We start from the raw sequence: 56,387 nt of genomic DNA on the forward strand, positions 1-56,387 counted from the left end.
GTTTACTGGGGGGGTAGTGAGGGTGACGAAGGTGAAGTGTGGTTGTTGACCCGATAAAAAAACCCCTCCGGCCGCCGAGGGCCGTTTTGGTTGTGGCTCGAACGATATGGCACCGGGTAAGCGGAGGAGACCCCGTGAGCGCTACCGGAAACCCAAGAATCCCCGGTCGGCCAAGGAAACGCGTACCTCTTTAGACCTCACGCTCGCTCAGCACCTCAATCAGCAGGGTGGCTTGAGTGACGTGGTCGACGATATCTGGGGGGAGCAGGCCGTCCCGGAGCTCAAAGAGATCTTCGCGTAGTAATTTCGCAAGAAATTCGATCGGGTGATCGGGTGGCGAGACGATCTTCTCGTCGCGCGGTTCAATGTTCATCGAGTTGCCTTCTTTCGGTAGGTGCTATACCCAGTATAGTGACAAAACCTCGGTTGGTATAGTGAAACTTGTGGCCGAAACTTTGGACGAGCTCGAGGAGGCCGTAGCGTCGTTGCGTGTCGTAACCGAGGAGCGCGAAAGGCTGATCCGCCGTCGCGATGAGCTGATTCGCGCAGCTTTGAAAGGCGGCGCGACCTGGGTTCAGATTCAAGGCGTAACGGGGCTTAGCCCACGCGGCCTGTCGCTAGCAATCAAGAGGCTGCCAGAAGAATAAAACTGACGCTGAAGCTTGGTTTGTGCCGGCGGGGGATCTCGGGGCGACCGTTGTCGGGCATCCCGTGCAGGATGCTGAGACAGCAGCAGGGTCGGCTCGCCCCCCTCTCGTTCCAGCTACCGGTTCGGGCCGGGTGGTGGGGTCAGCGCGCGAAGAGCTCGAGCGCGACGGGATCCGGCACAACGGCCTGGCCCGTCAGGCGCTCAATCTCGGCCTCGTCAGCGAACCACTGGTGCGCTTCACGAAAGACGTCGTGCGCGCGCTGCCCGATCCAGTCGGTCGCCAGGAGCTCGTGCGGCAGGTCGGGATTGCGGAACGGGAAGTGGCGGTACTCGTCCGTCAGCCGCACCCGGGCCTCGAGGGCGGCGCTTCCCGCGAGGTCGAGGCTGGCCGCGAACCGTTCGAGGAAGCTCGCATAGTCCTGTTGTAGGTCGTCGAGGTTCCAGCAGCGGGAGGCGATGCTGCGGTCTTCGTCGGCGCCGAGGCTCGAGTAGTGCAGCAGGCCCAGGCTCAGCACGGGCCGGTCGCCCAGGGGCCTGAGGGCCGCTTCGAGCCGGTCGTGCGGGCTTATTTAGGTGGAGGGGGTGAGTTGACCGTAGCCAAGCCAGGCGAGATCTTTGCGGGCTTCCTCCCGGTCCGCCCGGCGGGCCTCGGGAAGCTTCACCGGCACCATCGACCACTTCCATTCCACTCGGTGTTCGAGTGGCTATGAGCATTTGCACATTCATAAGGGTCGGAACGAAATCGACCTCCCAATGGAATGTGTCGATTACGGATGGAACCCTATTGTTCCTCTCGTACTCAGGGTGCGCGGATAATCGGTGCAGCATCCGGAGTCGGTTCGAAGCATCGCGCATGGCCCACTGACGCGTAGTCGCCTCATCAGCTCATCGAGCTCGTGCCAGCCCCACGGCATTTATGAGATAGGAACTTCTGAGAGCAAGCGCGTACCTCTTTTCGATAGGTACCGATGCGGGATCGTGCAGAACGCTTTCCAGATCCTTGATTTCGAGTCCTGTCAGTCTCGCGATATTCGGTACCGTGAGGCCGCACTCGAGAGTGAGTGACTCGAGGATCGCAGTGAGACGTTCGTCGTCGTCGATTTGGAAACCCTCGGTCAGCTGCGCAACCAGGATGGACAGCCTCATGCTCTCGTCATTTGAGAGCACCTCCATCTTCTCCGGATCAGCGACCACCATCCCCGATTGTGTTTGGTTGAGGAACGACCTCAGCTTTTCGGTGGTAATGCCCGTGATGCTCTGCACCGCGTCTTCTGTGATGCCGCCATCACCGATGAGAATTCTTAGCTCGTCTGCGGGATTCATGCTGGGTCTCCGATGTCTGAAGTTGCGATCCGGATTTCTCAGAAGTCGTTGTAGGTGAACACCGTGTTGTTCGGTGCGGTGTGCGCAACGGAAACGCCTGCAAAAAACGCCTCTCCCGCGATCGTGCCGGAATACGTATGGTTGCGCAGCCTACTTGTCGGGACATCTCCCGAGAAGATCAGTTCGGTGACCGAGCCACTACTCAACCCGCTGATGAGATCCATGATGCTGAAGGCACCAATGAAGTCGGTGACAGGAACGGACATCGCGATGTCGTAGTGGTAGACCCCACCCGCAGCCGTGACTGTGATCGTGCCGTAGTCACCCGGATAGACGACGCCGGCATCTGGATTGGTGGGCACCATTGGGTAGACGACAGACTGACCTTCAGCCAGCGTGGTGCTTTCTCCGCCTACGCTCAGTTCGTAAGAGGCGGCACTTTCGGATGTCGGCGCTGATGCCACGTTCGCCGAAGCCGGCGCCATTCCGATCGTGAGCATCGTTCCTGTCGCGAGGGCGACGGCCATCGTTCGGATCCCGAATTTTTTGGTACTGCCGTTGAGGACGGGCTTCAGGCGAGTTGCTGGGATTTCTCTGTACGCGCCGCCCAGGGGCACCGCTGCTCGCGCCGAGCACGCGAAACGACGATCGAGCCCACCGCGCCGGAATCGGCCGGGCATCCGGTTCATCGTGGAGCTGCGGCTGCGGGCGACGGTGTCGGGGATGTCTGAGGTGTTCGCCGTGAAGACGGCGGAGGCCGCGGCGAACCCGCCGCTCGCTGGGCTGACGGTGAGTCTGGCCGGAGCGACGGTCACTCGGGAATGAGTGGGCTCTCGGGGTGACGGCGGCCGGGCATCCGGTGCAGGATGCTGCGACAGTATCCGGGGCGGGAGGTAGCGTGTCGGCTGCGCCCGTACGGTCCGAATCTCGCGAGACTAAGCGAGCTGAACAATTGTCATTGATTGTCCAGCATGCCGCGGTAGTCGTGGGGGATGCCACTGTTGGAACGCATCGTCGTCGACCCGGAGATTGTGCATGGCCGACCAGCCGTGCGTGGTACTCGGGTTCGTGTGACTGACGTTCTTTCGCTCTTGGCTACGGGGGCGACCGAGGCCGAGATTATTGAGGACTACCCCTACCTCGCGGCTGACGACATTCGGGCGTGCCTGGAGTACGCCGCTTCGCAGGCCGAACAGGCAATCTTGCTTGCTTCGTAAGCTTTGCCGTTCCTCGTTGACGCCCAGCTGCCACCGGCGTTGGCGCGCATGTTGTCTGCGCGGGGGCATATTGCCGGGCAGGTATCTGACATCGGCCCAGCTGACTCACCCGACCGAGGCCCATGGCTCTACGCGTTGGAACATCAGGCCGCACTCATCACGAAAGACGAAGACTTTTCGAGCATGCTCGTATTTGGCGAAGAAGCGCCGATAGTTGTCTGGATCCGCGTAGGCAACACGAGCCGTCGCGCGCTGAGCGAATGGTTCGAGCCGCTCGTTGACCGATTCTTTGCCCGCGTGCGCGGTCGGATGCGAACGCACCCCAAATGGGCTAAAGTATAAAGGTTGCCTACAGGCAACAGCGCAACCACCGCGTCAGGGAGGAGCCCTGCTGCGGGAGCGCCGCATCCGTGCGGCACGAATGAGAAGAGAAGATAATGGCACCGAAAAAGAAGGTCACAGGTCTGATCAAGCTTCAGATCAAGGCCGGCGCCGCAAACCCCGCACCGCCCATCGGGCCGGCGCTGGGACAGCACGGCGTGAACATCATGGAGTTCTGCAAGGCGTACAACGCGGCGACGGAAGACCAGCGCGGCAACGTCATCCCGGTCGAGATCACCGTGTACGAAGACCGTTCGTTCACGTTCATCCTGAAGACCCCGCCGGCAGCAGAGCTCATCAAGAAGGCCGCTGGCGTGGCCAAGGGCTCCGGCACCCCGCACACCGTCAAGGTCGCGAAGCTCACCAAGGAGCAGGTCCGCGAGATCGCCCAGGCGAAGTTCGTCGACCTCAACGCGAACGACATCGACCAGGCTGCAAAGATCATCGCCGGCACCGCCCGTTCCATGGGCATCACGGTAGAGGCATAAGGGGGCTCTCATGGCACAGAAATCAAAGGCCTACCGCGCATCTGCCGCGAAAGTCGAAGAAGGCAAGCTCTACACCGCCGCCGAAGCCGTTGTTCTTGCAAAAGAGACCGGCTCGGCCAAGTTCGACAGCACCGTTGAGGTCGCCCTCAAGCTCGGTGTCGACCCCCGCAAGGCAGACCAGATGGTGCGCGGCACCGTCATCCTGCCGCACGGCACGGGCAAGACCGCCCGCGTCATCGTCTTCGCAACAGGCCCCGCGGCCGACGCAGCAATTGCTGCCGGCGCCGACGAGGTCGGTGGCGACGAGCTGATCGAGAAGGTCGCCGCCGGCTACACCTCGTTCGACTCCGCCGTCTCGACCCCGGAGCTCATGGGCAAGGTCGGCCGTCTCGGAAAGGTGCTCGGCCCGCGTGGCCTCATGCCCAACCCGAAGACCGGCACCGTCACCCCGGACGTGGCGAAGGCTGTCACCGAGATCAAGGGTGGAAAGATCGAGTTCCGCGTCGACAAGCACTCCAACGTGCACTTTGTCGCCGGCAAGGTCAGCTTCACGCCCGACCAGCTGCGCGAGAACGTCGGCGCTGCTCTCGACGAGATCGTGCGCCAGAAGCCGTCCTCCTCGAAGGGCCGCTACATCACCAAGGGCACCGTCTCGACCACCTTCGGTCCGGGCATCCCGGTCGACGTGAATGCGCTTGCGTAGGCATTAGGTCACACGAGAGGGTTCGCTTCGGCGGGCCCTTTCGTCGTTTAAGGTGGAGGGATGCCCGTCACCTACCGCCAGGCCGGCCCGCAAGACGCTGCCCGCCTCTCCCTCGTCGCCGCCGCCACCTTCGTTCTCGCCTGCCCGCCGCACACGACAGCCGGCGGCATCCAACAGCACCTCGCAGCCACACTGACGGAGGAACGGTTCGCCGAATACCTGGCCGACGAGGGCCGGATGCTCTTCCTCGCCGAATCGGAGGGGCTCCCGGTCGGCTACACCATGGTCATCCTCGGGCTCCCGACCGACTCCGATGTGCGGGCGGTCCTGATGCTCAGCCCGACCGCGGAGCTCAGCAAGTGCTACGTCGTGGCCGGCCACCACGGGCAGGGCATCGCAGCCGAACTGATGCGACTCTCCGTCGAGGCGGCACGGGCCAGGGGAGCATCCGGAATGTGGCTCGGAGTCAACAACGAGAACGTGCGGGCCAACCGGTTCTATGAGAAGAGCGGCTTCGCGGTCGTCGGCACGAAGTCGTTCTTCGTTGGAGGCGAGCAGGAGGACGACTTCGTGCGGGAGCGCACCCTCTGACCCACTCCGAGCGCTACAGGTGCTCGGCCACGTTGATCACGAGCTTGCCCCGGGTGTGGCCCTTCTCCATGCGGCGATGTGCTTCCGCGGCATCCGACAGCTCGAAGACCTCGTCGATGTGCACGTGCACATCTCCCGAGTTGATCAGGCGCGTGATGATGGTGAGAGTGGCCGCGTCGGGGGAGACCTCGTAGGTCGTCGCGCGGAGGCCCAGCGCATGGGCGTCCTCGATCACACTCGGCCAGCTGCCGGTGGGCGCGTTGATGATCAGGCCGCCGGGGCGGAGGGTCTGGAGTGAGCGGGTTCCCGTGTCGTCGTGCACGTTGCCGATCAGGTCGATGACCACATCGACGCCGGAGACCGCATCCTCGAAGCGGGTGGTCGTGTAGTCGATGACCTCCGCGGCGCCGAGTTCGCGCAACCAGCTGGCGTTCCGAGCCGACGAGGTGGCGATCACGTAGGCGCCGAAGTAGGCGGCGAACTGCACCGCGAAATGGCCGACCCCGCCGGCGCCGGCATGGATCAGGATGCGCTGTCCCTCGTGCGCCTTGGCGACATCCACCACCATTCCCCAGGCCGTCAGCGCGGCGACAGGAACCCCCGCGGCCTCGATCAGCGAGAGCCCGCCGGGCTTCTTGCAGAGCTGCATCGCGGGAACGGCCGCGTACTCGGCGTAGGAACCCTGGCCGCGCGGCGCGCTCAGCATGCCGTAGACCTCGTCGCCGACCTTGAGCGGGTGCCCCTCATAGGGCGACTCGACCACGATTCCACTGAAGTCCTGGCCGAGGATGTACGGGTACGAGGCGATCGCGGCCGAGACGCCCCGGCCCGACCGGGTCTTCACATCGAGCGGGTTCACGCCGGCGCCGGCGACCCTGACGAGCACTTCGGCGTTGATCCGGATCGGCAAGTCGACCTCACTCAGGTGAAGCACCTCCGGGCAGCCCGTCTCGTCGATGACCGCGGCACGCATGCTCGTGGGCAGCCCCCCCGGCCGCTGGATGTCGGCGCGTGGATTGGACAAGTCGCTCACTCCGGTCATGTGCTGCGTCATCGGTAGCTCTCCTTCAGCGGTGAGGATCTACTTCGCTGGTCATGGCGAAGTATCGAACGTGCCTGTCGTCCCCCAGTTCTGGGGCCCCCGTCCCAGTGTGGCTCCCGATTGATACAGAGATGTTACGAGGGTGTCACCTTGGTGCTAACAAACCTCGGGCGTGCGCCGGCCTCAGCGGCGTTGCATCAGGTCGAGCAGTTGGTCTGCGAGCCGTACCAGCTGCTCGATCTCGTTGTCGTCGCGATCGACCCAGCGGCACTCGGGGTCGGCGGCGACGGGCACGAAGGCGGAGTGCTGCTCCCAGACCACGAGGGTGCGCTCGGCGCCGAGCACGTACTGCTGCCACCAGACCTGCCGGAGGTAGTGCCGGGGGATCGACCGCCACGCCTTGTTGGTGGTCTTGATCTCGGCGAGCTCGGTGTCGCCCGACGACGGGTTCACCGCGATGCCGTCGGGGGTCGCGAGGTGCAGGGGTCGCCCGTGGGCGTGGAAGAGGGTCGTCGACGGCTCGATGCCGTAGTGCCGGCGCACCCAACCGGCGAGAACCGGCTCACGCACGCGGCCGTGGTCGGTGTAGACGTTGCCGCCGAAGTTGTTGCCGTTGATCTTGTCGTAGGCCGTGTTCTCGACCGACTTGCGGGTCGTGAGACGCGCGGCATCCGTCGCCGTGACGCCGCGACTGCGGGCCCGGATCCACGCCACCCTGTCGTTCGAGTCGGCCACGATCCGCGACAGATGTGCGGGTGGGGCGGCAGCGACCGGCTCGTCTTCCTCCCACGGGAAGGTCAGTGTCAAGGCGGTCGTCACTCCACCATTGTCCTCCCGTTCTGCTGAGAGGATGGAACCAACACAGCGAGGGAGCTCCATGCGTATTGCAGTCACCGGCGGTTCGGGAAAACTGGGCCGCACCGTCGTCGAACAGTTGGCGGCAGCAGGGCATGAGGTGTTCAATCTGGATGTCGCGGGGGGCCGCGACACGAGCATCCGTGTCGACTTCACCGACTACGGCCAGACGATCGATGCGCTGCTCGGCGTGAACGACCGGCATGCGGGTCTGGATGCTCTGGTTCACCTTGCCGCAATCCCGGCCCCGGGCATCCTGAGCGACGTTGCGACCTTCGACAACAACATGCTGTCGACCTTCCACGTGCTGCACGCGGCACGACGGGCCGGCATCAAGAACATCGTCACGGCGTCGAGCGAGACGGTGCTCGGCCTGCCGTTCGACACCCCACCGCCGTACATTCCTGTCGATGAGGAGTACCCGGCGCGCCCGGAGAGCGTCTACTCGCTCACGAAGCACCTCGAGGAGCAGCTCGCGATCGAGCTGACCCGGTGGGACGAGGAGCTGAAGATCGTCGCGCTGCGGTTCTCGAACGTGATGTACCCGGCCGACTACGCCGAGTTCGCGTCGTTCGATCAGGATGCGCGCCTTCGCAAATGGAACCTCTGGGGCTACATCGACTCGCGTGACGGCGCCCAGGCCGTCGAGAGGGCCCTCGAGTGGGAGGGCAAGGGATTCGAGCGTTTCATCATCGCCGCGGCCGACACGGTGATGACCCGCAGCAACGCCGAGCTGGTGGCTGAGGTCTTCCCCGACGCTCCCGTGCGCGGCGAGCTGGGGGAGAACACCACGCTGCTCTCCATTTCGAAGGCGAGGCGGGTGCTCGGTTACGACCCGCAGCACAGCTGGCGGGATGCTCGCTGAGCCAGCTGTGGCCGACTCACAGGGTTGACGTAGGCATCTCATAGCTTCGTCATAGAAACCTGAGAATACTTGGGGGTGTGACCATGGAAAACTCAAGGCTCCCGTCCAGTTCGTCCGCGTCGACAGCCCTCCGCCCGAGGCTGTCCCGCGCCGACGGCTCGCCGGTGCGCGCGCTGGTCGTCGATGACGAGCCGACGCTCACCGACCTGCTCTCGATGGCGCTCCGCTACGAGGGCTGGGATGTGAAGACCGCGAGCGACGGTCGCACCGCCGTCACGATGGCGCGCGAGTTCAAGCCCGACGTCATCGTTCTCGATGTGATGCTGCCCGACATCGACGGCCTCGCGGTGCTGAATCGCGTGCGGGCCGACGGCGCCGAGGTGCCCGTGCTGTTCCTCACCGCAAAGGACTCCCTCGACGACCGTATCGCCGGCCTCACCGCGGGCGGCGACGACTACGTCACGAAGCCGTTCAGCCTCGAGGAACTGGTTGCGAGGCTCCGCGGCCTGCTTCGCCGGTCGACCGTGCTGGTCACCGATGCCGTCGACCCCGAGGTCGTCGTCGGCGACCTCGTGCTGAACGAGGACAGCCACGAGGTGCGCCGGGGCGACGACGAGATCGAGCTCACCGCCACCGAGTTCGAGCTGTTGCGCTTCCTCATGCGGAACCCCCGCCGCGTGCTGAGCAAGGCCCAGATCCTCGACCGGGTGTGGAGCTACGACTTCGGTGGCCGCTCGAGCGTCGTCGAGATCTACATCTCCTACCTCCGCAAGAAGATCGACGCGGGCAAGTCGCCCATGATCCACACCGTGCGCGGCGCCGGCTACATGCTGAAGACCGCTCCGTGACCCTCCGACGCCGCCTGATCCTGAGCGTCGCGGCCCTCATCGCTGTGCTGGGCCTCGCGATCGGGCTTGTCTCGACGCTGACACTGAATGGCGTGCTGGTCAGCCGGTTGGATGCCCAACTGCCCGGTGGCGGAGGCTCGAGTGGCGCATCCGCACCCCCCAGCGGTGGCTACACGCTGCAACTGCGTAACAATGACCCCTCGACCTTCCTCGAACGCCAGCCTGTGGGCACCGTCGGGCTCATCAGCTCGGCCGGTATCGTCGTGACGTCGGGAGCCGTGGTCTCCTCAGGGTCGGATACGACGGGCGGTTTCGACAACACCTCGATCGCCACGCTGTCGGCGGTTCAGATCGCCCAACTCGTTGCGGTCCCCATCTCGGCGAACCCGGTGACCGTCGATCTCGGCGGCAGCCTCGGCCAGTACCGCGTCGTCTCCCTGGTGACCACGAACGGGGCGACCGTCGTGCTCGGCGTCTCACTCGCCTCTGTGCAGGCCACGATCGCCCAGCAGGCCCTCATCACCGTGATCATCACCGTGGTCGGGTTGCTGCTCGCCGTCGCGATCGGTGGGTTGATCATCCGGTTCGCCCTCCGTCCGCTGCAGCGGGTCGCCGAGACTGCTGCTCACGTTGCTGAATTGCCGCTGGACCGCGGTGAGGTCGCGCTCGCCGTGCGGGTGCCCGAGCGGGACACGAACCCGAAGACCGAGGTGGGGCGCGTCGGTTCCGCCCTGAACCGGATGCTCGAGCACGTCGCCTCGGCGCTGACCTCCCGACAGCAGAGCGAGGACAAGGTACGGCAGTTCGTCGCCGATGCCAGCCATGAGCTCCGCACGCCGCTGGCCTCGATCCGCGGCTACGCCGAACTGACCCGGCGTGGCAGCCACGAGCTGCCGGATGATGTGACGCACTCGCTCGGCCGCATCGAGTCGGAGGCGAAGCGCATGACCAGCCTCGTCGAAGACCTGCTGCTGCTGGCACGGCTCGACTCGCGGCCCGACATCGCGCGGGAGACTTTCGACCTGACGCTGGCCCTCGTCGACGCGGTGAGCGACGCGCACGTGACCGGGCGGGACCACGACTGGATCCTCGACCTCCCGGAGGAGCCCGTCGAGATCGTCGGCGACGCGCCTCGGATCTACCAGATCACCGCGAATTTGCTGGCGAACGCGAGGGTGCACACGCCTCCCGGCACTCATGTGACAGCCGGGTTGGAGTCGATCACGGTCGACGGTCGTGCCTTCGCGGTCATCAGTGTGACCGACGATGGCCCGGGAATCGACCCGGCACTGATGCCGACCCTGTTCGCACGCTTCGTGCGGGGCGTCGTCTCGCGCTCGCGGCATGCGGGCAGCACCGGCCTCGGCCTCGCCATCGTCTACGCGGTGGCGGAGGCTCACGGCGGATCGGTGATGGTCGAGAGCGAGCCGGGACGCACCGCGTTCCGCATCCTGCTGCCGGTCGCCGGTGTGCCGCAGCTGACTCCACAAGCGGCCATCCCGGCATAAATCGCCGTCGGCGCGGGTTGCATCCCGCATGACCGATCTGATTCAGGATGCCCGTACCCAGCTCGCCTCCTACCGAGAGGCGCGTCGACGTTTCGTCACAGGCGCGCAGGGCAACCTCGCACTGGTGAACACGGAGTGGATCGTGGGCGACCCGGCGGAGGGCCAGCGTGCGTTCGGCGTGCCGGGACTCTGGTTCCCGCTCCCGGCGGGGGAGTCGGGGCTTCGGCTCGAGGCCGCCGCGAGCGACGGTATCCGGGTCGACGGAGTGCTCGTCGACGGGAGCGTCGTCGTGGCGGGCCAGGATGCGGAACGGGCATCCGAGGTGCGCTTCAGCGACACCGTGACGGGCTACGTGATCGCCAGCGAAGAGGCCAGCTATGCCCTCCGCGTCTGGGATGCGGATTCGGAGGGCAATCGCGAGTTCGGCGGCATCGATGCCTTCGACTTCAATTCCGACTGGGTCGTCGACGCGACGTTCACGCCCATCGAGGGTGGCCGGGCGATCGGGGTGGAGCACCTGAAGGACAACGGCGTCACACGCGAGCGAGTGGTGCCCGCCGAGATCACCTTCACAAAAGACGGTGTCGACTACTCGCTCACAGCATTCGAGGACAACGGCAGACTGCTGCTGGTGTACAGCGATGCGACCAGTGGCGACAGCACCTACGGGGTGGGCCGGTTCATGAAGCTGGAACCGGATGCCCGCGCCGACGGCGAGGGGCCGGGAACGGTGACGCTCGACTTCAATCGCGCGTACCTGCCGCCGTGTGCGTTCTCGTACCACTTCAACTGCCCCATGCCGCCGTTGGAGAACCGCCTGACGGTGTCGGTCGAGGCCGGGGAGAAGAACGTCCTGAACGCGTCGGGCGACCTACTGCACTGACTGTGGGTGCGCCAGAGCACTCGCCACCCAGTCGGAGGTGCGACGATGGGGGAGTGAGCTTTTCTCCGCACGAGATCCCCAAGCCGATCCTCAGCCAGCACTGGCGCAACGTCACTTTTCTGCACTGGCGCATCTCCACAGCCGACGCCGCGTCTCTGATGCCACCGGGCGTCGTGCCTGACGAGTACGACGGCAGCTCGTGGGTCGGGCTCGTTCCCTTCACCCTCCGCAACACACGGTTCGGTGCGTCGCCGGCCGTTCCCTACGTCGGCACCTTCCACGAGACGAACGTGCGGCTGTACGCGAAAGACCACCACGGGCGCCAGGGTGTGGTCTTCCTCTCGCTCGAGGCCGAGCGCCTGGCAGCAGTGTTGGGCGCGCGCGTGGCGTTCGGCATTCCCTACGTCTGGTCGCACATGCGCGTGCGCACGACGGCGGGCACGCTGGTCTACACCTCGAGGCGGCACACCACGCCCCGGGGGGAGGTCGATTCGGCGGTGTCGGTGCGACCCGGCGCGAAGATCGAGCATCCGGATGCCCTCGCCGACTTCCTCACCGCCCGCTGGGCCCTCTTCTCGAAGCACCTCGGCCAGACGCTTTACATGCCGAACCGGCACCAGCCGTGGGCACTCCAGGAGGCCGAGCTGCTGGACTTCTCCGACACTCTCCTCACCCGGGCCGGCCTCCCCGGTGTGGCCAACCGGCCGCCGGACTCCGTGCTGTTCTCCCCCGGAGTGGACTCTGTGTTCGGCAAGCCGACCCGCCTGTGATATTCTTTCCGAAGCCAAAGACCGCTGGTCATCGGTGTGCCCCCACTCGTGGGAGTGCACGGATCGAAGTTTCGCTCACGCGAGGCCCGCGCAGGTGTTCGAAGTTCAGCCCGTGATTCGTCTCGGGCCTCCAGCTCCGCACTCCTGTGCCGGAGCTTTTTTTGTGGGTTTTTCCGGGGCTGCCAGCAAATTTTTGCAGTATTAGTATCCACAAGGAGCGCCATGGCGAACAAAGAAGCCACGGTTGCCGAACTCTCCGATCTTTTCGAGAGTTCGACGGCCGTACTGCTTACTGAGTACCGCGGTCTCACTGTTGCGCAGCTGACAAGCCTGCGCCGTTCCATCAGTGAGCACGCCACCTACGCCGTGGTAAAGAACACGCTGACCAAGATTGCGGCCAACAAGGCCGGTATCAGCTCGTTTGACGACGAGCTGGTTGGTCCTTCCGCACTCGCTTTCGTTCACGGTGACCCCGTGAGCGTTGCAAAGGCTCTGCGCGACTTTGCCAAGGCAAACCCTCTTCTGACGGTGAAGGGCGGTTACTTCGACGGTAACCCGCTGACCGCCGAAGAGGTCAACAAGCTCGCCGACCTCGAAAGCCGGGAGGTGCTGCTGGCTAAGTTCGCCGGTGCCGCCAAGGCCTCGCTGTTCGGTGCCGCCTACCTGTTCACCGCGCCGATGTCGAAGGCCGTTCGCACGGTCGAGGCACTGCGCGAAAAAGTATCTACACAAGGAGAGTAAACAATGGCAAAGCTGTCAAACGACGAGCTCATCGACGCCTTCAAGGAGCTCACGCTCATTGAGCTCAGCGAGTTCGTGAAGAAGTTCGAAGAGGTCTTCGAGGTCACCGCTGCGGCCCCCGTCGCCGCTGCCGGTGCCGCTGGCCCCGCCGCCCCCGCCGAAGAGGTCGAGGAGAAGACGTCGTTCGACGTCATCCTCGAGGCTGCTGGCGAGAAGAAGATCCAGGTCATCAAGGAGGTGCGTTCGATCACCAGCCTCGGCCTCGGTGAGGCGAAGGCACTCGTTGACGGAGCACCCAAGCCGGTTCTCGAAGGCGTCAACAAGGAAGCTGCCGACAAGGCAGTTGAGCAGCTTAAGGCTGCCGGAGCGACCGTTACCCTCAAGTAACTTTCGTTCAGGCTTTACACAAAGGGCATCCCGGCTTCGGCAGGGGTGCCCTTTGTTCATGCGGATGGTCGCGCTCTCATTTGTGTGGGATAGTTCAGGTAACGATTGTGTATCTGCGGTGAAGAATCCTCTCCACCAGCTTGCCCCGAACGTATCAGCCGCCTAGTGTTTGTCACTGGAAGCGCTTGCTACCGCTCGAGACGAGCACGGCCTGCGCAGTCACAGCACTCAAAGAGGAGAAGAAAATGAGGCTTGCCCTGAACCGTCGGGTCACCATCCCGCTCGCCGTCCTGGCCGTCACCGGACTGGCGCTCACAGGTTGCTCGTCGAGCGACCCCAACGACCCCAACGCCGGTGGCGCTTCGACGGCTGCTGCCGTCGGCACCGCAGACGGCGTTGTGAACATCACCGGCACCATCGTCGGCGACGAGGCCGTCAAACTGAACCAGTCCTGGGCCGACTGGTCCAAGGCCAACAACATCACCATCAACTACACCGGTGACAAGGACTTCGAGAAGAACATCGGCATCAAGGTGCAGGGCAACGACCTGCCCGACCTCGCCATCTTCCCGCAGCCGGGTCTGCTCGACGACACCATCAAGTCGGGCAAGGTGCAGAAGGCCACAGACTCGCTCACCGCGATCATCAAGAAGAACTGGTCCGAGGACTGGGCGAACTATGGTGCCGTCGACGGCACCCAGTACGCCGCGCCCCTGATGGCCAGCGTCAAGGGCTACATCTGGTACTCGCCGGCCAAGTTCAAGGAGTGGGGTGTCGAGGTTCCGAAGACCTACGACGACCTCGTCGCGCTCGCCAAGACCATCCAGCAGAAGACGGGCACTCCGTCGTTCTGCGCCGGCTTCAACTCGGGTGACGCTTCGGGCTGGCCGGGAACGGACTGGATCGAAGACCTCGTTCTTCGCCAGTCGGGCACCGACACCTACGACAGCTGGGTGAAGGGTGACACGAAGTTCACCGACCCGAAGATCAAGAGCGCGTTCGACGAGGTCGGCAAGATCCTGCTCGACCCGACCCTGGTCAACGCCGGCTACGGCGACGTCAAGTCGATCAACTCCACCGCCTTCGGCGACGTTGCGACCCCGGTTGCCAACGGCACCTGCCCGATGACCCACCAGGCCTCGTTCTTCGACGGCTTCGTCACCGGCGTGAAGAACGCTGCGGGCAACACTGCGACGGTCGCTCCCGACGGCGACGTCTGGGCCTTCCTCACCCCGCCCGTCGACGCCTCAAAGGGCGAAGCGGTCACCGGTGGTGGCGAGATGGTCGGTGCGTTCTCGAACGATGCCGACACCCAGAAGGTGCAGGAGTACCTCGCGTCGAGCGACTGGGCGAACAGCCGCGTCAAGCTCGGTGGTGTCATCAGCGCCAACAAGGGTCTCGACCCGGCCAACGCCTCGAGCGACATCCTGAAGGCCTCGATCAAGATCCTGCAGGACCCGGCGACGACATTCCGTTTCGACGCTTCCGACCTCATGCCGAAGGCAGTGGGCTCGGACAGCTTCTGGAAGGGCATGGTCGACTGGATCGACGGCAAGAGCACCGATGACGTGCTGACAGAGATCCAGGCCGGCTACACCTCGTAGGGCACTCCGGTTCGCAAGAAGGTCACGTCGACACAGCTGTCGACGTGACCTTCTTGCACCCTCTCCATCCGTCCCATTCCTGAAAGGGTTCGCATGTCCGGTTTCTTCCGGTGGCTCGCTGGGCTGCCGCCTCTCGCCCAGATCCCCATCATCATCCTCGCCTTCGTCGCGGTCATCGCGATTGTTCTCTTCCTGGTCGAGATAGCGCCGCGACGTGGCCTTCGCTATACGATCATCCGTCTCGCCGTCTGCGTGGTCGTGCCGTTCGGCGCGCTGGTGTTCTTCGGCATCTACAACTCGGCGATCTGGATCGCGGCTGTAGCCGCCGTGCTCGGCGGCATCTTCTTCCTCATCGACTACCGTTCGCGCCAGGGTGCGGGCTACCTCTTCCAGCTCATCGCCTTCATGGCCCCGGCGTTCATCCTGCTGATCATCGGGCTCGTCTATCCGACGATCAAGACCGCGGGCGCCGCCTTCATGAGCAACGACGGTTCGAGGTTCGTCGGGATCGACAACTTCTCCTGGCTCTTCTCGAGTGCAGACGGGCTCACGGCCTTCCTCAACACGATCGTCTGGGTGCTGATCGCACCGATCGCCTCGACGGTCTTCGGCCTCGCCTACGCGTACTTCATCGACAAGAGCCGCGGCGAGAAGTTCTTCAAGGTTCTCGTCTTCATGCCGATGGCGATCTCGTTCGTCGGTGCGTCGATCATCTTCCGTTTCTTCTACGACGTGCGCCAGGGCGACTCGCAGATCGGCCTGCTCAACCAGATCGTCATCTGGTTCGGGGGCCAGCCTGTCGACTGGCTGGGTGCACAGCCCTGGAACACCCTGTTCCTCGTCGTGGTGCTCATCTGGACGCAGACCGGTTTCGCCATGGTCGTGCTCTCCGCCGCCATCAAGGGCGTGCCGCAGGAGCAGAACGAGGCGGCGTCGATCGACGGCACAAACGCTTGGCAGGCCTTCATCAATGTGACGGTTCCGGGCATCCGCTCGTCACTGATCGTCGTGCTGACCACCATCTCCATCGCCTCTCTCAAGGTCTACGACATCGTGAGTGCCATGACCGGCGGTCGCAATGACACCACCGTGCTCGGTTTCGAGATGGTGCGCCAGTTCCAGCTCGGCAGCCGTGACGGCTACAGTTCGGCGCTCGCCGTCGTGCTGTTCCTGCTCGTGCTGCCGATCATCGTCTTCAACGCACGCCAGATCAAGAACCAGAGGGAGATCCGATGAGCGCCGTAGCTCCGATTGATATTCCGTTCGACAAGTCGACGAGCCGCCAGCTCGCCCGCGGAGAGGCCGTCATCGAGACGACCAGCCGCAAGGCGAAGAAGCGGATGACGTCGAGGGGCGCGACCACGGCCGCTCTCATCATCGCCATCGTCTGGACGATCCCGACCCTCGGCCTGTTCATCTCCTCGTTCCGGCCGGGAGCCGACATCAAGACCACGGGCTGGTGGACGATCTTCACCAACCCGGCGTTCACGCTGGACAACTACGCAGCAGCCCTGAATGCCGGCAACGCCCTCTCCCTCGGGCAGGCCTTCCTGAACTCCCTGGTGATCACCCTGCCGGCCACGATCATCCCGATCGTCGTGGCGAGCCTGGCGGCCTACGCCTTCGCGTGGATCGACTTCAAGTTCAAGAATGCGATCTTCATCGGGGTGTTCGCACTGCAGATCGTGCCGATCCAGATGGCGCTCGTGCCCTTGCTGACGCTGTTCTCCGACGGTGTGAAGATCGGCGGGTTCTACGTGCTGCCGGGTCTTAACCTGAACGGTGTGCCCGACAGCTTCGCGAAGGTGTGGATCGCGCACGCGATCTTCGCACTGCCCCTCGCGATCTTCCTGCTGCACAACTTCATCTCGGAGATCCCGTCCGAGGTCATCGAGGCGGCACGGGTCGACGGCGCCGGCCACGGCCAGGTGTTCTTCCGCATGATCATCCCGCTGGCGATGCCGGCGATCGCCTCGTTCGCGATCTTCCAGTTCCTCTGGGTCTGGAACGACCTGTTGGTGGCGACCATCTTCACGTCGGGCGGCAACCTTCCGATCACCAAGGCGCTGCAGGATCTGTCGGGGTCGTTCGGCCAGTCGTGGGAGCTCCTCACAGCGGGAGCGTTCATCTCGATCCTGGTTCCGCTCATCGTGTTCTTCGCCCTGCAGCGCTTCTTCGTGCGCGGTCTGCTGGCCGGAGCGACGAAGGGCTGATCCCTCCTCTCCTCCACAACCAACACGTGGGCCCCTTCTCTGCACAGCTTGTGCGGGCGGGGGCCTTCGCGTTTTCTGCGCACGTACAGTGGGAACATGAGTGGTGTCGGAGTGCGAGGTGGGGGCGGTCGCCCCATGATGGGCGGCGGTGACGCCGACGCTCAACGAGCCCGCAATGCCGACGCGCCGAAGGTCGAGAACCTGTTCGGGCGCATCGTCGACCTGTTCCGCCCGTACCGGCGCCCGATCATCCTCACCATCGTGCTCGTACTGGTCTCCGCCGCTGTGTCGGTGATCCCGCCGCTCCTCACGCAGCAGGCGTTCGACCGCGGTCTTTTCCCGCCGGGCTCGGGCCCGAACGTGCCCGTGCTCGCCGAGATCGTCGGACTGATGATCGTGCTCTACGTGGCTTCGAGCCTCATCGGGGTCTGGCAGGCCTACCTCACGGCGACGGTCGGCAACAACGTGATGGGCTCGATGCGGGTGAAGCTCTTCACCCATCTGCAGCGCATGGAACTGAGTTTCTTCACCAAGACGAAGACCGGGGTCATCCAGTCCCGCCTGCAGAACGACGTGGGCGGTGTCGCGGCGGTGCTCACCAACACTATTTCGAGTGTGCTCGGCAACACGGTGACCGTCATCGCAGCATTCGTGGCGCTGATCCTGTTGAACTGGCAGCTCACGATCGTCGCCGTGGTGCTCATGCCGATCCTCGTCATCGCCCAGCGACGCGTGGGACAGGTGCGGGCGCGCATCGCCACGAAGACGCAGGAGTCGCTGAGCGACATGACGGCGATCACGCAGGAGACGCTGAGCGTCTCGGGCATCCTGCTCGCCAAGAGCTTCAACCAGCAGCAGACCGAGATCGGGCGCTACTCCGCCGAGAACGACAACCAGGTCTTCCTGCAGGTGCGCCAGCAGATGAGCGGCCAGTGGTTCTTCGCGATGGTGAGCATCTTCCTCTCCAGCATCCCGGCGATCGTCTACCTCGTGGCCGGCGTCCTGGTCGGAAACGGTGCGTCCGGCATCACGGCGGGCACCATCGTCGCGTTCACGACGGTGCAGGCGCGGCTGCTGTTCCCGCTGCTCGGGCTGCTTCGGGTCGCGCTCGACCTGCAGACGTCGGGGGCGCTGTTCGCGCGCATCTTCGAGTACCTCGACCTGAAGCCCTCCATTGCCGACCGGCCGGGCGCCCTGGTGCTGCCGGAGGCCCGTGCGGCCGGGCGGGTGCAGTTCGACGAGGTCGTCTTCCGTTATGCCGACGCGTCGCCCGAGTCGCGGCCGACGCTCGGCGGTGTGTCCTTCGACATCGAGCCGGGCCAGTTCGCCGCCTTCGTCGGCCCTTCGGGTGCCGGCAAGACCACGGTGTCGTACCTCATTCCCCGGTTCTACGAGGCGACGGGCGGCCGGGTTCTGTTCGACGGCACCGACGTGCGCGACGTCACACAGGAGTCGCTGGTGACCCACCTCGGCATCGTGAGCCAGGAGACGTACCTGTTCCACGCGACGATCGCCGAGAACCTCCGCTACGCGAAGCCGACGGCGAGCCAGCGGGAGCTCGAGGCCGCGGCGGTGCTGGCGAACATCCACGACCGCATCATGAGTTTCGACGACGGATACGAGACGATGGTCGGGGAGCGGGGGTACCGGCTCTCGGGCGGCGAGAAGCAGCGCATCGCGATCGCCCGCGTGCTGCTGAAGAACCCGGCCGTACTCATCCTCGACGAGGCGACCAGCGCCCTCGACTCCATCTCCGAACGGGTCGTGCAGAACGCTCTCGACACGGCATCGCGCGGCCGCACCACGATCGCCATCGCTCATCGACTGTCGACCGTGGTGAAGGCCGACGTCATCTTCGTGGTCGAAGACGGGCTCATCGTGGAGCGCGGCACGCACGCCGAGCTCCTCGCCCGGGGCGGCGCTTATACGAACCTGTACAGCGAGCAGGTCTCGGCGGGCTCGCTGTGAGCGCCGCGAGGGTGGCCGAGGCATCGGCGGCACTCCGGTGACGCCGGGCACACTCCGGTAACACGGCAGACGGCGCTGGTAGGTTGAACGGGTGAAATACGCAGAGACAGTCCTCGACCTCGTCGGAAACACCCCGCTCGTCCGCCTCAACACGGTGACCGACGGCATCGCGGCCACAGTGCTCGCGAAAGTGGAGTACCTCAACCCCGGCGGCTCCTCGAAAGACCGGATCGCCACGCGGATCGTCGACGCGGCGGAGCGCGAGGGCCTGCTGAAGCCCGGCGGCACAATCGTCGAACCGACCTCCGGCAACACCGGCATCGGCCTCGCGCTCGTGGCCCAGCAGCGCGGCTACCGGTGCGTCTTCGTGCTGCCCGACAAGGTGGGCGAGGACAAGCGCAACGTGCTCCTGGCCTACGGAGCTGAGATCGTCGTGACGCCGACCGCCGTCGCTCCCGAAGACCCGGAGTCGTACTACTCGGTGAGCGACCGTCTGGCGCGCGAGATCCCCGGCGCGTTCAAGCCGAACCAGTACTCGAACCCGAACGGTCCGCTCAGCCACTACGAGACCACCGGTCCCGAGATCTGGCGCGACACCGAGGGCACGGTGACCCACTTCGTGGCCGGCGTCGGCACCGGCGGCACCATCAGCGGGGTCGGAAAGTACCTCAAAGAGGTCTCGGACGGCCGCGTTCAGATCATCGGAGCCGACCCGGAGGGCTCGGTCTACTCGGGCGGCACCGGCCGGCCGTACTTGACTGAGGGCGTGGGCGAGGACTTCTGGCCGACCGCCTACGACCCGAGCGTGGTCGACAGCATCATCGCCTCGAGCGACGCCGAGTCGTTCGAGCTGACCCGCCGCCTCGCCCGCGAGGAGGGCCTGCTCGTCGGCGGTTCGAGCGGGCTGGCAGTCTCCGTCGCGCTCAAGGCGGCCCGTGACCTGCCCGCCGACGCGGTCGTCGTCGTGCTGCTGCCCGACGGTGGTCGCGGCTACCTCGGCAAGATCTTCAACGACAAGTGGATGCGCTCCTACGGGTTCACCAGCGAATCGAGTGAGAGCACCGTTCGCGACCTCATCGGCGCGAAAGACGGATCGCTGCCGGCGCTCGTGCACGCGCATCCGAGCGACACCGTGCACGACGCGATCGAGATCATGAAGACGTACGGGGTGTCGCAGATGCCGGTGCTGACCGCGGAACCGCCCGTGGTGATGGGCGAGGTCGTCGGTTCACTGAACGAGGAGGCTCTGCTCGAACACCTCTTCAGCGGCGCTGCGGCCATGGGCGACACGGTCGGCACCTTCCAGGGTGCGTCGTTCCCCCTGATCGGCATCAACGAGTCCGTCGCCGCGGCGCGCCAGTTCCTCGGTTCGGCGTCGGCGTTGATGGTGACGGACGAGGGAAAGCCGGTCGCCGTGATCACCCGCCAGGACCTGCTCAGTTTCCTGAGCGCCTGACCCGCCGGCCGGTCTGGCTCACGCGGCAGACTGACCCGCCGGGCGGGCCGGCCCAGGCCTACAGCCTGACCGAAACCTGAACCCCCACGAATAATCGCGCCCACCCGAGCGTTAGGAGTCCCATGCCACGCAAACAGCACTTCGAGACCACAGCCATCCACGCCGGCCAGGAGTTCGACCCCACCACCGGTGCGATCATCCCGCCGATCTACCAGACCTCCACGTTCGTGCAGGACGGGATCGGCGGCTTCCGGGGCGGCTACGAGTACGCCCGCGGCGGCAATCCCACGCGCACGTCGCTCGAGACACTGCTCGCCGCGCTCGAAGGTGGAAAGCACGCGTTCTCGTTCTCGTCGGGGCTGGCGGCCGAGGATGCCCTGCTCCGGGCGGCGCTCGAACCCGGCGACCACGTGGTGCTCGGCAACGACGTCTACGGCGGTACCCACCGACTGATCAACACGATCCACAAGAAGTCGGGCATCCTGAACGACACCGTCGAGATGATGGACCTGCACGCCGTGCAGAAGGCCGTTGTGCCCGGCAAGACGAAGATCCTCTGGCTCGAGACGCCGAGCAATCCGCTGATGAAGATCAGCGACATCGGGGAACTCGCCGAGATCGGACACGCGGCCGGGGCACTGGTCGTCGTCGACAACACCTTCGCCTCGCCCTACCTCCAGAAGCCGCTCTCACTCGCGGCCGACGTGGTCATCCACTCGACCACCAAGTATCTCGGTGGCCACTCCGACGTGCTCGGCGGTGCGGTCGTGCTGAACGATGAGGAGCTGGCGTCGAAGGTCGGTTTCCAGCAGTTCGCCGCGGGCGCGGTCTCGGGGCCGATGGATGCCTGGCTCACCGTTCGCGGAATCAAAACGCTCGCCGTGCGGATGGACAGGCACAGCGCCAATGCGCAGGCCATCGCCGAGCACCTGGTCGGGCATCCGGCGCTCGAGCGCATCTACTATCCGGGCCTCGAGACGCACCCGGGGCACGAGTTGGCGAAGACCCAGATGTCGGGTTTCGGCGGCATGATCTCGCTCGGGTTGAAGGCGGGCCCGAAGGCGGCGCGTAAGTTCGCCGAGTCGACGAAGGTCTTCCAGCTCGCGGAATCGCTCGGTGGGGTGGAATCGCTCATCGGCTATCCCAGCGAGATGACGCACGCGTCGGTGAAGGGCACCGCGCTCGAGGTTCCCGAGAACATCATCCGGCTCTCGGTGGGAATCGAGAATGTGGATGACCTGATCGAGGATCTCGACCGGGCACTGCCCCGGCGCTGAGTCCGGCTGCCGCAGCAGCGGGCGTCAGAGGTCGGCGTCGCCGTACGTCGACTCGTCGCTGTTGCGGCCGGAGGACTCGGTGTCGCTGGCGTCGTCCTCGACGTTCGATTCGTCCTGCTTGTAGAAGATCTGCTTCTCGTCGACCGGGTCGGCGGTACCGGCCGCGGACTCTTCCTCCTCGGCCTCCTTCCGTGCCGTGAAAGCCTCCTCGCCGGGCACGTGACGTGCGTCGTCGGGGAACTCGCTTGCGAGGAAGCCGGGGATGTCGCCCATGATCTGTCTCCTTTGTGGGGTCACCCCACCGTAGGCCGACCTCCACTGGCTCACAACCCGCCCACCCGCCCACCTCGCGCCCGCCCCGGACGACGTTCCGCGCCCGTTTGTCGCTTCCGCCACTGCGCGCGCAGACGCGGAAGCGACAAAGAGGCGCGGAACCGAAGTGCTGCGGGGCGGAGTGCGGTGGGGGAGTCAGGCCGAGCGGGTGAGCCAGGCCGCCGCGCCGAGGAGGGGAGCGTCGTCGAGCAGCCGTGAGGCGGCAAGCTCCAGGGTGGCGGCGTAGGCGGGGTTAGCTTCGGCGACTCCTGCCCGGAAGCCGGGCTCGAACAGGTCCCACGAGCGTGAGATCGAGCCCCCGGCCACGAGCACACTGGCCTCGAACGTGGCGAGCCACGGGCCGAGGCAGCGTCCGAGCGCGAAGGAGGCATGCTCGAGCACCCTGGTCGCGGTCGCATCACCCGCGCGCATCCGGCCGGCGATATCCTTCACGCTGGTCGTCTCACCCGTCTGCCGGGCGAAGGCGGCGACGATCGCCCGGGTCGAGACGGTGTCCTCCAAGGGGCCACCGTCGACCTCGAGGAGGTGGGCGGTGCCGTTCGTCGGAACGTCGGCGCGATGTCTGATCGGGGTGCCGTGGTCGAGGAACGTGCTGCCGACACCGGTGCCGAGAGTGATGCAGACCGCGCGATCGTGGCCGGAAGCCGCCCCGAACATCCATTCGCCGATGCCGTAGGCGCTCGCATCGTGCACAAATCGCACGGCAGACGGTTCCGCGCCGAGCCGGGCGGCGAGCTCCCCGCGGATGTCGACCCCGGAGAGGTTCTCGAACTTCGCGACGTTCTCGAAGGTGCCCACCCCGCGCTCATAGTCGAACGGGTCGGGCATTGCGATGGCCCAGGCCGCGTCGGCTCGAGCGTCGCCACCCGCCTGGGCGACGGCCTCGCGACAGGCGGATGCCCAGATGTCGAGGATTTCCGTGCCCGCCCCGTGGGGGTCGGTGTCAGCGCCCGCTGATGTGACGACGCGAGCGCTGCTGCCGCGCATCCCGACGACGGCCGCGGTGATGTGGCTGCCGCCGATGTCGGCGACGTTGGCGAGCCGGAGCGCGCCACCATCGTGCTGCTCGGAAGGAGCCTCGTCGGCCAGCGGGAGGGGAGCGTCATCGTTCACCTCTCGACTCTAGCCGCAGTGCGCGAGCCGGCAGAAATGACCGCTTCATTGCCATTTTTGCCATCATGCGGAGGGTTCCGACCTGCCATGGTTGGGTCATGCCCCCACCGGACCACCCCTCCGTCGGGCTCGCCCCGGGCACCGCCCTCTCCGTGGCGGCCGTGCTCGGAACCGGTATTTCCCTGCTCCCTGCTCTCGCTGAGCAGGTGGCGCAGGGAGTCACGGCGGCCGTTCGCCTACTCGGGCGTTTCACGGCAGGCTGGTGGATGGCCGTGGTTTCGGTTGCCCCCGTCGCGGTGATCGTCGCCGCCGCGACCCGCCCCGCCCCGCAACGACCGCCCACCACCCCGACACCCCCGCTCAACCAACCAGGAAGGCCCACGCATGAGCCGCCGCTTCATCGACCTCAGCCACACGATCACCGAAGGCCTCGTCACCTACCCGGGCCTCCCTGCGCCCCGCTTCACTCCGCACCTGACCCGCGAGGACTCGAAGTCGAAGTACGCCGAGGGCACAGAATTCGCGATGGACATCATCACGATGATCGGCAACACCGGCACCTACCTCGACAGCCCTTTCCACCGCTACGCCGACGGAGGCGACCTCTCGACGCTCAGCCTCGAGACGCTCGCCGAACTGCCCGCCGTGGTCTTCTCGTTCCCCGCCATCGCCGGCGAGCAGACAAACGGTCCGTCTCCTGCAGACCAGTCAGAGCCCGGCTTCGACGGCCGGGGTATCACGGCGGATGCGTTCGGCACCGAGGATCTCCGCGGCACGGCCGTGCTGCTGAGCACCGGCTGGGACGCGCTCTTCGGCACCCCCTCGTACGCAAGCGGGTCGCCGTTCCTGACCGAGGACGGCGCGCGATTGCTTATCGAGCGCGACGTCGCGCTGGTTGGAATCGACTCGCTCAACATCGACGACACCGAGTCGGGCGGCGAGCGTCCCGCGCACACGCTGCTGCTGGATGCGGGCATCCACGTCGTCGAGCACCTCACCAACCTCGGTTCGCTACCGTTCCGCGGGGCGCGCTTCACCGCCGTCCCGCCGAAGGTGGCGGGCTTCGGCACGTTCCCGGTTCGCGCTTTCGCAACAGTGGACGGCCCCGCCTGACCTCCCGCATTCGGTGTCGGCGGCCTCCCGTAGCCTTGTGAGGTGAGCACAGGGTCGGCGACAGGTCAGGATGCCCGGCCGAGCGACTCGGGCGCGGGCATCCTCGGGCGACCCTACCGCTGGGTGACCGTCGGGATGCTCGCGATGATCCTGCTCTCGGCGTTCGAGGCGCTCGCCGTCACGACAGTGATGCCGACGATCAGCGCCGAGTTCGACGGGGCGTCGCTCTACGCGCTCGCCTTCTCCGGCCCGCTGGCCGTCGGCGTCGTGGGGATGGTGGTGGCCGGCAACTGGTCGGATCGAACCGGCCCCCGCCGTCCCCTCTTCGCCTCGGTGATCTTCTTCGCGGGCGGTCTGCTGGTTGCCGGGCTGGCGACGAACATGGAGCTGCTCGTGCTCGGCCGGCTGGTCTCCGGGCTCGGTGGCGGCGGGCTCACCGTGGCGCTGTTCGTTCTGGTCGCCCGGGTCTTCCCCGAACGACTGCATCCCAAGGTGTTCGCCGCCTTTGCTGCGGCCTGGGTCATCCCGTCTCTTGTCGGGCCCCTGGTCGCCGGTGTGGTGGCAGAGACCGTCGGCTGGCGCTGGGTGTTCCTCGGCGTGGTGGTGCTGGTGATCCTCGCGATGGGCATGGTCGTTCCGGTCATGCGCGGGTTCGAGGCGGTGTCGACGGGCGGGCCGTGGAAGCTGTCCCGCATCGTCTGGTCGGTGGTGGCGGCGTGCGCGGTGCTTGTTGCCAGCCTGTCGGGCCAGCTCGCCGACCGGTTGGACGGCACGGTCGTCTGGATGCTCGCGGTGGCCGCCATCGTGATCGCCGTCGTCTCGCTCCGAACGCTCCTCCCCCCGGGCGCCCTGCTGGCCCGGCAGGGGCTCCCCACGGTCATCCTGCTGCGCGGGCTGGTGTCGGGGGCCTACTTCGCGGCGGAGACGTACCTTCCCTACTTCTTCACGAGCCAATACCAGCTGACACCGGCGTTGGCGGGGCTGGCGCTGTCGTTCGCTGGGCTTTCCTGGGCCGGGGCATCGTGGTTGCAGGGCAAGTACTCCGAGCGCATCAGCGATGTGGCGAGCATCAGGGCGGGCATCCTCCTGGTGCTGTTCGCGCTGGCGATCGTGCTCGCGTGTTCGATCTTCGCCCTCTCGCCGGCGCTGGCCATCGTCGGCTGGCTCTTCGCGGGAGCGGGGATGGGGGCCATGTACCCGCGACTGTCTGTCGCGATGCTCCGGCTGTCGAGTGTCACGAACCAGGGCTTCAACTCCTCGGCGCTGGCGATCTCCGACTCGATCGGGGCGGCGTCGTCCCTGGCGCTGACGGCGGCGATCTTTGCGACAGCGGGGGCGGTAAGTGCCTTCTCGTTCACCGCGTGCTTCCTGCTGGCTGCCGCTCTCGCCCTCGTGGCGCTCGCCGTGAGCGGGCGCGCACGTTCCTAGTGGGGCACGCCCGCGACACGCCCGGTGGTCCGGATGTCGGTGGTCGAAGTTATCCTCAGACCACGGCGGTGCGGTTATCCACAGATCGCCCTTGTGAGGCCTGAATACGCGGAATGGCCTGTGCACTCAGGGTGTTGAGAAGGTGTGGAAACTCCGCAGAAGCTGTGGATAATTACACGGATGTAACTACTTCATCTAGGGGTCTGTTCTGAAGCTGACAACTAGATGTAGTGTTGTACTCCTGTCACCGAGTTTGAAGAGAAAGGCGCAAAACATGGCAATCACGGTCTACACCAAGCCCTCCTGCGTTCAGTGCACCGCCACCTACCGCGCCCTCGAGAACAAGGGTCTCGAATACGAGATCTTCGACGTCTCGGTCGACGAAAAGGCCCTCGCGGCCGTCAAGGAGCTGGGCTACCTCCAGGCTCCCGTCGTCATCACCGACGACGACCACTGGTCGGGTTTCCGCCCCGACAAGATCGCCGAACTCGCTTCGCGCGTAGCCTGACCCGATACAGATGGCAGACCTGGTCTATTTCTCCAGCGTCTCAGGCAACACCAGGCGCTTCGTCGAGAAGCTGGGCACACCGGCTCACCGGATCCCGCTCTACGCCACCGAAGCGCCGCTGAAAGTCGATGAGCCCTACGTTCTCGTGTTGCCCACCTACGGGGGCGGGTCGACCGGAGGCGCTGTTCCCAAACAGGTCATCAGATTTCTGAACGACTCACACAACCGTTCCCTGATCAAGGGCGTCATCGCTGCAGGAAACACGAACTTCGGCGAGGCGTACTGCCTCGCGGGTGACATCGTCGCGCAGAAATGCAAGGTCGACACCCTCTACCGGTTTGAAGTATTCGGTACGCCCGACGATGTCGAGGCCGTCATAACAGGATTGGAAGAATTTTGGAAAGCACACTGATCGAGGCGCCGTCCGCAGCGACGGGTCTCGACTACCACTCGCTGAACGCGATGCTGAACCTCTACGACGCCGACGGCAAGATCCAGTTCGACAAAGACAAAGAAGCGGCGAAGCAGTACTTCCTGCAGCACGTCAACCAGAACACGGTGTTCTTCCACAACCTGCGTGAGCGCCTCGACTACCTGGTCGAGAAGGAGTACTACGAGAGTGCGCTCATCGAGAGCTACTCGTTCGAGTTCATCCAGAAGCTCAACGACCTCGCCTACTCGAAGAAGTTCCGTTTCGAGACGTTCCTCGGAGCGTTCAAGTACTACACCTCGTACACGCTGAAGACGTTCGACGGCAAGCGCTACCTCGAGCGCTTCGAAGACCGCGTGGTCATGACCGCGCTCGGCCTCGCCGACGGCGACGAGACCCTGGCGATCAACCTCGTCGAGGAGATCATCGGCGGTCGGTTCCAGCCCGCGACCCCCACCTTCCTGAACGCCGGCAAGGCGCAGCGCGGTGAGCTCGTCTCGTGCTTCCTGCTGCGCATCGAAGACAACATGGAGTCGATCTCCCGCGCGATCAACTCGTCGCTGCAGCTCTCGAAGCGCGGCGGCGGTGTCGCGCTGCTGCTGTCGAACATCCGCGAGTCGGGTGCTCCCATCAAGCAGATCGAGAACCAGTCGTCGGGCATCATCCCCGTCATGAAGCTGCTCGAAGACTCCTTCAGCTACGCCAACCAGCTCGGTGCCCGCCAGGGCGCGGGTGCGGTGTACCTCTCGGCGCACCACCCCGACATCATGCGCTTCCTCGACACGAAGCGGGAGAACGCCGACGAGAAGATCCGTATCAAGACGCTCTCGCTCGGCGTCGTGGTGCCCGACATCACGTTCGAGCTCGCGAAGAACGACGAGGACATGTACCTGTTCTCGCCGTACGACGTCGAGAAGGTCTACGGCGTGCCCTTCGGCGACATCAGTGTCTCCGAGGAGTACCGGGCGATGGTCGACGACCCGCGCATCCACAAGTCGAAGATCAAGGCACGCGAGTTCTTCCAGACGCTGGCGGAGATCCAGTTCGAGTCTGGCTACCCCTACATCATGTACGAAGACACGGTGAACAAGGCGAACCCGATCAAGGGCCGCATCAACATGTCGAACCTCTGCTCGGAGATCCTGCAGGTCAACACGCCGACGACCTACAACGAAGACCTGTCGTACGACAACATCGGCAAGGATATCTCCTGCAACCTGGGGTCGCTGAACATCGCGCTCACCATGGACTCGCCCGACTTCGGCCTGACCGTCGAGACGGCCATCCGCGGCCTGACCTCGGTGTCGAACCAGAGCCACATCACCTCGGTGCGCTCCATCGAGTCGGGCAACGACCGCTCGCACGCCATCGGCCTCGGCCAGATGAACCTGCACGGCTACCTCGCTCGGGAGCGGGTGTTCTACGGCTCCGAAGAGGGCATCGACTTCACGAACATCTACTTCTACACGGTGCTGTTCCACGCGCTGCGGGCTTCCAACCGCATTGCGATCGAGCGCGGCGAGGTGTTCGACGGTTTCGCCGACTCGACCTACGCGACGGGAGCGTTCTTCGACAAGTACACGGATGCCTCGTGGACGCCGTCGACCGTGAAGGTCGCGTCGCTCTTCGACAACGCCTCGATCCACATCCCGACGCAGGAAGACTGGGCGTCGCTTCGGGCTTCTGTCATGGAGCACGGCATCTACAACCAGAACCTGCAGGCGGTGCCCCCGACCGGCTCGATCTCATACATCAACAACTCGACGGCCTCGATCCACCCGATCGCGTCGAAGATCGAGATCCGCAAGGAAGGCAAGATCGGTCGCGTCTACTACCCCGCGCCGTTCCTGACGAACGACAACCTGGAGTACTACCAGGACGCCTATGAGATCGGTGCCGAGAAGGTCATCGACACGTACGCGGCGGCGACGCAGCACGTCGACCAGGGGCTGTCGCTCACGCTCTTCTTCCGCGACACGGCCACGACCCGCGACATCAACAAGGCGCAGATCTACGCCTGGCGGAAGGGCATCAAGACGATCTACTACATCCGCCTCCGCCAAATGGCGCTGGAGGGCACCGAGATCGAGGGTTGCGTTTCCTGTGCTTTGTAACGGATGGCAAGTCATCCGTTCAGTGCGCTCCGTCATTAGCTTTCATCTGTAAGAACTTGGCTGCGATCATCCGTAGCGTGAAAGAAGAAGAGAATCGTGGCTGAACAGCTCAGGCTCGCGCGCAACGTGCAGGCGATCAACTGGAACAAGATCCAGGACGACAAAGACGTCGAGGTGTGGAACCGTCTCGTCAACAATTTCTGGTTGCCCGAGAAGGTTCCGCTCTCGAACGACGTGCAGTCGTGGAACACGCTCACGCCGGCCGAGCAGCAGCTCACCATGCGGGTGTTCACGGGCCTGACGCTTCTCGATACGATCCAGGGCACGGTCGGCGCGGTCAGCCTCATCCCCGACGCGGTCACTCCGCACGAGGAGGCGGTGTACACGAACATCGCGTTCATGGAGTCGGTGCACGCAAAGTCGTACTCGTCGATCTTCTCGACGCTGTCGAACACCAAGGACATCGACGAGGCGTTCCGCTGGTCGACCGAGAACCCGAACCTGCAGAAGAAGGCAGACATCGTTCTCGACGACTACCACGGCAACGACCCTCTCAAACGGAAGGTCTCCTCGACCCTGCTCGAGTCGTTCCTCTTCTATTCAGGGTTCTACCTGCCCATGTACTGGTCGTCTCGCGCCAAGCTGACGAACACGGCAGACCTGATCCGGCTGATCATCCGTGACGAGGCCGTGCACGGATACTACATCGGCTACAAGTTCCAGAAGGGGCTCGAGAAGGTCGACCAGGCCAAGCGGGACGAGATCAAGGACTACACGTTCTCTCTGGTCTACGACCTCTACGAGAACGAGACCCAGTACACGCAGGATCTGTACGACGAGGTCGGGCTGACCGAAGACGTCAAGAAGTTCCTGCACTACAACGCCAACAAGGCGCTGATGAACCTGGGCTACGAGCCGATGTTCCCGAAGAGCGTCACCGACGTGAACCCGGCGATCCTGTCGGCCCTGTCGCCGAACGCCGACGAGAACCATGACTTCTTCAGCGGATCGGGTAGCTCGTACGTGATCGGCAAGGCCGTGAACACCGAGGACGAAGACTGGGATTTCTGAGCTGAACTGCCGGGTGCAGCTGCGGCTCGCGCCGTAATTCAGGAGGAGAGCCCCGTCGCGTCGGTATACGACGTGGCCGGGCTCTCCTCCTGAATTGCGTACGGGTGGTGGGAGCGCCAGATCTGGGCGCGGGGCAGCGTTGGGGCAGGATGGGAGCATGAGCCCCACGCTGCAGGTCATCGTTGCCCCCGACTCGTTCAAGGGGAGCGCGACCGCCGTCGAAGTGGCGGAGGCGATCGGCGGAGGCTGGCGTGAGGCAAGGCCCGGCGACACGGTCGTACTGACGCCGATGGCCGACGGCGGCGAGGGCACCATCGAGGCACTCGCGCTCGCCATCCCCGGATCGAAGCGGATGCCGATCACGGTCACCGGTCCGGCCGGCGAACCGGTCGAGGCAGAGTGGCTGCTCGTCCCGGGCGAAGAGAGCATCGGGACCACGGGGGTCGTCGAACTCGCCAACACCAGCGGCATCACGCTGCTGTCGACGCTTCTGCCGATGGATGCCCAGACCACCGGGTTCGGAGAGGCCATCGTCGCGGCGCTCGACCACGGCGTTGAGAGGCTCTTGCTCGCCATTGGCGGGAGTGCCTCCACCGACGGCGGCGTCGGAATTCTGACTGCGCTCGGAGCGCGGTTCCTCGACGCGGAGGGCGACCCGATTGCGCCGGGTGGCGCTGGGCTCGCCGGGCTCGTCTCCGTCGACTTCAGCGGGCTCCGTGACCTGCCAGAGGGCGGTGCCCAGATCATCACCGACGTCACCAATCCCCTGTTGGCGGTCGACGGCGCTGCGGCGGTGTTCGGCCCGCAGAAGGGTGCCGACGTCCACCAGGTCGCCGAACTCGACCGCTCCCTCGCTGCCTTCGCGCGGATCGTCGGGGAGGCCGCGCAGACGGCGAGACCGAGGTCGGCCGCGCATCTGGCCGACCCCGAAGCGCCGGGCGCCGGTGCCGCCGGGGGAACGGGGTTCGGCCTGGCGCTGTGGGGTGCGATCATCCGGAACGGTGCAGAGACGGTGGCGGATGCTGTCGGTCTTGAGCGTCAGATCAGCGAGGCCGATGTGGTGATCACGGGCGAGGGGCGGTTCGACAGCCAGTCCGCCGCGGGAAAGGTGCCATCGTTCGTGGTGGGGCTCGCCCGCAAGCATGAGACGTTCCCGCTGCTCGTGGCGGGCAGCATCGGCGCGGATCCGGAGGATTTCGCCGCCTCGGTGTCGCTCAGTGAACTGGCCGGAAGTTCTGAGGCGGCGATCGAGAATCCGTTGCCGTTCCTCTGGGCGGCCGGGCGGGCGCTGGCGAACGGCGGCGCGAAGACGACGGGAGGCGAAAGCGTATGAGTGACAGCAGTGGCAATGGCGGTGGCGATGGCGGTAGCAGTGGCAGCAGCGGGGCCAGCCACGACACGAGCGCGGTGCTCATCGGTGCCGACGAGCTGGCCGCGCTGCTCGCCAGCGATCGCGGGCCGCGGGTGCGGGTGCTCGATGTGCGGTGGAAACTCGGCGGGCCACCGGGGCTCCCGCTCTATCGCGAGGGTCACATCCCGGGAGCGCGGTACGTCGACCTCGACACGCAGCTGGCCCGGCGCGGCGAGAAGACGGAGGGCCGGCATCCGGTGCCCGTGATCGACGCGCTGCAGACCGCGGCGCGATCGTGGGGAATCGATGACGGCGACACGGTCGTGGTGTACGACGATCTGAACAATCTGTCGTCGTCCCGTGCGTGGTGGCTGCTGCGAAGCGCTGGCGTCGCGGATGTGCGGCTGCTCGACGGCGCCCTGAAGGCATGGCTCGCCGCCGGGTTCGAGCTAGAGACGGGCGATCCGGTCGGCGACGGCGACGGCTCGGTGACCCTCGCCTACGGGGCTCTTCCGTGGTTGGACATCGATGCCGCGGCCGAGTTCGGCCAGCACGGGGTGCTGCTCGACGCTCGTGCGCCGGAACGATTCCGGGGCGAAGTGGAGCCGATCGATCCGCGGGCCGGGCACATCCCGGGGGCCCGCAGTGCACCGGCGACGGGCAATGTCGATGCCGACGGTCGATTCCTCAGCCCGTCGGAGCTCCGCGCGCGGTTCGAGGCCGTCGGCGCCCGGCAGGATGCACCGGTGGGCGTGTACTGCGGATCGGGTGTCACCGCGGCGGTCGACGCGGTGGCGCTGACGATCGCGGGTTTCGAGCCGCGGGTGTTCCCGGGCTCCTGGTCGGCGTGGTCGAACACCGACCGCGCGGTCGCAACGGGGGACTGAGGGGGGTTCGGCGCTCCGGACGAGCCGGGCCCTACTTTGCGACAGTGACAGCTTTGCTCGTCGCGGTAGCGGACACGTAGCCCGACTTCGAACCCGAGACGGTCACCGTCAGCGTATTGCCGGCGTCGGCCGCGACGGGCGTGTAGCTCGCTGAGGTCGCGCCCGCGATCGCTGTTCCGGCGCGCTTCCAGCTGTAGGTGAGAGTGACGGGGGCCGGATTCCATGTGCCGGGTTTGGCGATCAACGCCGAGCCCACCTTCGCAGTGCCCGAGATCAGCGGAACAGCGGTGACGAGCGCGCCCTTCGCGACGGCCTTCGTGGCGGCGCTGGTCTTCGCGACCGTGCCATACCCCGGCTTCGAACCGGTGACCGTGACGGTCACGGTGGTCTGGGCATCCGCCGCCGCCAGTGTGTAGGTCGACTTCGTGGCGCCGGTGATCTTCACTCCGCCGCGGTTCCACTGGTAGGTGAATGTGACGGGCGCTGGCGACCACGTTCCGGGCTTGGCGGTGAGTGCCGCGCCGACGGTCGGGGTGCCGCTGATGGTCGGCGTGGCTGTGGCCGTCAACCTGTCGAGAACAGGGCTCGTCGCCCTACTGGACGCGGCCGATGTCTCGTAGCCGCTCTTCGCACCCGTGACGATGAAGGTGATGGCGCGTCCGAGGTCTGCCGGCTGCAGGGTGTAGGAGGTGGTGGTGGCGCCGGTGATCGGAATTTCGTTGCGGCTCCACTGGTACCCGAGGGTCACGGGCGACGGCCCCCAGGTGCCCGCGGTGCCGGTGAGCTTCGAGCCGACCACGGCCCAGCCCGAGATCGAGGGCTTGCCGACAGTGAGCTTCAGGGGGTTCGGGGCCTGGTCGTACGTCCAGGAACCGCTGCCCGCCGTCACGTGCACGGTGGTGAACCAGAGGCCGGCGCTCGCGAACTGCACTCCGTTGAACTTCAGGCAGGCGAGGCCGACGCTGTAGTCGCCGCCCCGGGCCCTGGCCTGGCCGGCCGAGCCGAGGATCTGGGCGCTGAGGTTTGCCGAGGGCTCGAGCACGTCCTTGGATCCGAAGAAGAAGCCGCTGTCGGCGTAGCCGATCCAGGATGCCCGTGTGCGCTCCGAGCCCACGGGGCTTATGAAGGTCTGCACACTCTCGGCGTCGCTGGCGCAGGTGAAGTGCGCGCGGGGATCGCTGCTGTTGGGGGAGGCCACGAGGTCGTCATCCCACAGAGCCACGTGCCCGGCCGGGAATCGGGTCTCGGTGCCGGAGTCGTACAGAATGTAGGCGCCGTCGGAGACGGTGCCCGCTGCCGAGGCGGAGACCGGGGCCAGGCCGACCAGCGCGAGGGAGAGCGCCGAGAGGAGAAGTGCGCCGCCGAAGCGGACGGGGGTGGTCAGGGTCACGGAGGGCCTCTTCGGTTGACGGATGCTGCGGGCACGAGCATCGTCACAGGCGCGAGTGTCCCTGCGGTGAACGGTGGGTTGCCGAGGAAGGGGAGCCGCGGATGTTGCGGGGACACTCGCGCCGGGGCGGCACCGGGCGGGGAGCACCGCGGAACGCGCGCCGCGGAGGCGCCGAGCGGCTCGCTCTCAACCGCGCGGAATGGACCCCAGCGCCTGCGCTGCGACATACTGCCTGGCGATTGCCGGCACCGTGTCGACCGCGAGCTCGGCCACGAAACTGATCGGCCATGCCGGCCTCGCGCCCGACAGCGTCCATGCGGCTTGCCGGGCCGCGCCGTCCGCGACGTACTCGCCCGGCGTCGGCACAGAGACCGGCACGTCGAAGACCTGCGCCGCGACGGACTGCACCGCCTCGTTCTGCGCGGCGCCCCCGATCAGCAGCACTCTCTTCGTGGCGACCCCGAGATCGCGGATCGCGCTCACTCCATCGGCGAGCCCACACAGCATGCCCTCGATCGCAGCACGGGCGAGGTTCTCACGGGTGGTCGACGCAATCGTCAGCCCGAGGAGTGTAGCCGTGGCATCGGGGAGGTTCGGGGTGCGTTCCCCTTCGAAGTACGGCACCAGCACGACGCCACCGGAGCCCGGGGCTGCGGAGAGCGCGAGCCTCGCGAACTCGTCGTAGTCGACACCCAGCAGCTCACTGGTCGACGCAAGGATGCGCGCGGCGTTCAGCGTCACCACGATCGGCAGGAACCCGCCGGCGGCATCGGCGAACCCGGCGACAGTGCCGGTGAGGTCGGCAACCGGGCGATCGGTCACGGCGAAGGCCGTTCCCGAGGTGCCGATGCTGATCACCACATCGCCCGCTTTCGCGTCCAGCCCCAGCGCGGCGCCGGCGTTGTCGCCCATCCCCGCGCCCACGAGGATGCCGGCGGGAATGACCCCGACGGCCTCGGGTGTGTCCACGGGGCTGTCGCCCCCGTACGGGATGTCGCCCCCGTACGCGAGGTCGCCGCCGTGGGCGACCGTCGTTCCGACGACATGCCCGGTCTGCACGATGCGGGGGACGATGACGGCGTCGTTGGCCGCCCTCTCTGCGGCGTCCACCGCTTCGTCCGCGGCCGACTCGACGCCTGCCGCTTCGACGGCCGGCCGGCCGAAGGCATGCTCGAACAGGTTGAAGTCGTATCGCCCTGTCGCGGGGCTCCAGTACGAGGTTCCGCTCGCATCCGACCGGTCGGTGGCCAGGGCATCCAGAACCGGCCCGAGCGGACTCTCGCCCTCGGGGCCGTACCCGAGCAGGCGCCAGGTCAGCCAGTCGTGGGGGAGCGTCACGGCGGCGACGCGCGCCGAGTTGGCCGGCTCTGCGTCGCGGAGCCAGCGCAACTTGGTCACGGTGAACGAAGCGACCGGCAGCGACCCCACGCGCTCGGCGAAGCCGGTGGGCCCGTCTGCTCCGATCTCGGCGAGCAGGTCTGAGGCCGCCTGGGCGCTGCGAGTGTCGTTCCAGAGCAGCGCGTCGCGGATCACCCGGCCCCGGGCATCCAGAACCACCATGCCGTGCTGCTGGCCGCCGACGGAGATCGCGGCGACATCGTCGAGACCGCCCGCATCCCGGATCGCCGCCTGCAGCGCACTCCACCACGCTGCAGGGTCGACCGCCGTGCCGTCGGGGTGCGGCGCGCGCCCACTCCGCACCAGCGCTCCGGTCTCTGCGTCTCGGATCACGATCTTGCAGCTCTGGGTCGACGAATCGACTCCCGCGACCAGCGTCATGGCTAGCGGGCGCCGGTGAGGTGTTCGAGCGCGAGCTGGTTGAGGCGCACGAAGCCGAAGCCCTTGCCGTCGAAGTACGGGGTCGGGTCGAACTCTTCGTAGGACGAACGGTCGGCGAGCAGGTCGGCGTAGGTCTCGCCCGGGTTGAGCGTGGGCTCGGCCAGTTCGGGCACGCGGGAGGCGGCCAGGGCCTGCTGTACCTCGGGGTCTGCCCGGAAGGCGGCCGCGCGCTCCTTCAGCAGGAGGTAGGTGCGCATGTTCGCTGCCGCCGAGTCCCAGACGCCCGTGATGTCCTCGGTTCGCGAGGGCTTGTAGTCGAAGTGGCGCGGGCCGTCATAGACCGGGCCGCCCTCGGGGGAGCCGTTCTCGAGCAGGTCGACGAGCGCGAACGCGTTGTAGAGGTCGCCGTGGCCGAACACCAGGTCCTGGTCGTATTTGATGCCGCGCTGGCCATTGAGGTCGATGTGGAAGAGCTTGCCCTGGTAGAGCGCCTGGGCGATGCCGGCTGCGAAGTTCAGACCGGCCATCTGCTCGTGGCCGACCTCGGGGTTCACACCGACCAGCTCGGGGCGTTCGAGGGTCTGGATGAAGGCCATCGCGTGCCCGACGGTGGGCAGCAGGATGTCGCCACGGGGCTCGTTCGGCTTGGGCTCGATCGCGAATCGGATGTCGTAGCCCTTGTCGGTGACGTAGTCGCTCAGCAGGTTGACGGCCTCGCGGTAGCGTTCGAGAGCCGAGCGGATGTCCTTCGCCGCGTCGTACTCCGCGCCCTCGCGGCCGCCCCACATCACAAAGGTCTTCGCGCCGAGCTCAGCGGCGAGGTCGATGTTGCGGAGCACCTTGCGAAGGGCGAACCGGCGCACGGCGCGGTCGTTCGAGGTGAATCCGCCATCCTTGAAGACGGGTGCGCTGAAGAGGTTCGTCGTGACCATCGGGACTTCGAGCCCCGTCGAAGCCAGGGCCCCCTTGAGGCGGTCGATCTGGGTCTGGCGCTCCGAGTCGGTCGAACCGAAGTCGAACAGGTCGTCGTCGTGGAAGGTGAGCCCGTACGCGCCGAGCTCACTCAGACGCTCGACGGCTTCGACCACATCGAGGTGGGACCGGGTCGGACCGCCGAAGGGGTCGGACCCGTTGTAGCCGATCGTCCAGAGTCCGAAAGAGAATTTGTCAGCGCGGGTGGGCGTCAGGGACATGCGCGGGTGCTCCAGTCAGCATCGTTGGTGAGTTGGACAGGGTGTTCAGGGGGCGTCCGTGGTAAAAAGTTACCACACACAACATATTGCGGATGCCGGGCTCGTGTCAAAGGGCTGGCACACTGTTTTCGAACATCGATACGGGAGGCCCCATGGTTCTGGCGAGCGTGCCACGTCGCCTGTCGCCCGGCGTCGGCAACAGCAACGACCAGACCCGTCGGCACAACCTCTCGACCGTGCTGACGTTCCTGCATCACGGCGGCCCGCAGTCCCGGGCGCAGCTCACCGGTCTCTCCGCCCTGAACAGGTCGACCACCGGCGCCCTGGTCGCCGAACTCGTCGAGCTCGGCCTGGCCTATGAGACGGAACCCGCCGATTCCGGCCGGGTGGGTCGGCCGAGTCCGATCGTGCACGCGAATGGGAAGGTCGTGGCGATCACGGTCAACCCCGACATCGACGCGGTCACGGTCGGCGTCGTCGGGCTCGGCGGTCTGCTCCACCACCTGGTGCGCCGGGAGACGGATGCGGTGCCGACGGTCGGGGCGAGCATCCGGATCGTGCAGGAGGTTCTCGATGGCATGCGCGACGAAATCGCGACCGAGTTCCGCGTGGCGGGCGTGGGGATCGCCGTGCCCGGGCTCGTGAACTCCCGGGACGGCGTCGTCGCGCTCGCCCCGCACCTCGGCTGGCGTGACGAACCGGTCGCCGAACCCTTCGCCGCTGCCCTCGGGTTCCGTGCCGCAGTGGCCAACGATGCCGCGCTCGCGACAGTGGCCGAGAGCATCTTCGGCGCGGGCCGCGGCGTGCAGGATCTCGTCTACCTCAACGGCAGCGCGAGCGGCATCGGGGGCGGCGTCCTCGCGGGCGGGGTGATGCTGCGCGGCAGCCGGGGCTACGCTGCAGAACTCGGCCACACGCTGGTGAACAGTTCAGGCATCCGGTGCCACTGCGGCAAGCGCGGGTGCCTCGAGACCGAGGTGAACCTCGGGCTTCTGCTGCAGGTGCTCGGGCGAGACAGCGCCGGGCTCGACGAGGTCGACGCGCTGATTGCGGCGGTTCCGGATGCCCGCCCCGAGATCGAACGCCAACTCGACGTGCTGGCGCTCGCCATCGGCACCTTCGTCAGCGTGTTCAACCCCGAGTCGATCATCCTGGGCGGATTTCTCGGGTCGCTGTACGAGGCCGATCCCGCACGGCTCCGCGCATCCGTCAATGCCGCCTCCGTCGTGGGGCTGGCCGATCCGGTGCGTCTCGAGCGGGCCCGGCTCCGCTCCCGGCTGCTGACGACGGGTGCCGCGGAGCTGGTCTTCGCCGACCTGCTGGCCGACCCCGCCGGAACGGTGTTCTGAGGCGCGGGTGCTGACGGGCATCCACCGCTCGCGGTAGTCTCTCGCCATGAGAATTCTGCTCGTGGGTGCCGGTGGTGTCGGAAACTCGATCGCGAAGATCGCGGCCAGGCGTACCTTCTTCGAAGTGATCGTCGTCACCGACTACGACCTGGCCCGGGCGGAGTCGACCGTGGCCTGGATCCAGGCGAAGCACGGGCCGGAGGTCGCGCAGAAGTTCCTCGCCGACCGGATCGACGCCTCTGACGCGTCGAGTGTCGAAGAGGTCGCCCGCAAGCACGGCGCGACCCACGTCATGAACGCCGTCGAGCCGCGCTTCGTGCAGGCGATCTTCGCCGGTGCGCTCGCGGCAGGAGCGAATTACCTCGACATGGCGATGAGCCTCTCGGAGCCGCATCCGACCGAGCCGCACTCCGAGACCGGCATCAAGCTGGGTGACGACCAGTTCGCCCAGGCCGCCGACTGGGAGAAGGCCGGCACGCTTGCGCTCGTCGGCATGGGCGTCGAGCCCGGGCTCAGCGACGTCTTCGCGCGCTACGCCGCAGACCACCTCTTCAGTGACATCGACGAGCTCGGTACGCGCGACGGGGCGAACCTGGTCGTCCGGGATGAGTCGGGGGAGGAGATCTTCGCGCCGTCGTTCAGTATCTGGACCACCATCGAGGAATGCCTGAACCCGCCGGTCGTGTGGGAAAAGGAGCGCGGCTGGTTCACCACCGAGCCGTTCAGTGAGCCGGAGATCTTCGACTTCCCCGACGGCATCGGGCCCGTCGAGTGCGTGAACGTGGAGCACGAAGAGGTGTTGCTGATGCCGCGGTGGGTCGACGCGAAGCGGGTGACCTTCAAATACGGGCTCGGCAACGAGTTCATCTCCATTCTGAAGACACTCCATCAGCTCGGACTCGACAAGACGGCGCCGTTGACCGTGCGCTCTGCCGATGGCCCCGTGACCGTCGCGCCGCGTGATGTCGTGGCGGCGGGGCTCCCCGACCCGGCAACACTCGGGCCCCGGATGACCGGCAAGACCTGCGCGGGACTCTGGGTGACGGGTACGGGGCTCGACGGCCTGGCCCGGGAGGTGTACCTCTACCACGTGGCCGACAACGAGTGGACGATGCGCGAATACGAGTCCCAGTGCGTGGTCTGGCAGACGGCGCTGAATCCCGTGATCGCGCTGGAACTGCTGGCGCTCGGGGTGTGGGGCGGCGTGGGAGTGCTCGGGCCGGAGGCGTTCGATGCGCTGCCGTTCCTCGAGCTGATGGCGCTGCCGGTGGAGGAGGGCGGCTACGGCCAGTCCTGGGGGCTGGAAGATCGCGCAGTCTGATGCATTGAGGTTTACTCGGTTTTAAGCTACCGTGACGTGACTCTGTCTCGCCACGAAAGCTGGAACACCATGACCCTGCGCGCCCCCTCCCGACCGTCCGGCCTCGGCCGACGTGCTGTCGCCACCCTCGCGTTGATCGGCGCGGCCGTCTTCGTGGGTGGTGTCGCTGCCGCTCCGGCGAGCGCCGCACCGTTCGAATTCGTGCTCTCGTCGGGCAATCCCGACTTCTCGTTTCAGAAGGCGGGCGGAGTGCAGATCAAGACCTTCGACCTGCTGAACACGGGGGACAACGACATCACGATCGACCCGGCGCCGCTCGTAGCGATGGCGGCGCCTTTCACGGCGTCGGCGATCTCGTTCACCAAGACTACGGTCGTCGCCCACAACGCGCACGCGACGTTCACAGTGACGTACAGAGTTCCCACTGTGGGTACGGTGTCGACGGTGCCGGTGGCCCTCGTCGCCACCGATCAGACCGACAACTCGAAGCTGAGTCTCACCCTAACCTTCAAGGGAACGTCGATCGCCACGGATCCTGCGCACTTCACCGCCACAACTACGGGAGGTGGCACGTCAGCCGACTTCGGCACCGTCAGCGTCGGCGGTTTCGCCACGCAGGAAGTCACTCTCACCGTCGACGGTGTTCTGCCGATGCGGTTCTCGACCAACGACATCGCCATCGTCGACTCGGCCGGGAACCCGCTGCCGACCGTGAAGATCACTGCCTCCTCCTTCGGGACCGTCGGCGCGATCACCGCCCCGGGGGGCACGGCAGCATTCGAACTGACGTATTCACCGCTCGCCGTGGGTTCGTTCACGGGAAGCGCGAGAGTTGGCGGGTTCGCTGTCACGGGAACCGTCGAGACTGCTGTGCTGGTTGTGGCCGTGCCGCTGTCCGGAGCTGCGTCCGCGGTCACTCCGACCACGCCGCCCGCAACTCCGCCGGCGACGCCCGGGGCCACCGCCACGCCCGTTCCGACGGGCACGTCGACGACGATGTCGACGTCGACCGCCGGGGCAGTCGTTCCGAGGCCCGGGACCGGTGGCCAAACGGGATCGCTGGCTGAGACCGGAGCACCAGTCGCCGGAATCGTCGGCCTCGGTGCGCTCGTCGGATTGCTCGGTCTCGGCGCGCTGGCTGGCCTGGCCGTGGCTCATCGGCGCCGCGCGCACAACTCGTAGGAATCGCTGGCGGTTCCGGCTGGCGGACAGAAATCACCGGCCGGAACCTGTAGCGTGAAGCCATGGCTGACAACGCAGGCAAAGAAGCAGAAGAGATCTGGATCGGCGACGTGCACGTCGCAAACATCCGCCAGGAGAACGGGCACGGCGACCGGCCGTTCATCGTCGAGAGCCTCACCGGCACCGAGCTCCGCACGGCTGCAGACAAGCATGCCGCCGAGCTCTGGATTGCGCTGCACTCCGACGCCATCACCGAGAACGAACTCGGCTAGATCCCAACCCCGCCAGGACACAATCCCGCCAGAACCCAACCCGACGAACGGCCCGCTTCGAGCGGGCCGTTCGTCGTGGGGCCTCTAATCTTGAATGCAGGTACGGCACTGCTGTGGCGGAGAATGGGGGATTCGAACCCCCGAGAGCTTTCACTCAACACGCTTTCCAAGCGTGCGCCATAGGCCACTAGGCGAATTCTCCTGGCGAGCCGCCTCTCAGGTGCAGAAACGGCCAAAGAGCATCCTACGGCATTCCCGCGGATCGCTCGAATCAGTACCGCACGGCCGCCAACGCCTTACGGATCGGGGTGTCGCCACTGATCGCCTCGAACTGGGCGCGGACAGCGATTCCGTCGATCAGGGCGGCCGCGATGAGGGCGGCGACATCCTGCCGCGGGATCGTTCCGCGACCGGTGCTCTCGGCGAGCGTGACCTCGCCAGTGCCCGGCTCATCGGTCAGCCCGCCGGGCCGGATGATCGTCCAGTCCAGATCGCGCTCACGGAGGTTCGCATCCGCTGCCGCCTTCGCGGCGAGATAGATCTGGAACACGTCGTCGGATTCCGGGTCGAAGTCGTCGGCTCCCATCGAGGAGACCAGCACGTAATGGCGGATGCCCGCGCCCTCCGCTGCGTCGGCCAGCAGGATGGCACCGTCACGGTCGACGGTGTTCTTCCGTTCAGCCGTCGAATTCGGCCCCGCACCTGCCGCGAAGACCACCGCGTCGACACCTGCGAGGTCGAGCGCGAGGGTGGCGGCATCCACCTTCTCGAGGTCGATGACGACAGGGATACCGCCTGCCGCCAGCACGTCACTGGCCTGCTCCGGATTGCGGATGATCGCGACTGCCTCGTGGCCCTGGTCGGACAGGAGTTTCTCGAGGTGGAGGGCGATAGCTCCGTGGCCGCCGGCAATTGCGATTCTCATGCTTTCTATCCAACGCCCCGAGGCGTGATCTGCCAAGTCGGCGACCCGAGATCCGGGTGCGCTACTCGGAGGGAGCTGCTGTCGGCTAAACTGATCCACGGCTCCCCGCGTGGCGCCATCCAGGCCAACTCCCCCAGGGCAGAAATGCAGCAAGGGTAACCGGGCTCTGGCGGGTGCGCGGGGGGTCCTTTTTTGTGTTGGCGGCGCTCCGCTGGTCGTGCAACGGCGCTCCGGCCTCTTCTCGCTCACAGCCGACAGACTGCTGATCATCAGTCCACAGGGGGTGCGCACCCAGCCCCGGCTCCCTAGGGTGGAACCGGCGACCTGCACTGTCGGGCCGCCTGAACCGCAAGGAGAACCGTGGCTCGCAGCATCTACATCACCTCCGCCGAGGGGCACTCGGGCAAATCGACCATCGCCCTCGGCGTGCTCGACATTCTTGGCCGGATCGTCGGCCGGGTGGGTGTGTTCCGTCCGATTGCGAGATCGGTGCATGAGCGCGACTATGTGCTCGAGATGCTGCTGGCGCACGACGGTATCGACCTCGACTACGACGACGCGATCGGCGTCTCGTATGAGGAGGTGCACGCCGACGCGGATGCCGCACTGTCGCGCATCGTCGAACGTTACAAGGCCGTCGAACGCCGCTGCGACTCGGTCGTCATCCTCGGCTCGGACTACACCGACGTCGGCAGCCCGTCGGAGCTCTCCTTCAACGCGCGCATCGCCGCCAACCTCGGTGCCCCTGTGCTGCTCGTGCTGGGTGGCCGGGCGGGCCAGGGCGCCACAGAACTGCTCGGTCACTCCGACGCGCGCAGTCCCGACGACATGCGGCAGATCACCGAGCTGGCCCTGGTGGAGCTGAAGGCGGCCCACGCGACGCTCCTTGGAATCGTGGCGAACCGCAGCGACCCGGAGAACCTCGAGAAGATCCGCGATTCGATCGCACGGGCAGCGTCCGACGCCCTTTCAGCGCTGGCCATCCCGACGTCGGTCGACGTGAAGCGATCGCGGGTGCCGATCTGGTCGATTCCCGAGGATCGACTGCTTGTCGCGCCGAGCATGGCGAACCTCGTCGAGTCGACGGGCGGGGTCATGATCAAGGGCGACCCGCGCCTGCTGGGTCGGGAGGCGCTCGGCGTGGTGGTGGCCGGTATGTCGATGGTGAACGTGCTGCCCCGGCTCATGGAGGGCGCCGTCGTGGTCATCCCCGGCGATCGCACAGAGGTTCTGCTGGCTGCGTTGATGGCCAACGCTTCGGCGACCTTCCCGAGCCTGTCGGGAATCATCCTGAACGGTGGCTTCGACCTCCCGGAGCCCATCGAGCGGCTGATCGACGGGCTGGAGGCCTCGCTTCCGATCATCAGCACGCCGCTCGGCACCTACGACACCGCGGTGCGGATCACCTCGACGAGGGGCCGGCTGGCCGCGGACTCTCAGCGCAAATACGACAGCGCCCTCGCGCTTTTCGAGCAGTACGTCGACGGCGCGAAACTGCTCGAGCTGCTCGACGTCAGTTCCTCGACCGTCATCACCCCGCTGATGTTCGAATACGGGCTCATCGACCGCGCCCGTTCGGCGCAGAAGCACATCGTGCTGCCGGAGGGGACGGATGACCGGGTGCTCCGTGCCGCCGCAACCGTTCTGACGCGGGGCATCGCGCGCCTCACCATCCTCGGGGAAGAAGACGAGATCCGCTCGCGCGCGACGTCGCTGGGGATCACCCTCGACGACGCAGGCATCGTGAGCCCGTTCGACCCCGAACTCAGGGAGCGGTTCGCCGAGCAGTATGCGAGCATCCGGGCTCACCGCGGCATCACCCTCGACATGGCGAGGGACACGGTGAGCGATGTCTCGTACTTCGGAACGATGATGGTGCACCTCGGACTGGCCGACGGAATGGTGTCCGGGGCAGCGCACACCACGGCTCACACGATCCGGCCCGCCTTTGAGATCATCAAGACCCGCCCCGAGGTGTCTGTGGTGTCGAGCGTGTTCCTGATGGCGCTCGCCGACCGGGTGCTCGTCTACGGCGACTGCGCGGTGATACCGGATCCGACGGCGACGCAATTGGCCGACATCGCGATCTCGTCGTCGGAGACGGCTGTGCAGTTCGGCATCGACCCCCGGGTCGCCATGCTGTCGTACTCGACGGGCGTCTCGGGCTCGGGGGCGGATGTCGAGAAGGTGCGGGAGGCGACAGCGTTCGTGCGCGCGCGCCGGCCCGACCTGCTCGTGGAGGGGCCGATCCAGTACGACGCGGCCGCGGATGCGGCAGTTGCGGCGGCGAAGATGCCGGATTCCGAGGTGGCCGGTCGCGCAACGGTGTTCATCTTCCCCGACCTGAACACGGGGAACAACACCTACAAGGCGGTGCAGCGGAGCGCCGGTGCGATAGCGGTCGGGCCGGTGCTGCAGGGACTCAACAAGCCCATCAACGATCTCTCGAGGGGAGCTCTCGTGCAGGACATCGTCAACACGATCGCTATCACCGCCATCCAGGCGGCAACCGTCCTGGCTGCCGCTTCGACGCCGGCGGGAGCTGAGCTGTGAGCGCCGTTCTCGTCATCAACAGCGGTTCGTCGTCGCTGAAGTACCAACTGCTCGAAATGATGGGCGAGACCGTGCTGGCAAGCGGGCTCATCGAGAGGATCGGGGAGGATGCCGGTGCGGTCAAGCACACGGTCTCAGCCAGCTCGACGGCAGGCAATGTGGCCGAAGAGACATTCCGAGGATCGGAGCCGGTGGCAGACCATGCAGCGGCGTTCAGGGTCATGATCGACGCGTTCGCGTCGCATGGGCCGTCGCTCACCGAGAACCCGCCGATCGTGGTGGGCCACCGGGTCGTGCACGGCGGCAAGCGGTTCTTCGAGCCGACTGTCGTGACCGATCTCGTCAAGATCAACATCCAAGACCTCTCCGAGCTCGCACCGCTCCACAATCCGGCGAACCTCGACGGCATCACGGCGGCGCAGGCGGCCTTTCCCGACGTTCCCCACGTCGCGGTGTTCGACACCGCATTCCACGCGACTCTTCCAGCGGCCGCCTACACCTATGCCATCGACGCAGAGCTTGCGGACAAGCATCGTGTGCGCCGTTACGGTTTTCACGGAACCTCCCACAAATTCGTCTCCGAGGCGGCGGCAGAGTTCCTCGGCCGCGACCTGGAGCAGCTGAAGACCATCGTGCTGCACCTCGGCAACGGCGCGTCAGCGTGCGCCGTCGACGGTGGCCGGTCGGTCGACACCTCGATGGGTCTCACCCCGCTCGAAGGCCTCGTGATGGGCACCCGGTCGGGCGATCTCGATCCGGCAGTGCTCGTGCACCTGCACCGGAGGGCCGGCCTCGGCTTCGACGAGCTCGACACGCTGCTGAACCGGCGAAGCGGGTTGGTCGGGTTGAGCGGGCGGGGCGACATGCGCGACGTCGTCGAGGCGGGCGACTCCGGTGATGAGGCGGCAGCGCTGGCGCTCGACGTGTACCTGCACCGGTTGAAGCACTACGTGGGTTCGTACATCGCGGTACTCGGCGGAGTCGACGCGATCGTCTTCACGGCCGGGGTGGGAGAGAACAGCGTGGCTGTGCGCGGCCGTGCGCTGGAGGGCCTCGAGTGGATGGGCATCCGGATCGATCCGCAACGGAACGAGTCGAGGGAGCGCGGGCCGCGCCTCATCTCCTCCGACGACTCGGCGGTGGCCGTGCTGGTGGTGCCGACGAACGAGGAGCTGGAGATCGCCCGGCAGTCGCTGTCGGTGATCTGATTCGGGCCGAGCGCCCCATCGGGCTCAGCGGTCCGTCGGGCCGTCGGGCCGAGCGCCGAGCGCTCAGTCGGCGATGAGGCGCTTGCCGAGGCTGACGGTGTGGTCGGGTTCGTAGCCCAGCGCGTCGTAGAAGGCGAGCACGCCCTCGTTGCCCGCCCGCACCTGCAGGTTCAGTTTCGGGCATCCGATACCGACGAGCAGACGTTCGGCCTCGGCCATGAAGGCCCCGCCGTGACCGTGGCCGCGGTGCCCGGGTGAGACAGCCAGGTAGTTCACCCAGCCCGATGGCCGTCGAAGCCGGTGTCTGACCGATCGAATGGGCGAATCAGCATCGTTCGAGCATAGGAGATCGCTTCCGCCCGCCCTCCACAGGGCCTGTCTGGTCGTGACCTCTCCACAGGTTCGACGGTGGGGGGCCGGGCGTCAGTGGTGGCGGATACGATTGCTCCATGGTCACAGCCCTTTACCGCCGCTACAGGCCTGAGACGTTCGGCGAGATGATCGGCCAGTCGCAGGTCACCGAGCCGTTGATGACGGCGCTGCGCACGAACAGGGTGAACCACGCCTACCTCTTCAGTGGGCCCCGGGGATGCGGCAAGACCACTTCGGCGCGCATCCTCGCCCGCTGCCTCAACTGTGCAGAGGGCCCGACCGACACGCCGTGCGGGGTCTGCCCGAGCTGTGTCGAGCTCTCCCGCGACGGATCCGGTTCGCTCGATGTGGTCGAGATCGACGCGGCGAGCCACAACGGTGTCGATGACGCGAGAGACCTCCGCGAGCGTGCGGTCTTCGCTCCCGCCCGTGACCGGTACAAGATCTTCATCCTCGATGAGGCGCACATGGTCACACCGCAGGGCTTCAACGCGCTGCTGAAGATCGTCGAAGAACCGCCGGAGCACATCAAGTTCATCTTCGCGACCACCGAGCCCGACAAGGTCATCGGAACGATCCGGTCGCGTACGCACCACTACCCCTTCCGGCTCATCCCGCCCGCGCAGTTGCTCGAATACGTGCAGGCGCTCTGCGAGATCGAGGGCATCACGGCGGCGCCCGGGGTGCTGCCGCTCGTGGTAAGGGCGGGTGGAGGATCCGCTCGTGACACTCTGTCGCTGCTCGACCAGCTGATCGCCGGTTCAGAGAGCAACAACATCGAGTACGAACGCGCCGTGGCGTTGCTCGGCTACACCCACGCGTCGCTTCTCGGCGAAGTGATCGACGCCCTCGGTGCCCATGACTCGGAGGGTGCCTTCGGTGCGGTCGACCGGGTCATCCAGACAGGGCAGGATCCGCGCCGGTTCGTCGAAGACCTGCTCGAACGCCTGCGAGATGTCATCATCGTCTCCGCGACGCGGTCGGCAGAAGGCGCGGCAGCGGTTCTCCGCGGAATGCCGAGCGACGACATCCTGCAGATGCAGCAGCAGGCCGCCCTCTTCGGTTCGGCCGAACTCTCCCGCACGGCGGACATCGTGAACGCCGCCCTCACCGAGATGACGGGTGCGACCTCACCTCGCCTGCACCTCGAGCTGATGATCGCACGGGTGCTGGTGCTGGCGAGCGACGACACCGCGCGAGGCGCTTTGGCTCGCGTGGAACGGCTCGAACGTCGCGTGGGCGTCGACGGTGCGATCGAGGGGGCGCCGACGATCTCGGCCGGTGGCTCCTCCGCATCAGGCTCTTCGCCTGCCGGCTCGGTAACTGCTGGTTCCGCTCCTGCTGGTTCGTCGGCTGGTCGTCCACCCGCTCCCGGAGTCCGGGAAGCCGGATCCGGCAGCGGATCGTCGAACCGCACCGGCTCCGGTGGGGCCTCCGGTGCCTCGTGGCCGGCCCGGGCCAGCGATTCGCCGCCCGAACGCGCCTACAGTATCGATCGACCGTCTGGGTCCTTCGCTGTAGCAGGCGCCGCGGCACAGGAGTCGGCTGCTCCCGCGGCGCCAGAGTCTTCGCCCACTGCGTCCATCAGTGACGCGCCCACCGTCGACGCGTCGACTGTTGATGCGCCAACCGGCGAGGTGCGGCCTGCTGGCGTTCCGGCAGCTCCGATGGCTGCCTCCTCGGGCCTGACTCCGCCGGCCACGGCCGGCTCGCCGGTGACGTTCGCGCAGCTGCGCGACTCCTGGCCGCAGATCCTCGAGACCGTTGAGAAGAGCAAGCGGTCGGCATGGATGATCGTCTACACCGGCTCGATCCGGGCGCTCGAGGGCGACGTTCTGACGCTGACGTTCCCGAGCCAGAACGATGTCGACAACTTCAAGCAGCAGCAGGCGCCGGGCCAGGGTGTCAGCGAGGTCCTTCGCCAGGCCATCGTCGACGTGCTCGGCCTCCGGGTGAAGTTCATTGCACGTGTCGACGCAACGAATCCCGGCTCGCCCGAGGCCCGGGCCGTCGCCGGGGGCCTGGCCGCTGGCGGAAGCCCAGCCGCTGGTGCAGGCCCGGATGTGGGCCGACCTGCAGCCTCGGCGGTGACACCACCCGTTGCTGCGTCGCCCGCTACCGCGGCTCGCGTGTCGGCCCCGTCTGCGCCGGTGGCGACACCCACCCCCGTCCCCGCCGCTCCCACCTCGCCCGGCAGACAGCAGCAGGCCGCCGCGGGCGCGCCCCTCCGGCGCCCGGCCACGTCGGGCGGGGCTCCGACCACCTCGTGGCCCGTTGTCGCGATCCCCGTGTCGAGCCCCGAGCCCGAGGAACCGGTGCGCGTGGGCTCCGTAGCGGTCGACATTCCGAGACCTGCCAACCCGGGGCCTGCCAACCCCGGGTCTGCCAACGCGGGGCCTGTCAGCCCAGGGTCCGCCAACCGGGGGCCCACCCCCTCGGCCACAGCCACTCCGCGGTCCGAGATCCCGGCCTCCGAGATACCGGACGACATTCCGGAGGACATTCCCGAAGGGAACGTTCCCGATTTCGACCCGTCCGCGTCATGGGCCGGTTCCGACGACGACATCCCTCTGGCGGCCGGTCCCTCCGACGAGTCGTTCGGCTTGCCGTCGGGGGCACCCCGCCAGAACCCGATCCAGCCACCGGCCACCTCGACGATGCCGAGATCGACCCCGCCTGCCGCAACCGGACGACCGGCTCGGCCCGCAGCATCCGATCGACCCGTCCCCCAGTTCGGTGAGAAGCAGCGCTACGGCGAGGCGGTCGTGCGGGAGATCCTCGGTGCGAGCTTCATCGAGGAACGCCCCGTGGTCCCGCGCCGGGCGCCGGAGCGGGAGGGCTAGGCCGTGTACGAGGGAATCATCCAGGAACTGATCGACGAGCTCGGTCGGCTGCCCGGCATCGGTCCGAAGTCCGCACAGCGCATCGCCTTCCACATTCTGCAGACGGAGTCGTTCGACGTCACCCGGCTCGCCGAGGTGCTCATCGAGGTGCGCGACAAGGTGCACTTCTGTTCGATCTGCGGGAACGTCTCCGAGCAGGACACCTGCGCGATCTGCCGCGATCCACGACGGTCGCAGAACGTCATCTGCGTGGTCGAGGAGGCCAAGGACGTGGTGGCCATCGAGCGCACGCGCGAGTTCCGTGGGCTCTACCATGTGCTCGGTGGAGCGATCAGCCCGATCGACGGTATCGGCCCCGACAACCTGCGCATCCGCGAGCTCATGAGGCGTCTCGCAGACGCCACGGTTGAAGAGGTCATCATCGCCACTGACCCCAATCTCGAAGGCGAGGCGACGGCGACCTACCTGTCGCGCCTGCTCACGACGCTGGAGATCCGGGTCACGCGACTGGCATCCGGGCTGCCGGTGGGAGGCGACCTCGAATACGCCGACGAGGTCACGCTCGGCCGTGCGTTCGAGGGTCGCCGGCTGGTCGAGCAGTAGCATGCGCTGGCGTCCTCCTGCTCCCGGGCACGGCGCCGGTGCGCCTGGCGGTCGCGGTGGTTCCGCCGCTGCCGGATCCACCCCGCCTGCTGATCCACGCCCACCCGAACGACCCCAGAACACGACGGGACCCACGATGGATGACACCGCCCCGCCCCAGGAGCACGACGGAACAACGGCCGGCACACTGGCGCCCGAGTGGTTCGGAGACCCGGGCCTGCTCGCCGCCTTCAGGAGGTACGAGCGAGCGCTGATGACGAACGATGTGCCTGAGCTCGACGAACTCTTCGCCGCGGGGAGCGGAACTGTGCGGAGTGAGGCCGGATCGGCCCTGGTGGGTCACGACAACATCGCCGTGTTCCGTGCGGCGCGGCCCCCTGTTCCCCTGCGTTTCCTCCGCCGCGTGCACCTCCGCCCGATTTCTGCAGACGCGGCAGTGATCATCGCCGAGACTCTGCGGGGAGACCGTGGAACCGGCAGCCAGACGCAACTGTGGCAGCGCATCGATGGCACATGGGCGGTGACGGTCGCGCATGTCTCGACCGTGCCCGGGATGCAGTTCAGCCCACCGACGCTCTCGGCCGCTGAAGCGCGGGCGATCTGGGTCACGCCCGAAGATCGTCGTCCCCTGGAACCGTCTGTCGCCTACCCGGACGGCACTGACCGCGTCGGAACCCTCGCCGGGGTGCGGGTTGCCGTGAAAGACCTGTTCGCCATCGCCGGCGAGACGATCGGCGCCGGCAATCCGATCTACCGTGCCAGCCGGAGCCCCGAGACCACGACGGCTCCGGCGGTGGCGGCGCTCCTCCACGAGGGCGCCGAGATCACCGGGCTCGCCCAGACCGACGAGCTGGCGTTCTCGATCGCGGGAACCAACGTGCATTACGGCACGCCACCGAACCCCGCTGCCCCGGGACGCATCCCCGGGGGGTCCACGAGTGGTCCTGCCTCGGCGGTGGCGCTCGGGCTCGCCGACCTCGGGCTCGGTACCGACACGGCCGGCTCCATTCGGGTGCCGGGGTCGTACACGGGGCTCTACGGCCTCCGCACGACCCACAATGCCGTGTCCCGCGAGGGTCTCGTTCCCCTCGCTCCCAGTTTCGACACCGTCGGCCTTCTGGCGCGGGAGCTTCCGACGCTGGCGGCAGGCACCCGTGCCCTGCTCTCGACCGGCGACGGCCTGGGCGCATCAGCGGAGCAGCCGGGGATCTCGACCCTCCTGGTCGACCCTGCTCTCACCGCGCTGGCGGATCCGGATGCGCGCCTGAGTCTCGAGGCCGGCGTGCGTGCACTCTCCCTCGCCTCGGGAGCGCAGGTGGTGCAGAGCGCGGGCGCCGTGGCGCTCGATCCAGCGGAGCTCGAGCAGTGGTTCGATGCCTTCCGCACGGTGCAGCAGTACGAGGCCTGGGCGTCCGACCGCGCATTCGTCGAGGCGAATCCCGGGGCGCTCGACCCGGCGATCGCCGAGCGATTCCGTCTCGCCAGCGGCATCACAGAGGGCGAGGCTCAGGATGCTCGGCAGATGCTCGCGCGAGCAACCCTCCGGCTGGAGCAGCTGGTGCCCTCCGGCACTGCGCTCGCGCTGCCGTCGACCTCAGGACCTGCCCCGGCCCTCGACGCCTCGCCTGCTGAGATCGATCGGGTTCGCGGTGCCACCCTGCGCCTGACCTGCCTCGCGTCGCTGTCGGGACTCCCCGCGCTCACCATGCCCTACGGCCGGGTCGGCACGCTACCGGTCGGGCTCTGCCTGATCGGTGCCCGCGGGGCCGATCTTCAGATCATCGGGCTGGCGACCCCGCGCCACTGACCGGGGGGAGGAGCTGCTGAAGGCGTGGCCCGTCTTCAGCAGCCGGGCTTCGCCTCGGCCACGCCTTCGACCGCACCCCCAGCTCGCCCCACATCGTCGGGACACCCGGTGCCGCCGCCCGCCGGTGCGGTCACGATCTCGTAGCTCCCGGTCGTGGTGCCACCCGAGTTGAACGCCGTCACCGCGAAGTCCGAGGTACCCGCTGCCCGCGGCTTACCCGCCAGGGAGCATTCGGAGGCACTCAGGGTGATCCCGGAGGGGAGGGTTCCCGCAGTGACAGAGCACTTCGCCGGCGCGCTGCCGGTCGGTGCGAGGTGGTAGCTGTAGGCCGCGCCGACCTTCGCCGTGCGGAGCGTCCCCGATGATGTAAGAGACGGAGGCTTCTGGTTCACGACGAGCCCGAACGTGCTGGTCGCATCCGGTCCGGCCAGATTGTGGGCGACCAGCGTCACCGACACCGCGGCCTCGGACGTGGGGGTGCCGAAGAGTTGCCCCGTCGCGGCGTCGAACGCCATACCATCGGGCAGGTCGCCGCGGAGGCTCAGAGTGGGGGAGGGTGTTCCCCGGGCTTCGAAGACGTGGCTGTACCAGACACCGACCGTGGCGGCATGGAGGGAGTCGGCGAAGATCCACGGAGCCTCCGGTACCACCGGCGCACGGCCCGAGACGGTCTCGTTCAGGGAATTCGAGGCGTACACCTTGCCGAGGCTCTCGTCGACGGCGACCCCGTGCGGCGCCTTGCCGAGAGGCAGCTCGAGGATGGGCGGAGAGGCCGCTGTCACGGTGAACTGCGACACCGTGATGCCGAGCGAATTGCCCACGAAGGCGTAGTGCGTGCCCGGATCGATGGTGACGGCCAGGGGCGCCCGGCCGACAGCGACTGTCGACACGACGGGGGCGGGCAGCGTGACATCGAAGCGCGAGGCAGTGTTGTCGCGCAGGTTGGCGACGACTGCCGTGTGGCTTGTCGGATCGATGGCGATTCCCGAAGGCGAGGATCCGACCCAGACGGTCGTGATGACCGGCGCCGGAGCGCTGCCATCGGTCGCCGAGGTGCGAGCCGCGAAGAGGGAGACGGTGTTGTCGCGCGAATTCGTGACTGCGACCACGCCGGCTCGGGAATCCACGGCGATCCCGACCGGTTCCTGGCCGACGGGAACGCTCCTGATCGCGGGAGTGCCGGCATCCGGCGACCCGTCGAAGGAGGAGACGCTGTTCGTGGTGGAACTCGTCACGTAGACGAGATGCGTCGACCGATCGAGGGCGAGCCCCGAGGGATGATCGACCCGGATGGCGACGACGGCCGTCGGATCCGGATCGTCGGCATCGAATGTCGAGACGGTGCCGGAGTCGTAGTCGGCGACGAACACCCGCCTCGCCCCTTCGTCGACGACGATCGCGACAGGATGGCTACCCACCTTCACCCGGGTGACTGGCTGCACATCCAGGCTGCCGTCGAACAGGGCGACCTCGTCAGAGGACGAGTCGGCCACGAACACCATGTGCGTGGTGCTGTCGACGGCCACGGCTCCCGGGGTGCCCCCGACGTGGGTGAAGGAACTGGAGAACGCCTGCGCGCCCAGGGGCGCCCCGACCGACAGGAGGAGGGAGCCGACGAGGAGTGCAGGGCAGACGAATGCGGCATGGGCCACCGTCGTTCGTGTGGGGGCGGTCCGGGTGGTCACGGTCTTCATGCCGCCATACTACTGAGCATTGCTCGATTAAGCCAGAGCGGACACCAGCGTTCCGAGGTCCGCCGCGGCAAGCGGCACACGCGTGCCGCCGGTCACCAGCGAGGCGAACCCGCCGTCCGAGGCCATGATGGTGATCGTGTACAGCTTCTCGGTCGACGAGGTGTTCACGATCCGGTGCTCCGAGCCCGGAGGCCTCCTCGGGGTCGGGGTCCGAACAACTAGAATGGGGCGTCGCCTTTCACCGTGATGTCGGGAGCACCCCCCAGTGAGTTTGATCGTACAGAAGTACGGCGGATCCTCCGTCGCCGATGCCGAGAGCATCAAGCGTGTGGCCAAGCGCATCGTCGAGACCCGCAAGGCCGGCAACGAGGTCGTGGTCGCCGTGAGCGCCATGGGCGACTCCACCGATGAGCTGCTCGACCTGGCCCACCAGGTCACGCCGATCCCTGCCCCCCGTGAGCTCGACATGCTGCTGACGGCCGGCGAGCGCATCTCGATGGCGCTGCTGGCGATGTCGATCCGCAGCATGGGCCACGATGCCCGGTCGTTCACCGGCAGCCAGGCCGGCATGATCACGGATGCCCGGCACGGCCAGGCCCGCATCGTCGACGTGACCCCCGGGCGCGTCCGCGACGCTCTCGACGAGGGCGCGATCGCGATCGTCGCCGGCTTCCAGGGCTTCAACCGCGGCACCGGGGACATCACGACGCTCGGTCGGGGCGGTTCCGACACGACCGCTGTGGCGCTCGCCGCAGCGCTCGGCGCGGACGTCTGCGAGATCTACACCGACGTCGACGGCATCTACACCGCCGACCCGAGGCTCGTTCCGCGCGCGCGGAAGATCACCCGCATCTCGAGCGAGGAGATGCTCGAGCTCGCTGCGAACGGTGCGAAGGTGCTCTACATCCGTGCCGTCGAGTACGCCAGGCGCCACGGCGTCACCCTGCATGTGCGCTCCTCGTTCAACAACAACGAGGGCACCATCGTCTACAACGCCCCCGAACAGTCCGCACCAGCCCCAGAGTCAGCACCGGCCCCAGAGTCAGCACCGGCCCCAGAGTCAGCACCGGCCCCAGAGTCAGCACCGGCCCCAGATACCGCCCCAGCCCCAGAGACAGCCCGAGAGAACAGCGAGACACCTGTGGAAGAGCCACTCATCGCGGGGGTCGCGACCGACCTCAGCGAAGCGAAGATCACCGTGGTCGGTGTTCCCGACATCCCCGGCAAGGCCGCCCAGATCTTCAACATCGTCGCGAAGACCGGCGCGAACATCGACATGATCGTGCAGAACGTCTCGGCCGCATCGACCGGGCTCACCGACATCTCGTTCACGCTCCCGAAGTCGGACGGCCAGACCGTGCTGACCGCCCTGACCGCCGAGCAGGGCGACGTGGGGTTCAAGGCGCTCCAGTACGACGACCAGATCGGCAAGCTCGCACTGGTCGGCGCGGGGATGCGCACCAACGCCGGAGTCTCGGCGAAGCTGTTCACGGCACTGTACGAGGCGGGGATCAACATCGAGATGATCTCGACGAGCGAGATCCGCATCTCGGTCGTGACCCGCGCCGACACCGTGAACGATGCGCTGCGGGTGGTCCACGCCGCGTTCGGCCTGGACTCCGACGACGAGGCGATCGTGCACGGTGGCACAGGGCGCTGACGCGGAGAGCGTCGCACCGGGCATCCGGCAACCGTCGATCGGTACACTGGATGCTCGGACAAGAAGGATGGGCAAAGTGGGTAATTCAGGGTTGAACGTCGGCGTCGTGGGTGCGACCGGGCAGGTCGGCAAGGTCATGCGCCAGCTGCTCGAGGAGCGCGACTTCCCGATCGCGAACATCCGGTTCTTCTCGTCGGCACGTTCGGCCGGCACCACGCTCACGTTCCGCGGCGAGCAGGTCGTCGTCGAAGACGCCGCGACCGCCGATCCGTCCGGGCTCGACATCGCCCTCTTCTCGGCCGGCGCGACCGGTTCCAGGGCGCTCGCCCCGGTCTTCGCTGCCGCGGGTGTCACGGTGATCGACAACTCCAGTGCCTGGCGTATGGACCCCGACGTGCCGCTGGTGGTCAGCGAGGTCAACCCGCACGCGATCGACGAGGCCCGGAAGGGAATCATCGCGAACCCGAACTGCACCACGATGGCCGCGATGCCCGTGTTGAAGGTGCTGCACGCCGAGGCCGGTCTCGAGCGACTCATCGTGAGCACCTACCAGGCCGTCTCCGGCAGTGGCCTCGCCGGTGCCGAAGAGCTCGCCACGCAGGCCGAGGCCGCGGTCGCCTCCGGGAAGCTGCTCGACCTCGTGCACGACGGGGCGTCCGTGGACTTCCCCGAGCCGGTCAAGTATGTCCGGCCGATCGCCTTCGACGTGATCCCGCTCGCCGGTTCACTGGTCGACGACGGCTCGAACGAGACCGACGAAGAGAAGAAGCTCCGCAACGAGAGCCGCAAGATCCTCGAACTCCCGGGCCTGCTCGTCAGTGGCACCTGCGTGCGCGTGCCGGTCTTCACCGGCCACTCGCTCTCGGTCAACGCCGAGTTCTCCCAGCCGATCAGCCCGGAGCGGGCCACCGAGCTGCTCCGGAGTGCCCCCGGCGTCGAGCTGTCGGAGGTGCCGACCCCCCTGCAGGCTGCCGGCAACGACCCCAGCTACGTCGGTCGCATCCGGCAGGATGAAGGCGTGCCGAACGGCCGTGGCATCGCGCTGTTCATCAGCAACGACAATCTGCGGAAGGGCGCGGCGTTGAACGCCGTACAGATCGCCGAGATCTTCGCCCGTCGCGCTGCGGATTCTTCTGTGCACGCCGAGCCCGAGGCCGCCACAATAGGAGCATGACCGACACTGGCAGGGACCCCCTCTCGAACATCAGGCTCTCCGACTCCGAACGGAATGCGGCCGTCGCTCGGATCGAGGCCCATGCGCGCCAGGGGCGCCTGAAGCCGTCAGAGGTCGTCGAGCGCTCGAATGCGGTGCGCTCGGCTGTCACACGCGGTGATCTGGCGCCGGTCTTCCGCGACCTGCCTGACGATGACGACGTCGAGGATGCCCGGTACCCCCGGTACCCGGCATCCTTCCCGTCTCCGTCGGCGCAGGGCTTCGAGACCCCACTCAAGCCGGCCTTCGATGCCGACCCGCCGAGAACAGGCCAGCGCGGCTCTACCAGTGTGCTGATCGTCTCGATCGCTCCTTTCGTGGCGCTCGTGCTCTTCTTCATCACGGCGCACTTCTTCGGGTACGCCTATGCGTGGCTGTGGTTCCTGCTCGTGCCGGTCACCGGAATCCTCGTCTACGGCGGGAGCGGCCGTGGCCCCGACCGCGATCGGGACCGTGATCGACGAAGAGATCATGACTGACTGAGATTTTCTCAGCTATGATGAGAAGGTCATGTCCTCCTTCCTTCTCGTCATCGTCATCGCCGCCGGCGCATTCGCCTGGGCGGCTGCCTCCCTCGCGATCGCCTTCGCCTTCGGGCGGGCCGTTCGCCGTGCCGAACGAGAGCTCGCCGGCTCCCGCGGGGCACGAAGGCCGCCAGCCGCGGGCGCGGGCGCCGGGTGCCGAGCAGACGGTCGCGGTTCCCCTCACCCGCCGTGAGGCACGGGCGATGCAGGAGCGCGAGCTGGCCGAGCATGCTTCAGTGCAGGAGGAGTACCGCAGCCAGGCCGACAGAAAGGCCGAGCGCATATCCGGCCAGCACGTCGGTCGGGAAGTGCATGCCGAGCAGCACACGACTCGCGCCCATTCCCAGCACGGCGAGCACGCCCACCAGCCAGAGCCCCGGTA

The 56,387-nt window shown here is 66.7% G+C and carries 57 protein-coding genes, 1 tRNA gene and 1 other RNA gene (1 of these 59 running past the window's edge); 41 read left to right on the forward strand and 18 right to left on the reverse strand.

The features are described from left to right. Positions 1–190: 190 nt before the first annotated feature. Positions 191–373 (reverse strand): hypothetical protein, encoded by a 183-nt coding sequence (locus tag B7R22_RS02520; protein ID WP_116410248.1) that lies wholly within the window; start codon positions 371–373, stop codon positions 191–193. Positions 374–443: 70 nt separating this feature from the next. Here B7R22_RS02520 and B7R22_RS02525 point away from each other — a divergent pair, with 70 nt between their 5' ends. Continuing rightward, positions 444–647 (forward strand): hypothetical protein, encoded by a 204-nt coding sequence (locus B7R22_RS02525; protein ID WP_116410249.1) that lies wholly within the window; start codon positions 444–446, stop codon positions 645–647. A gap of 142 nt (positions 648–789) precedes the next feature. Here the strand turns inward: B7R22_RS02525 and B7R22_RS02530 are convergent, their stop codons facing one another. The 4 genes from B7R22_RS02530 to B7R22_RS18735 form a co-directional block, all read right to left on the reverse strand. Further along, positions 790–1,164: a PaaX family transcriptional regulator C-terminal domain-containing protein gene (locus B7R22_RS02530; RefSeq protein WP_172582170.1), complete on the reverse strand. Its 375-nt coding sequence runs from the start codon at positions 1,162–1,164 to the stop codon at positions 790–792. A 54-nt stretch (positions 1,165–1,218) separates the two neighbouring features. Next, a complete protein-coding gene (locus tag B7R22_RS20165) occupies positions 1,219–1,338 on the reverse strand; it encodes a hypothetical protein (protein ID WP_367379172.1) in 120 nt (39 codons plus the stop codon). Between the two features lie 196 nt (positions 1,339–1,534). Beyond that, positions 1,535–1,972: an HTH domain-containing protein gene (locus B7R22_RS02535; protein WP_116410251.1), complete on the reverse strand. Its 438-nt coding sequence runs from the start codon at positions 1,970–1,972 to the stop codon at positions 1,535–1,537. A gap of 38 nt (positions 1,973–2,010) precedes the next feature. Further along, the gene (locus tag B7R22_RS18735; protein ID WP_147305277.1) at positions 2,011–2,499 is read right to left on the reverse strand and encodes a hypothetical protein; all 489 of its coding nucleotides are present in this window, start codon (positions 2,497–2,499) and stop codon (positions 2,011–2,013) included. A gap of 474 nt (positions 2,500–2,973) precedes the next feature. Here B7R22_RS18735 and B7R22_RS02545 point away from each other — a divergent pair, with 474 nt between their 5' ends. The 5 genes from B7R22_RS02545 (at position 2,974) to B7R22_RS02565 (ending at position 5,352) form a co-directional block, all read left to right on the forward strand. After that, positions 2,974–3,189 carry a DUF433 domain-containing protein gene (locus tag B7R22_RS02545; protein ID WP_253258840.1) on the forward strand — a complete coding sequence of 72 codons (216 nt, stop codon included), beginning with the start codon at positions 2,974–2,976 and terminating at the stop codon, positions 3,187–3,189. A 3-nt stretch (positions 3,190–3,192) separates the two neighbouring features. Then, positions 3,193–3,531 (forward strand): DUF5615 family PIN-like protein, encoded by a 339-nt coding sequence (locus B7R22_RS20170; protein ID WP_116410254.1) that lies wholly within the window; start codon positions 3,193–3,195, stop codon positions 3,529–3,531. A 95-nt stretch (positions 3,532–3,626) separates the two neighbouring features. Then, positions 3,627–4,058 carry a 50S ribosomal protein L11 gene (gene rplK, locus B7R22_RS02555; RefSeq protein WP_116281834.1) on the forward strand — a complete coding sequence of 144 codons (432 nt, stop codon included), beginning with the start codon at positions 3,627–3,629 and terminating at the stop codon, positions 4,056–4,058. A 10-nt stretch (positions 4,059–4,068) separates the two neighbouring features. Further along, positions 4,069–4,761 carry a 50S ribosomal protein L1 gene (rplA, locus tag B7R22_RS02560; RefSeq protein WP_116281835.1) on the forward strand — a complete coding sequence of 231 codons (693 nt, stop codon included), beginning with the start codon at positions 4,069–4,071 and terminating at the stop codon, positions 4,759–4,761. Positions 4,762–4,821: 60 nt separating this feature from the next. Beyond that, positions 4,822–5,352: a GNAT family N-acetyltransferase gene (locus B7R22_RS02565; protein ID WP_116410255.1), complete on the forward strand. Its 531-nt coding sequence runs from the start codon at positions 4,822–4,824 to the stop codon at positions 5,350–5,352. A gap of 13 nt (positions 5,353–5,365) precedes the next feature. Here the strand turns inward: B7R22_RS02565 and B7R22_RS02570 are convergent, their stop codons facing one another. After that, positions 5,366–6,394, reverse strand: a complete 1,029-nt coding sequence (locus B7R22_RS02570; RefSeq protein ID WP_437184132.1) for an NADP-dependent oxidoreductase — start codon at positions 6,392–6,394, stop codon at positions 5,366–5,368. Positions 6,395–6,577: 183 nt separating this feature from the next. Continuing rightward, the gene (locus B7R22_RS02575; protein WP_253258841.1) at positions 6,578–7,213 is read right to left on the reverse strand and encodes a YqaJ viral recombinase family protein; all 636 of its coding nucleotides are present in this window, start codon (positions 7,211–7,213) and stop codon (positions 6,578–6,580) included. A gap of 58 nt (positions 7,214–7,271) precedes the next feature. Between B7R22_RS02575 and B7R22_RS02580 the strand changes: the two genes are divergently transcribed. From B7R22_RS02580 to B7R22_RS02640, 13 genes are all read left to right on the forward strand, one after another. Next, positions 7,272–8,114 (forward strand): NAD-dependent epimerase/dehydratase family protein, encoded by an 843-nt coding sequence (locus tag B7R22_RS02580; RefSeq protein ID WP_116410257.1) that lies wholly within the window; start codon positions 7,272–7,274, stop codon positions 8,112–8,114. Between the two features lie 83 nt (positions 8,115–8,197). After that, entirely contained in the window at positions 8,198–8,962 is a 765-nt protein-coding gene (locus B7R22_RS02585) for a response regulator transcription factor (protein ID WP_172582171.1), read from the forward strand. Further along, positions 8,959–10,470 (forward strand): sensor histidine kinase, encoded by a 1,512-nt coding sequence (locus B7R22_RS02590; protein WP_116410259.1) that lies wholly within the window; start codon positions 8,959–8,961, stop codon positions 10,468–10,470. Before B7R22_RS02585 ends, B7R22_RS02590 begins: the two co-directional genes overlap by 4 nt. Positions 10,471–10,498: 28 nt before the next feature. Next, complete coding sequence (locus B7R22_RS02595) at positions 10,499–11,353, forward strand: DUF1684 domain-containing protein (protein WP_116410260.1); 855 nt, start codon at positions 10,499–10,501, stop codon at positions 11,351–11,353. Positions 11,354–11,406: 53 nt separating this feature from the next. Further along, the gene (locus B7R22_RS02600) at positions 11,407–12,123 is read left to right on the forward strand and encodes a YqjF family protein (RefSeq protein ID WP_116410261.1); all 717 of its coding nucleotides are present in this window, start codon (positions 11,407–11,409) and stop codon (positions 12,121–12,123) included. Between the two features lie 222 nt (positions 12,124–12,345). Continuing rightward, positions 12,346–12,864: a 50S ribosomal protein L10 gene (gene rplJ / locus B7R22_RS02605; RefSeq protein WP_116281847.1), complete on the forward strand. Its 519-nt coding sequence runs from the start codon at positions 12,346–12,348 to the stop codon at positions 12,862–12,864. Between the two features lie 3 nt (positions 12,865–12,867). Next, entirely contained in the window at positions 12,868–13,251 is a 384-nt protein-coding gene (gene rplL, locus B7R22_RS02610) for a 50S ribosomal protein L7/L12 (RefSeq protein WP_116281848.1), read from the forward strand. A gap of 245 nt (positions 13,252–13,496) precedes the next feature. Continuing rightward, positions 13,497–14,855, forward strand: coding sequence for an ABC transporter substrate-binding protein (locus B7R22_RS02615; RefSeq protein WP_116410262.1), 1,359 nt, complete (start codon positions 13,497–13,499; stop codon positions 14,853–14,855). Between the two features lie 93 nt (positions 14,856–14,948). Then, positions 14,949–16,091, forward strand: coding sequence for a carbohydrate ABC transporter permease (locus B7R22_RS02620; protein ID WP_116410263.1), 1,143 nt, complete (start codon positions 14,949–14,951; stop codon positions 16,089–16,091). Beyond that, positions 16,088–17,068: a carbohydrate ABC transporter permease gene (locus B7R22_RS02625; protein WP_116281851.1), complete on the forward strand. Its 981-nt coding sequence runs from the start codon at positions 16,088–16,090 to the stop codon at positions 17,066–17,068. Before B7R22_RS02620 ends, B7R22_RS02625 begins: the two co-directional genes overlap by 4 nt. Positions 17,069–17,164: 96 nt before the next feature. Then, positions 17,165–19,036: an ABC transporter ATP-binding protein gene (locus tag B7R22_RS02630; protein WP_116410264.1), complete on the forward strand. Its 1,872-nt coding sequence runs from the start codon at positions 17,165–17,167 to the stop codon at positions 19,034–19,036. A 91-nt stretch (positions 19,037–19,127) separates the two neighbouring features. Further along, positions 19,128–20,492 (forward strand): cystathionine beta-synthase, encoded by a 1,365-nt coding sequence (locus tag B7R22_RS02635; RefSeq protein WP_116410265.1) that lies wholly within the window; start codon positions 19,128–19,130, stop codon positions 20,490–20,492. A gap of 122 nt (positions 20,493–20,614) precedes the next feature. Beyond that, the gene (locus B7R22_RS02640; RefSeq protein ID WP_116410266.1) at positions 20,615–21,769 is read left to right on the forward strand and encodes a cystathionine gamma-synthase; all 1,155 of its coding nucleotides are present in this window, start codon (positions 20,615–20,617) and stop codon (positions 21,767–21,769) included. Between the two features lie 24 nt (positions 21,770–21,793). Here the strand turns inward: B7R22_RS02640 and B7R22_RS02645 are convergent, their stop codons facing one another. Next, positions 21,794–22,042 carry a hypothetical protein gene (locus tag B7R22_RS02645; RefSeq protein WP_116410267.1) on the reverse strand — a complete coding sequence of 83 codons (249 nt, stop codon included), beginning with the start codon at positions 22,040–22,042 and terminating at the stop codon, positions 21,794–21,796. A 195-nt stretch (positions 22,043–22,237) separates the two neighbouring features. Then, entirely contained in the window at positions 22,238–23,215 is a 978-nt protein-coding gene (locus tag B7R22_RS02650; protein WP_116410268.1) for an ROK family protein, read from the reverse strand. A 384-nt stretch (positions 23,216–23,599) separates the two neighbouring features. On the opposite strand from B7R22_RS02650, the gene B7R22_RS02655 reads away from it, so the two are divergent. The 8 genes from B7R22_RS02655 (at position 23,600) to B7R22_RS02690 (ending at position 32,117) form a co-directional block, all read left to right on the forward strand. Beyond that, positions 23,600–24,328, forward strand: coding sequence for a cyclase family protein (locus B7R22_RS02655; RefSeq protein WP_116410269.1), 729 nt, complete (start codon positions 23,600–23,602; stop codon positions 24,326–24,328). Between the two features lie 42 nt (positions 24,329–24,370). Beyond that, on the forward strand, positions 24,371–25,756 hold the full coding sequence (locus B7R22_RS02660; protein ID WP_253258842.1) for an MFS transporter: 1,386 nt from the start codon (positions 24,371–24,373) through the stop codon (positions 25,754–25,756). A 274-nt stretch (positions 25,757–26,030) separates the two neighbouring features. Further along, on the forward strand, positions 26,031–26,264 hold the full coding sequence (gene nrdH / locus B7R22_RS02665; protein ID WP_116281859.1) for a glutaredoxin-like protein NrdH: 234 nt from the start codon (positions 26,031–26,033) through the stop codon (positions 26,262–26,264). 10 nt (positions 26,265–26,274) lie between these two features. Continuing rightward, positions 26,275–26,676, forward strand: a complete 402-nt coding sequence (nrdI, locus tag B7R22_RS02670; RefSeq protein WP_116410270.1) for a class Ib ribonucleoside-diphosphate reductase assembly flavoprotein NrdI — start codon at positions 26,275–26,277, stop codon at positions 26,674–26,676. Next, entirely contained in the window at positions 26,661–28,808 is a 2,148-nt protein-coding gene (gene nrdE / locus B7R22_RS02675; protein ID WP_301182587.1) for a class 1b ribonucleoside-diphosphate reductase subunit alpha, read from the forward strand. Before nrdI ends, nrdE begins: the two co-directional genes overlap by 16 nt. A 96-nt stretch (positions 28,809–28,904) precedes the next feature. Further along, positions 28,905–29,879: a class 1b ribonucleoside-diphosphate reductase subunit beta gene (gene nrdF, locus B7R22_RS02680; protein WP_116410272.1), complete on the forward strand. Its 975-nt coding sequence runs from the start codon at positions 28,905–28,907 to the stop codon at positions 29,877–29,879. Positions 29,880–30,036: 157 nt separating this feature from the next. Beyond that, positions 30,037–31,212: a glycerate kinase gene (locus B7R22_RS02685; RefSeq protein ID WP_116410273.1), complete on the forward strand. Its 1,176-nt coding sequence runs from the start codon at positions 30,037–30,039 to the stop codon at positions 31,210–31,212. Continuing rightward, positions 31,209–32,117: a sulfurtransferase gene (locus tag B7R22_RS02690; RefSeq protein WP_116410274.1), complete on the forward strand. Its 909-nt coding sequence runs from the start codon at positions 31,209–31,211 to the stop codon at positions 32,115–32,117. Before B7R22_RS02685 ends, B7R22_RS02690 begins: the two co-directional genes overlap by 4 nt. Before the next feature lie 31 nt (positions 32,118–32,148). Here the strand turns inward: B7R22_RS02690 and B7R22_RS02695 are convergent, their stop codons facing one another. The 3 genes from B7R22_RS02695 to xylA all read right to left on the reverse strand — a co-directional run bounded on the left by B7R22_RS02695 (position 32,149) and on the right by xylA (position 36,479). Next, entirely contained in the window at positions 32,149–33,507 is a 1,359-nt protein-coding gene (locus B7R22_RS02695; protein ID WP_116410275.1) for a hypothetical protein, read from the reverse strand. Between the two features lie 186 nt (positions 33,508–33,693). Then, positions 33,694–35,286, reverse strand: coding sequence for a xylulokinase (locus tag B7R22_RS02700; RefSeq protein WP_116410276.1), 1,593 nt, complete (start codon positions 35,284–35,286; stop codon positions 33,694–33,696). A 2-nt stretch (positions 35,287–35,288) separates the two neighbouring features. Further along, entirely contained in the window at positions 35,289–36,479 is a 1,191-nt protein-coding gene (xylA, locus tag B7R22_RS02705) for a xylose isomerase (protein ID WP_116410277.1), read from the reverse strand. 152 nt (positions 36,480–36,631) lie between these two features. Here xylA and B7R22_RS02710 point away from each other — a divergent pair, with 152 nt between their 5' ends. From B7R22_RS02710 to B7R22_RS02725, 4 genes are all read left to right on the forward strand, one after another. After that, a complete protein-coding gene (locus B7R22_RS02710) occupies positions 36,632–37,828 on the forward strand; it encodes an ROK family protein (RefSeq protein ID WP_116410278.1) in 1,197 nt (398 codons plus the stop codon). Between the two features lie 46 nt (positions 37,829–37,874). Beyond that, the gene (locus B7R22_RS02715) at positions 37,875–39,149 is read left to right on the forward strand and encodes a saccharopine dehydrogenase family protein (protein ID WP_116410279.1); all 1,275 of its coding nucleotides are present in this window, start codon (positions 37,875–37,877) and stop codon (positions 39,147–39,149) included. 69 nt (positions 39,150–39,218) lie between these two features. Further along, complete coding sequence (locus tag B7R22_RS02720; RefSeq protein ID WP_116410280.1) at positions 39,219–40,331, forward strand: hypothetical protein; 1,113 nt, start codon at positions 39,219–39,221, stop codon at positions 40,329–40,331. A 62-nt stretch (positions 40,332–40,393) separates the two neighbouring features. Next, on the forward strand, positions 40,394–40,603 hold the full coding sequence (locus B7R22_RS02725; RefSeq protein ID WP_116410281.1) for a hypothetical protein: 210 nt from the start codon (positions 40,394–40,396) through the stop codon (positions 40,601–40,603). Between the two features lie 114 nt (positions 40,604–40,717). Here the strand turns inward: B7R22_RS02725 and B7R22_RS02730 are convergent. Together B7R22_RS02730 and B7R22_RS02735 are read right to left on the reverse strand one after the other, a co-directional pair. After that, positions 40,718–40,805: transfer RNA gene (locus B7R22_RS02730), tRNA-Ser, on the reverse strand. Between the two features lie 69 nt (positions 40,806–40,874). Next, a complete protein-coding gene (locus B7R22_RS02735; protein WP_116410282.1) occupies positions 40,875–41,528 on the reverse strand; it encodes an SDR family oxidoreductase in 654 nt (217 codons plus the stop codon). Positions 41,529–41,624: 96 nt separating this feature from the next. Here B7R22_RS02735 and ffs point away from each other — a divergent pair. The 3 genes from ffs to B7R22_RS02750 all read left to right on the forward strand — a co-directional run bounded on the left by ffs (position 41,625) and on the right by B7R22_RS02750 (position 45,289). Then, positions 41,625–41,721, forward strand: an RNA gene (ffs, locus tag B7R22_RS02740) — signal recognition particle sRNA small type. Between the two features lie 167 nt (positions 41,722–41,888). Next, positions 41,889–44,081 (forward strand): phosphate acetyltransferase, encoded by a 2,193-nt coding sequence (gene pta, locus B7R22_RS02745; protein WP_116410283.1) that lies wholly within the window; start codon positions 41,889–41,891, stop codon positions 44,079–44,081. Then, on the forward strand, positions 44,078–45,289 hold the full coding sequence (locus tag B7R22_RS02750) for an acetate/propionate family kinase (protein ID WP_116410284.1): 1,212 nt from the start codon (positions 44,078–44,080) through the stop codon (positions 45,287–45,289). Before pta ends, B7R22_RS02750 begins: the two co-directional genes overlap by 4 nt. A 63-nt stretch (positions 45,290–45,352) precedes the next feature. Here B7R22_RS02750 and B7R22_RS02755 read toward each other — a convergent pair whose 3' ends face one another. Continuing rightward, the gene (locus B7R22_RS02755; protein ID WP_216363373.1) at positions 45,353–45,565 is read right to left on the reverse strand and encodes a GNAT family N-acetyltransferase; all 213 of its coding nucleotides are present in this window, start codon (positions 45,563–45,565) and stop codon (positions 45,353–45,355) included. A gap of 173 nt (positions 45,566–45,738) precedes the next feature. On the opposite strand from B7R22_RS02755, the gene B7R22_RS02760 reads away from it, so the two are divergent. From B7R22_RS02760 to B7R22_RS02770, 3 genes are all read left to right on the forward strand, one after another. Continuing rightward, entirely contained in the window at positions 45,739–48,504 is a 2,766-nt protein-coding gene (locus tag B7R22_RS02760; RefSeq protein WP_116410286.1) for a DNA polymerase III subunit gamma and tau, read from the forward strand. 3 nt (positions 48,505–48,507) lie between these two features. After that, complete coding sequence (gene recR, locus B7R22_RS02765; protein WP_116281876.1) at positions 48,508–49,107, forward strand: recombination mediator RecR; 600 nt, start codon at positions 48,508–48,510, stop codon at positions 49,105–49,107. A 136-nt stretch (positions 49,108–49,243) separates the two neighbouring features. Beyond that, complete coding sequence (locus B7R22_RS02770; protein WP_116410287.1) at positions 49,244–50,914, forward strand: AtzH-like domain-containing protein; 1,671 nt, start codon at positions 49,244–49,246, stop codon at positions 50,912–50,914. A gap of 35 nt (positions 50,915–50,949) precedes the next feature. On the opposite strand, the gene B7R22_RS02775 is transcribed toward B7R22_RS02770, so the two are convergent. Together B7R22_RS02775 and B7R22_RS02780 are read right to left on the reverse strand one after the other, a co-directional pair. Next, positions 50,950–52,608, reverse strand: coding sequence for a putative Ig domain-containing protein (locus tag B7R22_RS02775; RefSeq protein WP_116410288.1), 1,659 nt, complete (start codon positions 52,606–52,608; stop codon positions 50,950–50,952). A 27-nt stretch (positions 52,609–52,635) separates the two neighbouring features. Beyond that, a complete protein-coding gene (locus B7R22_RS02780; RefSeq protein WP_216363375.1) occupies positions 52,636–52,776 on the reverse strand; it encodes a hypothetical protein in 141 nt (46 codons plus the stop codon). A 97-nt stretch (positions 52,777–52,873) separates the two neighbouring features. Between B7R22_RS02780 and B7R22_RS02785 the strand changes: the two genes are divergently transcribed. The 4 genes from B7R22_RS02785 to B7R22_RS02800 all read left to right on the forward strand — a co-directional run bounded on the left by B7R22_RS02785 (position 52,874) and on the right by B7R22_RS02800 (position 56,198). Further along, the gene (locus tag B7R22_RS02785) at positions 52,874–54,268 is read left to right on the forward strand and encodes an aspartate kinase (protein ID WP_116410289.1); all 1,395 of its coding nucleotides are present in this window, start codon (positions 52,874–52,876) and stop codon (positions 54,266–54,268) included. A gap of 76 nt (positions 54,269–54,344) precedes the next feature. Beyond that, positions 54,345–55,442 carry an aspartate-semialdehyde dehydrogenase gene (locus B7R22_RS02790; RefSeq protein ID WP_437184129.1) on the forward strand — a complete coding sequence of 366 codons (1,098 nt, stop codon included), beginning with the start codon at positions 54,345–54,347 and terminating at the stop codon, positions 55,440–55,442. Continuing rightward, positions 55,439–55,960, forward strand: a complete 522-nt coding sequence (locus tag B7R22_RS02795) for a DUF1707 SHOCT-like domain-containing protein (RefSeq protein ID WP_116410291.1) — start codon at positions 55,439–55,441, stop codon at positions 55,958–55,960. The genes B7R22_RS02790 and B7R22_RS02795 overlap by 4 nt, the downstream gene beginning before the upstream one ends. Positions 55,961–55,991: 31 nt before the next feature. After that, positions 55,992–56,198, forward strand: coding sequence for a hypothetical protein (locus B7R22_RS02800; RefSeq protein WP_116410292.1), 207 nt, complete (start codon positions 55,992–55,994; stop codon positions 56,196–56,198). A gap of 40 nt (positions 56,199–56,238) precedes the next feature. Here the strand turns inward: B7R22_RS02800 and B7R22_RS02805 are convergent, their stop codons facing one another. Further along, on the reverse strand, positions 56,239–56,387 hold the 3' portion of the coding sequence (locus B7R22_RS02805) for a phosphatase PAP2 family protein (protein WP_116410293.1). 424 nt of this gene lie beyond the right edge of the window; only the last 149 of its 573 coding nucleotides appear in the window; the start codon falls outside the window, past its right edge; it ends in the stop codon at positions 56,239–56,241.

This window comes from Subtercola boreus (assembly GCF_003399635.1).
Lineage (GTDB): Bacteria > Actinomycetota > Actinomycetes > Actinomycetales > Microbacteriaceae > Subtercola > Subtercola boreus_B.

Coding starts and splice junctions, on each gene's coding strand:
- B7R22_RS02735 (WP_116410282.1), bottom strand. CDS start 41,528: ATGAGAATCGCAATTGCCGGCGGCCACGGAGCTATCGCCCTCCACCTC.
- B7R22_RS02800 (WP_116410292.1), top strand. CDS start 55,992: ATGTCCTCCTTCCTTCTCGTCATCGTCATCGCCGCCGGCGCATTCGCC.
- B7R22_RS02595 (WP_116410260.1), top strand. CDS start 10,499: ATGACCGATCTGATTCAGGATGCCCGTACCCAGCTCGCCTCCTACCGA.
- B7R22_RS18735 (WP_147305277.1), bottom strand. CDS start 2,499: ATGGCCGTCGCCCTCGCGACAGGAACGATGCTCACGATCGGAATGGCG.
- B7R22_RS02640 (WP_116410266.1), top strand. CDS start 20,615: ATGCCACGCAAACAGCACTTCGAGACCACAGCCATCCACGCCGGCCAG.
- nrdH (WP_116281859.1), top strand. CDS start 26,031: ATGGCAATCACGGTCTACACCAAGCCCTCCTGCGTTCAGTGCACCGCC.
- B7R22_RS02655 (WP_116410269.1), top strand. CDS start 23,600: ATGAGCCGCCGCTTCATCGACCTCAGCCACACGATCACCGAAGGCCTC.
- B7R22_RS02565 (WP_116410255.1), top strand. CDS start 4,822: ATGCCCGTCACCTACCGCCAGGCCGGCCCGCAAGACGCTGCCCGCCTC.
- nrdI (WP_116410270.1), top strand. CDS start 26,275: ATGGCAGACCTGGTCTATTTCTCCAGCGTCTCAGGCAACACCAGGCGC.
- B7R22_RS02645 (WP_116410267.1), bottom strand. CDS start 22,042: ATGGGCGACATCCCCGGCTTCCTCGCAAGCGAGTTCCCCGACGACGCA.
- B7R22_RS02615 (WP_116410262.1), top strand. CDS start 13,497: ATGAGGCTTGCCCTGAACCGTCGGGTCACCATCCCGCTCGCCGTCCTG.
- B7R22_RS02775 (WP_116410288.1), bottom strand. CDS start 52,608: ATGAAGACCGTGACCACCCGGACCGCCCCCACACGAACGACGGTGGCC.
- B7R22_RS02760 (WP_116410286.1), top strand. CDS start 45,739: ATGGTCACAGCCCTTTACCGCCGCTACAGGCCTGAGACGTTCGGCGAG.
- B7R22_RS02795 (WP_116410291.1), top strand. CDS start 55,439: ATGACCGACACTGGCAGGGACCCCCTCTCGAACATCAGGCTCTCCGAC.
- rplJ (WP_116281847.1), top strand. CDS start 12,346: ATGGCGAACAAAGAAGCCACGGTTGCCGAACTCTCCGATCTTTTCGAG.
- B7R22_RS02625 (WP_116281851.1), top strand. CDS start 16,088: ATGAGCGCCGTAGCTCCGATTGATATTCCGTTCGACAAGTCGACGAGC.
- rplA (WP_116281835.1), top strand. CDS start 4,069: ATGGCACAGAAATCAAAGGCCTACCGCGCATCTGCCGCGAAAGTCGAA.
- B7R22_RS02700 (WP_116410276.1), bottom strand. CDS start 35,286: ATGACGCTGGTCGCGGGAGTCGATTCGTCGACCCAGAGCTGCAAGATC.
- B7R22_RS02535 (WP_116410251.1), bottom strand. CDS start 1,972: ATGAATCCCGCAGACGAGCTAAGAATTCTCATCGGTGATGGCGGCATC.
- B7R22_RS02580 (WP_116410257.1), top strand. CDS start 7,272: ATGCGTATTGCAGTCACCGGCGGTTCGGGAAAACTGGGCCGCACCGTC.
- B7R22_RS02620 (WP_116410263.1), top strand. CDS start 14,949: ATGTCCGGTTTCTTCCGGTGGCTCGCTGGGCTGCCGCCTCTCGCCCAG.
- B7R22_RS02685 (WP_116410273.1), top strand. CDS start 30,037: ATGAGCCCCACGCTGCAGGTCATCGTTGCCCCCGACTCGTTCAAGGGG.
- B7R22_RS02630 (WP_116410264.1), top strand. CDS start 17,165: ATGAGTGGTGTCGGAGTGCGAGGTGGGGGCGGTCGCCCCATGATGGGC.
- B7R22_RS02710 (WP_116410278.1), top strand. CDS start 36,632: ATGGTTCTGGCGAGCGTGCCACGTCGCCTGTCGCCCGGCGTCGGCAAC.
- xylA (WP_116410277.1), bottom strand. CDS start 36,479: ATGTCCCTGACGCCCACCCGCGCTGACAAATTCTCTTTCGGACTCTGG.
- rplL (WP_116281848.1), top strand. CDS start 12,868: ATGGCAAAGCTGTCAAACGACGAGCTCATCGACGCCTTCAAGGAGCTC.
- B7R22_RS02690 (WP_116410274.1), top strand. CDS start 31,209: ATGAGTGACAGCAGTGGCAATGGCGGTGGCGATGGCGGTAGCAGTGGC.
- B7R22_RS02770 (WP_116410287.1), top strand. CDS start 49,244: ATGGATGACACCGCCCCGCCCCAGGAGCACGACGGAACAACGGCCGGC.
- B7R22_RS02585 (WP_172582171.1), top strand. CDS start 8,198: ATGGAAAACTCAAGGCTCCCGTCCAGTTCGTCCGCGTCGACAGCCCTC.
- B7R22_RS02520 (WP_116410248.1), bottom strand. CDS start 373: ATGAACATTGAACCGCGCGACGAGAAGATCGTCTCGCCACCCGATCAC.
- B7R22_RS02570 (WP_437184132.1), bottom strand. CDS start 6,394: ATGACCGGAGTGAGCGACTTGTCCAATCCACGCGCCGACATCCAGCGG.
- B7R22_RS02715 (WP_116410279.1), top strand. CDS start 37,875: ATGAGAATTCTGCTCGTGGGTGCCGGTGGTGTCGGAAACTCGATCGCG.
- B7R22_RS02720 (WP_116410280.1), top strand. CDS start 39,219: ATGACCCTGCGCGCCCCCTCCCGACCGTCCGGCCTCGGCCGACGTGCT.
- rplK (WP_116281834.1), top strand. CDS start 3,627: ATGGCACCGAAAAAGAAGGTCACAGGTCTGATCAAGCTTCAGATCAAG.
- B7R22_RS02725 (WP_116410281.1), top strand. CDS start 40,394: ATGGCTGACAACGCAGGCAAAGAAGCAGAAGAGATCTGGATCGGCGAC.